Origin of the sequence: Actimicrobium sp. GrIS 1.19 (genome assembly GCF_035984655.1) — a bacterium.
Lineage (GTDB): Bacteria > Pseudomonadota > Gammaproteobacteria > Burkholderiales > Burkholderiaceae_D > Actimicrobium.
Window position 1 is genome coordinate 1 of sequence record NZ_JAXCHT010000017.1, and the last position, 57,671, is coordinate 57,671.

52 protein-coding genes and 1 tRNA gene (1 of these 53 running past the window's edge) are annotated in these 57,671 nt (G+C 62.4%); 27 read left to right on the plus strand and 26 right to left on the minus strand.

Annotation, left to right across the window (positions count from 1 at the left end; genetic code table 11):
- Positions 1–98: 98 nt before the first annotated feature.
- Positions 99–2,453, plus strand: coding sequence for a hypothetical protein (locus RCH09_RS12710; protein ID WP_326941474.1), 2,355 nt, complete (start codon positions 99–101; stop codon positions 2,451–2,453).
- Positions 2,454–2,545: 92 nt separating this feature from the next.
- A complete protein-coding gene (locus RCH09_RS12715; protein WP_326941475.1) occupies positions 2,546–3,385 on the plus strand; it encodes a PhzF family phenazine biosynthesis protein in 840 nt (279 codons plus the stop codon).
- 19 nt (positions 3,386–3,404) lie between these two features.
- Here RCH09_RS12715 and RCH09_RS12720 read toward each other — a convergent pair whose 3' ends face one another.
- Positions 3,405–4,166 (minus strand): DeoR/GlpR family DNA-binding transcription regulator, encoded by a 762-nt coding sequence (locus RCH09_RS12720; RefSeq protein WP_326941476.1) that lies wholly within the window; start codon positions 4,164–4,166, stop codon positions 3,405–3,407.
- 98 nt (positions 4,167–4,264) lie between these two features.
- Between RCH09_RS12720 and RCH09_RS12725 the strand changes: the two genes are divergently transcribed.
- Positions 4,265–4,882: an NUDIX domain-containing protein gene (locus tag RCH09_RS12725; RefSeq protein ID WP_326941477.1), complete on the plus strand. Its 618-nt coding sequence runs from the start codon at positions 4,265–4,267 to the stop codon at positions 4,880–4,882.
- A gap of 7 nt (positions 4,883–4,889) precedes the next feature.
- Here the strand turns inward: RCH09_RS12725 and RCH09_RS12730 are convergent, their stop codons facing one another.
- On the minus strand, positions 4,890–6,071 hold the full coding sequence (locus RCH09_RS12730) for an acyltransferase family protein (RefSeq protein WP_326941478.1): 1,182 nt from the start codon (positions 6,069–6,071) through the stop codon (positions 4,890–4,892).
- On the opposite strand from RCH09_RS12730, the gene RCH09_RS12735 reads away from it, so the two are divergent.
- The 3 genes from RCH09_RS12735 to RCH09_RS12745 all read left to right on the plus strand — a co-directional run bounded on the left by RCH09_RS12735 (position 6,070) and on the right by RCH09_RS12745 (position 12,002).
- On the plus strand, positions 6,070–7,107 hold the full coding sequence (locus RCH09_RS12735) for an alpha/beta hydrolase (RefSeq protein ID WP_326941479.1): 1,038 nt from the start codon (positions 6,070–6,072) through the stop codon (positions 7,105–7,107). The two genes, RCH09_RS12730 and RCH09_RS12735, sit on opposite strands and share 2 nt — an antisense overlap.
- Positions 7,108–7,316: 209 nt before the next feature.
- Positions 7,317–10,094: a bifunctional diguanylate cyclase/phosphodiesterase gene (locus RCH09_RS12740; protein WP_326941480.1), complete on the plus strand. Its 2,778-nt coding sequence runs from the start codon at positions 7,317–7,319 to the stop codon at positions 10,092–10,094.
- A 75-nt stretch (positions 10,095–10,169) separates the two neighbouring features.
- Positions 10,170–12,002 carry a putative bifunctional diguanylate cyclase/phosphodiesterase gene (locus tag RCH09_RS12745; protein ID WP_326941481.1) on the plus strand — a complete coding sequence of 611 codons (1,833 nt, stop codon included), beginning with the start codon at positions 10,170–10,172 and terminating at the stop codon, positions 12,000–12,002.
- Positions 12,003–12,040: 38 nt separating this feature from the next.
- On the opposite strand, the gene RCH09_RS12750 is transcribed toward RCH09_RS12745, so the two are convergent.
- The gene (locus RCH09_RS12750; RefSeq protein ID WP_326941482.1) at positions 12,041–12,715 is read right to left on the minus strand and encodes an HAD-IA family hydrolase; all 675 of its coding nucleotides are present in this window, start codon (positions 12,713–12,715) and stop codon (positions 12,041–12,043) included.
- A gap of 101 nt (positions 12,716–12,816) precedes the next feature.
- A complete protein-coding gene (locus RCH09_RS12755) occupies positions 12,817–13,584 on the minus strand; it encodes an SDR family NAD(P)-dependent oxidoreductase (protein WP_326941483.1) in 768 nt (255 codons plus the stop codon).
- A 125-nt stretch (positions 13,585–13,709) separates the two neighbouring features.
- Here RCH09_RS12755 and RCH09_RS12760 point away from each other — a divergent pair, with 125 nt between their 5' ends.
- Positions 13,710–14,621, plus strand: coding sequence for a LysR family transcriptional regulator (locus tag RCH09_RS12760; RefSeq protein ID WP_326941484.1), 912 nt, complete (start codon positions 13,710–13,712; stop codon positions 14,619–14,621).
- Here the strand turns inward: RCH09_RS12760 and RCH09_RS12765 are convergent.
- A complete protein-coding gene (locus tag RCH09_RS12765) occupies positions 14,618–15,103 on the minus strand; it encodes a BON domain-containing protein (RefSeq protein ID WP_326941486.1) in 486 nt (161 codons plus the stop codon). The two genes, RCH09_RS12760 and RCH09_RS12765, sit on opposite strands and share 4 nt — an antisense overlap.
- Positions 15,104–15,418: 315 nt before the next feature.
- Between RCH09_RS12765 and RCH09_RS12770 the strand changes: the two genes are divergently transcribed.
- The 7 genes from RCH09_RS12770 (at position 15,419) to RCH09_RS12800 (ending at position 25,590) form a co-directional block, all read left to right on the plus strand.
- Positions 15,419–16,993 carry an XrtA system polysaccharide chain length determinant gene (locus tag RCH09_RS12770; RefSeq protein WP_326941487.1) on the plus strand — a complete coding sequence of 525 codons (1,575 nt, stop codon included), beginning with the start codon at positions 15,419–15,421 and terminating at the stop codon, positions 16,991–16,993.
- A 163-nt stretch (positions 16,994–17,156) separates the two neighbouring features.
- Positions 17,157–18,275 (plus strand): DJ-1/PfpI family protein, encoded by a 1,119-nt coding sequence (locus RCH09_RS12775; RefSeq protein WP_326941488.1) that lies wholly within the window; start codon positions 17,157–17,159, stop codon positions 18,273–18,275.
- A gap of 53 nt (positions 18,276–18,328) precedes the next feature.
- Positions 18,329–19,327 carry a GlxA family transcriptional regulator gene (locus RCH09_RS12780; protein WP_326941489.1) on the plus strand — a complete coding sequence of 333 codons (999 nt, stop codon included), beginning with the start codon at positions 18,329–18,331 and terminating at the stop codon, positions 19,325–19,327.
- Between the two features lie 149 nt (positions 19,328–19,476).
- Positions 19,477–21,465: a DNA topoisomerase IV subunit B gene (locus tag RCH09_RS12785; protein ID WP_326941490.1), complete on the plus strand. Its 1,989-nt coding sequence runs from the start codon at positions 19,477–19,479 to the stop codon at positions 21,463–21,465.
- Positions 21,437–22,204, plus strand: coding sequence for a transglycosylase SLT domain-containing protein (locus tag RCH09_RS12790; RefSeq protein ID WP_326941491.1), 768 nt, complete (start codon positions 21,437–21,439; stop codon positions 22,202–22,204). The genes RCH09_RS12785 and RCH09_RS12790 overlap by 29 nt, the downstream gene beginning before the upstream one ends.
- 18 nt (positions 22,205–22,222) lie before the next feature.
- Entirely contained in the window at positions 22,223–24,532 is a 2,310-nt protein-coding gene (gene parC / locus RCH09_RS12795; protein WP_326941492.1) for a DNA topoisomerase IV subunit A, read from the plus strand.
- Positions 24,532–25,590 carry an MBL fold metallo-hydrolase gene (locus RCH09_RS12800; RefSeq protein WP_326941493.1) on the plus strand — a complete coding sequence of 353 codons (1,059 nt, stop codon included), beginning with the start codon at positions 24,532–24,534 and terminating at the stop codon, positions 25,588–25,590. Before parC ends, RCH09_RS12800 begins: the two co-directional genes overlap by 1 nt.
- Positions 25,591–25,620: 30 nt before the next feature.
- On the opposite strand, the gene RCH09_RS12805 is transcribed toward RCH09_RS12800, so the two are convergent.
- Entirely contained in the window at positions 25,621–25,920 is a 300-nt protein-coding gene (locus RCH09_RS12805) for a DUF1272 domain-containing protein (RefSeq protein ID WP_326941494.1), read from the minus strand.
- A 401-nt stretch (positions 25,921–26,321) separates the two neighbouring features.
- Here RCH09_RS12805 and RCH09_RS12810 point away from each other — a divergent pair, with 401 nt between their 5' ends.
- Entirely contained in the window at positions 26,322–28,139 is a 1,818-nt protein-coding gene (locus RCH09_RS12810) for a M4 family metallopeptidase (RefSeq protein WP_326941495.1), read from the plus strand.
- A 114-nt stretch (positions 28,140–28,253) separates the two neighbouring features.
- Here the strand turns inward: RCH09_RS12810 and RCH09_RS12815 are convergent, their stop codons facing one another.
- The 9 genes from RCH09_RS12815 to RCH09_RS12855 all read right to left on the minus strand — a co-directional run bounded on the left by RCH09_RS12815 (position 28,254) and on the right by RCH09_RS12855 (position 36,096).
- The gene (locus tag RCH09_RS12815; RefSeq protein WP_326941496.1) at positions 28,254–28,826 is read right to left on the minus strand and encodes a hypothetical protein; all 573 of its coding nucleotides are present in this window, start codon (positions 28,824–28,826) and stop codon (positions 28,254–28,256) included.
- Positions 28,826–29,029, minus strand: a complete 204-nt coding sequence (locus RCH09_RS12820; protein ID WP_326941497.1) for a hypothetical protein — start codon at positions 29,027–29,029, stop codon at positions 28,826–28,828. The genes RCH09_RS12815 and RCH09_RS12820 overlap by 1 nt, the downstream gene beginning before the upstream one ends.
- 296 nt (positions 29,030–29,325) lie before the next feature.
- Positions 29,326–30,720, minus strand: a complete 1,395-nt coding sequence (locus RCH09_RS12825; RefSeq protein ID WP_326941498.1) for a polymorphic toxin-type HINT domain-containing protein — start codon at positions 30,718–30,720, stop codon at positions 29,326–29,328.
- Positions 30,711–31,505 carry a TadE/TadG family type IV pilus assembly protein gene (locus RCH09_RS12830; RefSeq protein ID WP_326941499.1) on the minus strand — a complete coding sequence of 265 codons (795 nt, stop codon included), beginning with the start codon at positions 31,503–31,505 and terminating at the stop codon, positions 30,711–30,713. The genes RCH09_RS12825 and RCH09_RS12830 overlap by 10 nt, the downstream gene beginning before the upstream one ends.
- Positions 31,506–31,745: 240 nt before the next feature.
- Entirely contained in the window at positions 31,746–32,660 is a 915-nt protein-coding gene (locus tag RCH09_RS12835) for a delta(1)-pyrroline-2-carboxylate reductase family protein (protein WP_326941500.1), read from the minus strand.
- A gap of 31 nt (positions 32,661–32,691) precedes the next feature.
- On the minus strand, positions 32,692–33,885 hold the full coding sequence (locus RCH09_RS12840) for an aminotransferase-like domain-containing protein (RefSeq protein WP_326941501.1): 1,194 nt from the start codon (positions 33,883–33,885) through the stop codon (positions 32,692–32,694).
- Positions 33,886–33,992: 107 nt separating this feature from the next.
- Positions 33,993–34,451, minus strand: a complete 459-nt coding sequence (locus RCH09_RS12845) for a RidA family protein (RefSeq protein ID WP_326941502.1) — start codon at positions 34,449–34,451, stop codon at positions 33,993–33,995.
- A gap of 82 nt (positions 34,452–34,533) precedes the next feature.
- Positions 34,534–35,124 (minus strand): LysE family translocator, encoded by a 591-nt coding sequence (locus RCH09_RS12850; protein WP_326941503.1) that lies wholly within the window; start codon positions 35,122–35,124, stop codon positions 34,534–34,536.
- A complete protein-coding gene (locus RCH09_RS12855; RefSeq protein WP_326941504.1) occupies positions 35,125–36,096 on the minus strand; it encodes a threonine dehydratase in 972 nt (323 codons plus the stop codon). It abuts the gene before it with no gap.
- 93 nt (positions 36,097–36,189) lie between these two features.
- Between RCH09_RS12855 and RCH09_RS12860 the strand changes: the two genes are divergently transcribed.
- From RCH09_RS12860 to RCH09_RS12875, 4 genes are all read left to right on the plus strand, one after another.
- A complete protein-coding gene (locus RCH09_RS12860; RefSeq protein WP_326941505.1) occupies positions 36,190–37,677 on the plus strand; it encodes an aminotransferase-like domain-containing protein in 1,488 nt (495 codons plus the stop codon).
- Complete coding sequence (locus tag RCH09_RS12865; RefSeq protein WP_326941506.1) at positions 37,674–38,384, plus strand: hypothetical protein; 711 nt, start codon at positions 37,674–37,676, stop codon at positions 38,382–38,384. The genes RCH09_RS12860 and RCH09_RS12865 overlap by 4 nt, the downstream gene beginning before the upstream one ends.
- A 402-nt stretch (positions 38,385–38,786) precedes the next feature.
- Complete coding sequence (locus RCH09_RS12870; protein WP_326941508.1) at positions 38,787–40,385, plus strand: methyl-accepting chemotaxis protein; 1,599 nt, start codon at positions 38,787–38,789, stop codon at positions 40,383–40,385.
- Positions 40,386–40,962: 577 nt separating this feature from the next.
- A complete protein-coding gene (locus tag RCH09_RS12875; RefSeq protein ID WP_326941510.1) occupies positions 40,963–41,892 on the plus strand; it encodes a beta-1,6-N-acetylglucosaminyltransferase in 930 nt (309 codons plus the stop codon).
- 41 nt (positions 41,893–41,933) lie between these two features.
- Here RCH09_RS12875 and RCH09_RS12880 read toward each other — a convergent pair whose 3' ends face one another.
- Positions 41,934–42,212, minus strand: a complete 279-nt coding sequence (locus tag RCH09_RS12880) for a DUF3563 family protein (protein ID WP_326941511.1) — start codon at positions 42,210–42,212, stop codon at positions 41,934–41,936.
- On the opposite strand from RCH09_RS12880, the gene RCH09_RS12885 reads away from it, so the two are divergent.
- Positions 42,213–42,530: a hypothetical protein gene (locus RCH09_RS12885; protein WP_326941512.1), complete on the plus strand. Its 318-nt coding sequence runs from the start codon at positions 42,213–42,215 to the stop codon at positions 42,528–42,530.
- A 16-nt stretch (positions 42,531–42,546) separates the two neighbouring features.
- Here RCH09_RS12885 and RCH09_RS12890 read toward each other — a convergent pair whose 3' ends face one another.
- The 3 genes from RCH09_RS12890 to RCH09_RS12900 form a co-directional block, all read right to left on the minus strand.
- Positions 42,547–43,008: a YHS domain-containing (seleno)protein gene (locus tag RCH09_RS12890; RefSeq protein ID WP_326941513.1), complete on the minus strand. Its 462-nt coding sequence runs from the start codon at positions 43,006–43,008 to the stop codon at positions 42,547–42,549.
- A gap of 34 nt (positions 43,009–43,042) precedes the next feature.
- A complete protein-coding gene (locus tag RCH09_RS12895; RefSeq protein WP_326941514.1) occupies positions 43,043–43,588 on the minus strand; it encodes a carboxymuconolactone decarboxylase family protein in 546 nt (181 codons plus the stop codon).
- Positions 43,589–43,752: 164 nt separating this feature from the next.
- The gene (locus tag RCH09_RS12900) at positions 43,753–44,352 is read right to left on the minus strand and encodes a uracil-DNA glycosylase family protein (protein WP_326941515.1); all 600 of its coding nucleotides are present in this window, start codon (positions 44,350–44,352) and stop codon (positions 43,753–43,755) included.
- A 118-nt stretch (positions 44,353–44,470) separates the two neighbouring features.
- Between RCH09_RS12900 and RCH09_RS12905 the strand changes: the two genes are divergently transcribed.
- Both RCH09_RS12905 and RCH09_RS12910 read left to right on the plus strand, forming a co-directional pair.
- Positions 44,471–45,340 carry an AraC family transcriptional regulator gene (locus RCH09_RS12905; protein WP_326941516.1) on the plus strand — a complete coding sequence of 290 codons (870 nt, stop codon included), beginning with the start codon at positions 44,471–44,473 and terminating at the stop codon, positions 45,338–45,340.
- Positions 45,341–45,673: 333 nt separating this feature from the next.
- A complete protein-coding gene (locus RCH09_RS12910; RefSeq protein WP_326941517.1) occupies positions 45,674–46,741 on the plus strand; it encodes an SDR family oxidoreductase in 1,068 nt (355 codons plus the stop codon).
- 146 nt (positions 46,742–46,887) lie between these two features.
- Here the strand turns inward: RCH09_RS12910 and RCH09_RS12915 are convergent.
- The 6 genes from RCH09_RS12915 to cysS all read right to left on the minus strand — a co-directional run bounded on the left by RCH09_RS12915 (position 46,888) and on the right by cysS (position 52,979).
- Positions 46,888–46,980: transfer RNA gene (locus RCH09_RS12915), tRNA-Ser, on the minus strand.
- A gap of 122 nt (positions 46,981–47,102) precedes the next feature.
- A complete protein-coding gene (locus tag RCH09_RS12920; protein WP_326941518.1) occupies positions 47,103–48,353 on the minus strand; it encodes an aspartate kinase in 1,251 nt (416 codons plus the stop codon).
- Between the two features lie 123 nt (positions 48,354–48,476).
- On the minus strand, positions 48,477–49,877 hold the full coding sequence (tilS, locus tag RCH09_RS12925; protein ID WP_326941519.1) for a tRNA lysidine(34) synthetase TilS: 1,401 nt from the start codon (positions 49,875–49,877) through the stop codon (positions 48,477–48,479).
- A 13-nt stretch (positions 49,878–49,890) separates the two neighbouring features.
- Positions 49,891–50,865: an acetyl-CoA carboxylase carboxyltransferase subunit alpha gene (locus RCH09_RS12930; protein ID WP_326941520.1), complete on the minus strand. Its 975-nt coding sequence runs from the start codon at positions 50,863–50,865 to the stop codon at positions 49,891–49,893.
- Positions 50,866–50,931: 66 nt separating this feature from the next.
- Positions 50,932–51,582 (minus strand): DNA-3-methyladenine glycosylase family protein, encoded by a 651-nt coding sequence (locus RCH09_RS12935; protein WP_326941521.1) that lies wholly within the window; start codon positions 51,580–51,582, stop codon positions 50,932–50,934.
- 5 nt (positions 51,583–51,587) lie between these two features.
- A complete protein-coding gene (cysS, locus tag RCH09_RS12940; RefSeq protein WP_326941522.1) occupies positions 51,588–52,979 on the minus strand; it encodes a cysteine--tRNA ligase in 1,392 nt (463 codons plus the stop codon).
- 190 nt (positions 52,980–53,169) lie between these two features.
- Between cysS and RCH09_RS12945 the strand changes: the two genes are divergently transcribed.
- Genes RCH09_RS12945 through RCH09_RS12965 form a run of 5 tightly spaced genes read left to right on the plus strand, consistent with a single transcriptional unit; the run spans position 53,170 to position 57,489 of the window.
- Positions 53,170–54,318 (plus strand): nuclear transport factor 2 family protein, encoded by a 1,149-nt coding sequence (locus tag RCH09_RS12945; protein WP_326941523.1) that lies wholly within the window; start codon positions 53,170–53,172, stop codon positions 54,316–54,318.
- On the plus strand, positions 54,285–55,568 hold the full coding sequence (locus RCH09_RS12950; RefSeq protein WP_326941524.1) for a L,D-transpeptidase family protein: 1,284 nt from the start codon (positions 54,285–54,287) through the stop codon (positions 55,566–55,568). Before RCH09_RS12945 ends, RCH09_RS12950 begins: the two co-directional genes overlap by 34 nt.
- A gap of 10 nt (positions 55,569–55,578) precedes the next feature.
- Positions 55,579–56,157: a peptidylprolyl isomerase gene (locus RCH09_RS12955; RefSeq protein WP_326941525.1), complete on the plus strand. Its 579-nt coding sequence runs from the start codon at positions 55,579–55,581 to the stop codon at positions 56,155–56,157.
- Between the two features lie 38 nt (positions 56,158–56,195).
- Positions 56,196–56,684 carry a peptidylprolyl isomerase gene (locus RCH09_RS12960; protein ID WP_326941526.1) on the plus strand — a complete coding sequence of 163 codons (489 nt, stop codon included), beginning with the start codon at positions 56,196–56,198 and terminating at the stop codon, positions 56,682–56,684.
- A gap of 13 nt (positions 56,685–56,697) precedes the next feature.
- A complete protein-coding gene (locus RCH09_RS12965) occupies positions 56,698–57,489 on the plus strand; it encodes a UDP-2,3-diacylglucosamine diphosphatase (protein ID WP_326941527.1) in 792 nt (263 codons plus the stop codon).
- Positions 57,490–57,507: 18 nt separating this feature from the next.
- On the opposite strand, the gene RCH09_RS12970 is transcribed toward RCH09_RS12965, so the two are convergent.
- A protein-coding gene (locus RCH09_RS12970; protein WP_326941528.1) for a trans-sulfuration enzyme family protein crosses the window boundary here: on the minus strand, positions 57,508–57,671 show its 3' portion. The gene runs 1,018 nt beyond the window's last position; 164 of the gene's 1,182 nt are visible here — the last part of the coding sequence; the start codon falls outside the window, past its right edge; its stop codon occupies positions 57,508–57,510.

Consider the following 57,671-nt stretch of genomic DNA (forward strand, 5'->3'; position numbering starts at 1 on the left):
GATCTGGTTGGGCTTGAAAGATGTGCATGTCGCTGTCAAAACGATGCGCGCGCTACGTCGGCTGGGTGATCAGGCGAATTGTGTATAACGAGGTGGGCATGGCCCCGCTGCACCGCGCAGTGCCAACTCCAACGACGTTCATTATTGAATACCATTCCATGCAAAGCCAGACCAACCCCATTCCAGCCCGGGCCCGCCAGGCGCCAGGCCAGACAGGCGCACCCGCCGCCACGCCAGCCACGGTCCACGCCGAGGCACTGCAAACCATTCGTGATCGCGCCGGATTTCTGCGCGATACCAGACAGTCACTGCAACGCCTGGAACGCGATGCCGCGGCCGAGGCGAATGAAACAAAGACGTCTGAACTTGCCGAAAGTCGCCGCCAGCAATTGGTGTTGCGCAATGCCCGCGGCATGCTCCAATCCCGGTTGCTGCAGGCCGAAGAGCAGGTCACGCGGACCCAGCGCGAGGTCGAGAAACTCGGGCAGAGCCTGGGCAGAAAAGTCACGACACTGGAAGCCTTGGCCGACGAAACGCAGCAGCCGATTCCGAAGCACAAGGCCGAGCGCCTGCGGCAACAGTATCCGGCGCTGAAGATGCCGGCGGCAGCGCCCGAGACACCCTCCCCCGCGCCGATGAAGGCGGCACAGCCCGTGGCAACGCCAACACGGGACCCGGCGCAACTGGCGCGCAATCAGGAACTGGATCGGGAGATCGCCGGGCTCGACCAGCAGCTGCAAGCCCAACACGCCGTCGTCGGCCAGCAACGCGCTGCGCTCGCGCGCGCACACCGTTTGCGCAGCACGCCGCAACAGGCCAGCGCAGGGCGCAACAAGAATCTGGCCCAGTTGATGAAACACAACTACGCGACCATCAACGCCGACCGCGAGGCCCAGCTGGCCGGGCTGCGCGACAAACTCGCGCAAAGGGGCCTGACACTACCGCCCGGTCAGCTACCGCAGAACCAGCCTGCCCTGTTCGAACAATTGGCCGGGCGCTTCGTCGAGCAAACCGTCGGCCAGGACGGCATACCGGTGGCGCGCTTCAAGCCGCGCCGCGGTCGTGATTTTCAAGAGATGGCGGCACATCATTTTTCGACCTTGACTGCCTTGCTGACGCTGTCACGGCTTGAAAAAACTGACCTTGCGCTGTCGGCCGCGGTCAGCGGGATTGCCAGCCAGGCGATCGCCAGACTGCCAAAGAAACTGCCTGACGACGCCAACCAACTGCTGGCTTCGGAAGAAGCAATGGACGACCTGCAAGCCCGGGCCGAGGCGCCACTGCGGGCGGCGGCACACGAGATCCATCAACTCAGATTGCGCATCGACGATGCGGTCAGGCGCAAGACCAGCGTCAAGGTCGAGGGGAAAACCTTGCGCGGCGAAGCGGCCAAGGCGTTGCAGGGTCAAGTCAGACTGCTTGATGACCTGTTCCAGTCAAGCGGGTCGAGCCTGCTCGCCGGGCTGGCCCTGTTTGCGCGCGAACAGGTGGTGAGCTATGCCGAGTGCGCCAACTGGATCGACGCGATGAATCAAGGCGAGCGCGGGCTACTGGCCAATTTGAAGATCGAAGCCGAACGTGGTGATCAGGCGCTGCAGCAGTCGCAGGCAATGCTGGCTGATCTGGGTCGACAGCGTGACGCATTGCTCGCGCAAAAAACGGCTGCGCTGCCTCAGGCCCAGGAGCAAAAACAGCAATCCGCGCCCGCGACGGAGACAGTACCCGCGACGGCTGAACGCCCCGATGTGCACTCCCGTCAAGCGCGCCTGCTGGGCGAAATCGACCGGATTCTGGATCAGAGCAGCGCGTGCCAACAGGCCCACGCCAGCGCCTCGGCCGACGGGATCAAAGCCCGCAAGCAGTTGCGCCAGGTCGATGATCGGCTCGACCTGCTGGAGGCAGAACTGGGGCGCGCCCAGGGCGCCGCGACCCAGTCGCTCCAGGCGCATCAGAACGCGAATCGCGAACGACACCAACAAATCGACCAACTTCGCCGCACGCTCGGCAATGTCTCGGCGGCGACGCTGCGCGCCGACCGCGAACTGGCGCTCCTGATCACGCCGTCGGCGCTCGAGACCGTCCTGACGCGCCATCTCGGGCGCAGTCCGGAACAACTGCAGCAGCGCTTTCTGGTGACCGGAGCGGCAGCGACCTACGCGACGCCCGAGGCGCTGCTGCGCGCGCTGGTCGATGTCAGCGAGGAGGCCAGCAGGCGTTTTCCGGGCATCTTCGAGGCCACCACCCCGGCGCAGTTTGACGCGGCCTGCCGTCGCGCCGGCGCAGCGCCAACCGATTTGTTATGCCGCCACGACGACGTCGTCGGGCACGGCGTCAACCGGCGCGACGGCGAGCCCGTCGATACCCTCACCAGCTGTTATTCGCTGGAATGGAATCGGAACACAGGTCAGGTGCAGGTGTCGCACCTGTATCCGTACGTGCCGCGCCGCGGATAAGGGACGCTGCGGCAGCACGCAGGCGCACGTCCGGCTTGACCAGATGACGGGTCCTGCGTGACCATGCAGCACTTTCCCTCGGATTCCTGCGCATGCCCACCATCGACTACCGCCTCGTCAACGTCTTCGCCGAAACCACCTTCGGCGGCAATCCCCTCGCGGTGGTCGAAGATGGCTCCGGCCTGTCCGACGCCGAGATGCAAGCCGTCGCGCGCCAGTTCAACCTGTCCGAAACCACGTTTCTGTTTCCGTCCGAACGGGCGGCGGCGCGGGTGCGGATTTTCACGCCGACCTACGAAATACCGTTTGCCGGCCATCCGACCCTGGGCTCGGCGCAAGTAGTACGCGAGCTGTTCGGCTGCGGTGACGAATTCACGCTGGAAATGCGGGCCGGACTGATCCCGGTGCGGTGGCACGAAGGCCGCTGGACCCTGCGCGCCAACCGGCCCAGCTATCGGCCGATGCAAGCCACGCCGGCCGAGCTGGCGGCGATGCTGGGCCTGCCCGAGAAGGCCATCGCCGGCTCGGCGATGTGGGTCAACTGCGGTACCGAGCAACCGATGATTCCGTTAAAAAGCGTCGCCTACGTGCATGCCTGCCAGCCGAAACCGGCACTCATGGCCAAACACAACACCAATCTCAGCGGCCAGCCCAAGACCTATGTCTTCGCCCACACGCTGGAAGGATTTGAAGCGCGCTATTTCTGGATGACGGATCAGGCCAGCGTCAGCGAAGACCCCGGCACCGGATCGGCCTGCGCCAATCTGGGCGGCTGGTGGCTGGCCACCGAAGGCGACCGGCCGCTCGATGCGACGATCCGCCAGGGCACCCTGTTGCAGCGGCCGAATCTGCTGACCCTGAGCGTGACCGACGGCACGATTCAGGTCGGCGGGCGCGTCATCGAACTGGGCGCTGGGCAGCTGCGCTGGTAACCATCCGCGCCACAAGCCGCTAGGCGTCTGCCACCACCACCGGCACCCCCGCGCTGGCATAGGTGCGCACGGTCTTCTTCGCCGTCCCCGGCGGCAACACCAGCAGCGCCACCTCCGCCAGCGGCGCGATCACGAAGGCCGATGCGGCGCCGAGTTTTTCCTGCGACGCCAGCACGATGGTTTCGGCGGCACGCTGATGCAGGCAGCGCTTGACGGCGGCTTCTTCATGATCGCCGGTGCTCAGGCCAGCCTGCGCATGCACACCGGTGACCCCCATGAAGAACAGGTCGGCGCGCAATTGCGAAGCGGCGTCGATGACTGCCGCGCCGACATTGACCATCGAGTGCCGGAACAAGCGGCCGCCCAGCATGATGATCTCCAGCTGCGCATGGCGCGCCAGTTCGATCGCCACCGTCGGGCTATGCGTGACGATGGTGGCGCGCAGGTTGTCCGGCAAATGCCGCGCGACCTGCAGCGCCGTGCTGCCGCCATCCAGAATCACCACCTGCCCCGGCTTGACCAGCGCCGCACCGGCGCGGCCGAGCGCCTGCTTGTCGGCCGGCGCAATCTGGTCGCGCGCGGCCAGGTCGGCCAGCGCCGCGGAGGCCGGCAAGGCGCCGCCATGCACGCGTTGCAGCTTGCCTTCCTGTGCCAGTTCGCGCAGGTCGCGCCGAATGGTGTCTTCGGACACGCCGAGTTCCTCGCTAAAGACTTTGGCGATCAGGTTGCCGTCACGCGCAAGGCGCGCGAGGATCAGTTGTTTGCGTTGGGTGGTCAGCATGGATGGGTCGGGCCGGGTTGGCTTGCGGTTTCGGAAATTCTGATCTAGGATACACGAACCTGCACGTTAATGCACGATCTTCAACACAAAGGAATGCCATGAAACCAGCCATTGCAGAAGCCGAACGGGTCCGCATCGTGACCGTCGAGACCTTGTCCGACGATTGGTTTTTGCTCAAGAAAACCACCTTCGATTTCCGCCGCCGCGACGGCAGCTGGCAACGCCAGAGCCGCGAAACCTACGACCGCGGCAACGGCGCGGTGCTATTGCTGTTCAACGCGTTGCGCGGCACGGTAGTGCTGACGCGGCAATTTCGCCTGCCCGCTTTCGTCAATGGCTGCGCCGATGGCATGCTGCTGGAAGCGTGCGCCGGCTTGCTCGACGGCGAGGATGCCGAGACCTGCATCCGGCGCGAAGCCGAAGAAGAAACCGGGTTTCGCGTGCGCACGCCAACGCGCCTGTTCGCTGCCTACATGAGCCCCGGCTCGGTGACCGAGAAGCTGCATTTCTTTGCCGCAGCGTACGAGGATGGCGACCGCATCCATGACGGCGGTGGCGATGCCCGCGAAGGCGAGGACATCGAGGTGATCGAACTGACGCTGGCGCAGGCGCTGGCGATGGTGGCGGATGGCCGCATCGAGGATGGCAAGACCATCATGCTGTTGCAGCATGCCGCGCTGGCCGGGCTGGATCAGCTGGAGCGGGCCGCCGCCTGAGCGCTGCTCATGCGCGCCCGGTGAGCCAGCGCCGGGCCGGTTTCTCGACCAGCACATGCAGGCCCAACGCCGCCAGCATGACGATGCAGCCATAGACAACGAAGCCTTGCCAGTCGCCAGACAGACCGTTTTGCTGCGCCACCCGCAGCACGATCTGATGCACCAGATACACGGCAAAGCTGATCTCGCCGAGCAGCACCAGCCAGCGCTGCGACAGACCCTGCGAAAGCACCCCGCGCTGGCAGGCAAACACGACGACCAGCAACATGACGAACGGTGTCAGGCCAACGTGATTGGCCCACTCGTCGATCAGCATTGCGGCAAGGGGATTGAGCTGACCGAGCAGGGCTGGTTCGCTGGCCACGGCCGCCAACGGCACACGGGTGGCACCGGCGCTGAGCATGAGTTGGTGCACCAGCGGCGCGAAGCTGGTCAGGACGTAGCGGTAAGCGAGCAGCAGCAAGGCCACGCTGCCGAGTTCCACCAGCGTCCAGCACCAGCGGCAGGCGACGCCGTCGCGTTGGCGCCGGACAAACACGATACCGGCCACCATCCCGCACAGGAATTCGGCCAACCGGGCCAGCGGATTGGCGTACAGCAGTCCGGTCGATGACAGGTGATCATGCGTGGTCTGCCAGGACGGCAAACCATGTTCCCAACTCAGCAGTCCCAGCAACAACACGATCGCCAGCGCCAGCGACACGGCCAGCAGCAAGCTGCGATGACGCCAGCGCATCGCCGGCCGAAGCAGCAGCGGGAACAGCAGGTAGAAAAACAGCTCGGTCGAGATGCTCCACGACACGTAGTTGTACGAAAAAAAATACCGGTCGAACGGAATCCAGGCGTGCAGCAGCAGCGCATTCGCCATCAGCACCCCGACATCGAACGGCTCGGGAACCGCCACCAGCAACATCGTCAACAGCAGGCACACCAGATGCAGCGGCCAGATCCGCGCCCAGCGGGCAAGGTAGAACGCGCGCCATTGCCGCGGCGTGTCCAGTTGATCGTGGTAGACCCAGGTCAGAATGAAGCCCGACAGCACGAAGAAGAACGACACGCCGACATCCAGCGGTCCGAGCGCCGCAACCGGCCAGAACACCCCATTACAATGATGGACGACGATCGCCAGCGCGGCAAAAGACCGCAGTGAGGTCAGCGCAGCCAGCGGTTTCTTTTTCGGGATGGACATGGCACCAATTCAGTCACGGCAAGGGGAGCTCCGGCTTCGGCATCGTACGCGAGTATCGGCGCCGGCGCGTGGCTCCGTGCGCTGCGGCTGGTTGCTGCTGATTGCCATCCTGCAGGGCGCGCCGGCGCATGCCGCGAACGGCGACGACCTTGTCTGGACCCGCCTGCAGCAGCGCGTCGCAATCGGGCACGGGCGCGCCATGAACCTGACCTGCAGCGGCAGCGGCACGCCCACGGTGATCTTCGACAGCGGCATGGCCGATTGGGGCTTTACCTGGGCGCTGGTGCAGCCGCGCATTGCCGCCACCACGCGTGCCTGCACTTATGATCGCGCCGGGCTGGGCTACAGCGATGCCAGCAATCGACCGGCCACCAGCGCCAACATGGTCGATGACCTGCATCGCCTGCTGCAACAGGCCGGCATTGCGCCGCCATATGTGCTGGTCGGCCATTCGCTGGGCGGACTGAATGTGCGGCTGTATGCCGATCTGCATCGCAGCGCGGTCAGCGGCATGGTGCTGGTCGATGCATCGCACGAAGATGGCATTGCGCGCATCGATGCACAGCCGGGTGGCCACGAAGCCGCGCGTTATCGCGACTATCTGCGGCGCTGGCGCTACTGCGTCGCGCACTCCGCCGCGGCCGATTTTGCAGCCCGCTGCATCGAGCCCGCCGACCCCCGCTACAGCCGCCAGCTCAACGCCGAACGGGCGCGTTTGCAGGCACTGCCAGGCTATCAACAGGCCAAGTTCTCCGAAACACAACACTATCTCGACGGCAGCAGCTTCGCCGCCGTGCGCGCCGCGCGCCGCTATTACGGCGATCTGCCGCTGGAAGTCTTGACCGCCGGCCAGACCATTGCCGCGGCCGGGCCGGAATGGTTGCGCCTGCAGCGCGAACTGGCGGCATTGTCAGGTTGCGGGGTGCAAACGACGGTGGCGGATGCTGGTCACTATGTGCAACTGGATCGGCCCGACAGCGTCAGCGCCGCGATCGAGCGCGTGGTCGCCGCCGCCCGACGCAAGGTGAAGCCGTAACAGCCGTCAAATCGCGCTATCCGGCGCGCCAAAGCTCAGTCATACTGCATTAACGGAGAGCAATTTTGTCCGGCTCCTGCGTCGCCGCCCCCGCGCCTGGCAGCATCCGGATACAGAAAACAAGAGACCGATGACGACTCGCCGCTGCACCAGATGTACGGCATGTCATCGCTAACCGCTGTGTAAAACGAACGGCATTGATCCGTCTCATGCGCCTGAACTTCGCTCCATGGCATTCGCTCAAGACCCGGGTGACCCTGTTCACGCTGGCGATTTTCATCGTCAGTATCTGGTCGCTGTCGCTCTACACCAGCCGCATGCTGCGCGAGGACATGGTACGCCTGCTGGGCGAGGCACAGTTTTCGGCTGCGACCCTGCTGGCCGACCAGGTCAATACCGAGCTCGATGACCGTTTCCAGGCGCTCAAGATGCTGGCCGCGGTGATGGCGCCGGCCGTGCCGGGTGACGCGCCTGCGCTGCAAGCCAGCTTTGAAAAATACGTGATCTTTCACCGCCTCTTCAGCGGCGGAACCTTCATTGCCGGCACGGACGGCGTCGCCATCGCGAGCGCGCTGACCGCACCGGAGCACCTTGGCGTCAACTATCGCAGCGCCGATTACGTCGCCATGGCACTCAAGGATGGCAGCATGATCGTCGGCGCCCCCGTTGCCGGCAAGACTGCCTCGTCGCCCGGCGTTGGCATGGCCGTGCCGATTCGCGCCGGCGACGGCAGGATCATTGGCGTGGTGGCCGGCGTCATTGACCTCGGCAAACCCAATTTCCTGAGCCGGATCACGTCGGGCAGTTATGGCAGGTCAGGCGCGCTGCTGATCGCGGCGCCACGTCACGCGCTGTTTGTGGCGGCCTCGGATCCGGAGCGCGCGATGCAGCGCTTGCCGGCGCCGGGAATCAACCCGATGCACGACAAGTATGCCAGCGGCTACGAGGGCTACGGCGTGCTGGTGAATCTGCATGGCGTCGAAGAGCTCACTGCAGCCAAGGGCATTCCGGCCGCAGGATGGTTTCTGGTCGTCACGATGCCAAGCGCGGAAGCCTTCGCACCGATTCGCGCGCTGCAACAGCGCATGCTGCTGGCGACGCTGCTGCTGACGCTGGTCGCGGCCGGCTTGACCTGGTGGATGCTTCGCCATCAACTCTCGCCGCTGCTGGCGGCGGCAGGCGCACTGGGTGCGCGCTCGGCATCGGACCAGGCGCTGGCGCCATTGCCCATCGCCCGTGACGATGAGATCGGCAAATTGATTGGTGGCTTCAACAGCCTGTTGGCCACGCTGCGCCAGCGTGAAATCGCACTGACCGACAGCGAAGCACGCTTCCGCGATTTTTTCAGGAAAAACTCCTCGGTCATGCTGATCATCGACCCCGCATCCGGTGCGATTACCGACGCCAATGCGGCGGCGGCCAGCTATTACGGCGTCTCGCAGGAACAGCTCTCGGCCATGTCGATCGATCAGATCAACACGCTGGCCCCGGAGCAGATTGCCAGGGAACGCCAGCTGGCCGCGCATGAAAAGCGCAACTATTTCCACTTCACGCATCGCCTGGCATCCGGCGAATTGCGCGACGTGGAAGTGTATTCGACGCCCATCGGCAACGGCGCTGCGCCGGCATTGTTTTCGATTGTGCATGACATCACCGAACGCAAGCATGCCGCAGAGAGAATCCACACCCTGGCCTTCTTCGACCAGCTCACCGGCCTGCCCAACCGCACCATGCTGATGGACCGCCTGAAGCACGCGATGGCCGGCAGCGCACGCACCAACAATCATGGCGCGCTGCTGTTCATCGATCTGGATAATTTCAAGGCACTCAACGACACGCTCGGCCATGATGCCGGTGACCAGCTGCTGATGCAGGTGGCCGGACGCCTGGTGCTGTGCGTGCGCGCCAGCGACACCGTGGCGCGCGTCGGCGGTGACGAGTTCGTTGTCATTCTCGTCGGCCTCGACGCGGACCGGATGCAGGCCGCCAGCGAAACCGAAGCGGTGGCCAAGAAAATGCTGGTCGTGCTTAGCCAGGTGTATCGCTTCGATCATGCCGCCCACCACAGCACCGCCAGTATCGGCGCGACCCTGTTCAGCGGCGCGGATATCGCCATCGACATCCTGATGAAGCAAACCGATCTGACCATGTACAAGGCCAAGGCGGCCGGACGCAACACCGTGCGCTTCTTTGATCCGGCCATGGAAATCGCAGTGCGCGAGCGCGCCACCATGGAAAGCGATCTGCGACGCGCGCTGCAGGAACGGCAATTCGTGCTGCACTACCAGCCGCAGGTTGACCAGGATTGCCACGTGATCGGCGCCGAGGCGCTGGTGCGCTGGCAACATCCCCGTCACGGCCTGGTCGCGCCCAACGCGTTCATCGGCCTGGCCGAGGAATGTGGCCTGATCCTGCCGCTGGGGGATTGGGTCATGCATACCGCCTGCACACAGTTGGCGTGCTGGGCGCAGGCAGTCGCCACGGCGCATCTGACGATAGCCGTCAATGTCAGCGCGAACCAGTTCCGGCAACCCGATTTTGTCGAGCTGGTGCTGGCGGTGTTGCGCGATACGCGGGCCAATCCGCAGCGACTGAAACTGGAATTGACCGAAAGCCTGCTGGTGGAAAACGTCAGCGACGTGATCGAAAAAATGTCGGCGCTGAAGCGGCATGGGGTCGGATTTTCGCTGGATGATTTTGGCACCGGGTATTCGTCCCTGTCCTACCTGAAACGGCTGCCGCTGGACGAACTGAAAATCGATCGTTCGTTTGTGCGCGACATCCTGGTCGATCCCAATGATGCGGCGATCGCCAAGACCGTGGTCGCGCTGGCGCACAGCCTGGGACTGGGCGTGATCGCCGAGGGTGTTGAAAGCGACGGGCAGAAGGCCTTCCTGATGGCGCACGGGTGCCGGATGTTCCAGGGCTACCTGTTCGGCCGGCCGGTTCCGATCGAGGCATTCGTGACCATGCTTGAAGTCGTTTGACGGGCGATGACGATGTATCAACACAATCCGGATCGACCCGCACGGTGTACAGTGAAACCACCTGAGCAGATAATCATGACGAACCAACCCAGTCCGAATCCCTGTGCGATCCCGAACAACGAGCCACAGCGCCTGACCGCAGTGCGCGCGTCGCAGCTGCTCGATACGGCGCCGGAAGTCGAATTCGATGTCACCACCCGAATCGCCTCGCACATGTTCGATCTGCCAATCGCCCTGGTGGCATTGATGGACAGCGATCGGCTCTGGTTCAAGTCGCGCCACGGGATCGCCCTGCAGGAACTTGAGCGCAAGATCGCCTTCTGCGCCCACACGATCCTGCAGCCCGACGCGTTGATGGTGGTCGAGGATTTGCTGCTGGATGCGCGCTTTGACGACAATCCGCTGGTGCATGGCGAGCCACACATTCGCTTCTATGCCGGCGCGCCGCTGCGCACCGCAGACGGCCTGGTGCTGGGCACCATCGCCGTACTCGGCATGCAACCGCGCGCGTTCGATGACAAGGAACGCGCCCTCCTGCGCGATCTGTCGGTCTCGGTCATGACCGCCATCGAAGCACGTTCGCGCGCGCTGGAATTGAAGCAACTGGTTCTGACCGACTCGCTGACCGGCATTGCCAACCGGATTCAGTTTCAGGTCGCGCTGTCGGTTGAATTGCAACGCGCAGCGCTGGCGGAGCAGAGCATCGCGGTGCTGTACATGGATCTGGACGGCTTCAAGAGCGTCAACGACCGGTTCGGACATGGTGCCGGCGACGTCGTACTGCAGGAATTCACGCGGCGCATGCTGCCGCAACTACGCGCCGACGAAACGCTGGCACGCATTGGTGGCGATGAGTTCGGCATCGTCATGTGCGGCGATATCGAGCCCGAGGCCGCCATCGCGTTGGCCGAACGCATCATCGATGCCGCGCGTGCGCCCTTTCGCATGGCCGACGGTAGCGTGGCCAAAGTCGGGGTGTCGATCGGGATCGCGCTCCACCCTGCTGCGAAGACTGATGCAACGACCCTGATCGAGCAGGCCGACAAGGCGTTGTATAGCGCGAAATCACGGGCGAGCAACGGCTGGCATATTTTCAGCCGGCCCACCCTGCCGGTGATTGCAGCACCACCCGCCTTCCTGCCGGTCAAGGCGGATGAGGCCGACGCTTGCGGCGACTGCGTCAATGGCACGGTGCAACCGTTTCCCTTCACCATGGCGTATCAACCGATTGTCAGCATTTCCCGCCGCACCGTGTTTGCCTATGAGGCACTGGCGCGCGGCATCGATGGCGAATCGGCCGCCGTGGTGCTGGCACGGGTCAACCACAGCAATCGCTACGCCTTCGACCAGAGTTGCCGCCGCACCGCCATCGAGGTAGCGACCCGGCTCGGGCTGGTCGAGACCGGCGCCCTCCTGTCGATCAATTTCATTCCGGGTGCGATGAACGAGCCGACCAACTGCGTGCGCGTGACCATGGCGGCGGCGCGTCGTGCCGGCTTGCCGCCGAACCGCTTGATCTTCGAGGTGACCGAGAGCGAACAGGTGCTGGAGCCGGCGCGTCTGGCGCACATCTTCAACGTCTATCGCCAGCAGGGTTTCAAGCCGGCCATCGACGACTTTGGCGCCGGATATGCCGGCCTCAACCTGCTGGCCGAGTTCCAGCCGGACATCATCAAACTGGATCGGCAACTGCTGGAACAAATCGATCTCAGTTTGCCGAAACAGGCCATCGTGCGCGGCGTGCTCAGCGTGTGCCGCGACCTCGGTATCACACCGATTGCCGAAGGGGTGGAAACCATCGAGGAATATCGCATCCTGCGCCAACTCGGCATCGACTTGTTCCAGGGGTATCTGTTTGCCCGTCCGGGCTTCGAATCGCTGCCGACGCCGGTTTTTCCGGACGATTGACGGCGCAGCTGTTCAGCGCTGTTGACGCTCCACGCCGATCAGGAACGCTGCGCCAGGCGCAGCCAGCCGCTCTCGTCAAGACTGGCAGACAGCGCCTCGTAGTGATCGATGGCGGCATGCGGCGTCGCCATTGGCGCGCCATGCGTGGCACGCACCACCATCACCGTGGCGCCGGCTTGCGCACCGGCCAGAATGCCGACCTCGGCATCTTCGAACACCAGGCAATCGGCCGCATCGACACCCAGCGTACGGGCGGCCAGCAAATAGCACGCGGGGTCCGGTTTGCCGACAGCGACATGCTCGGAGGTGATCAGGACCGGCGGCGTCGGAATGCCGGCCGCTTTCAACCGCTGTACCGCCAGTGCCCGCGGCGTCGACGTCACCACCGCCCACATGGTCGGCGGCAACGCGTTCAGAAAGCGGATCGCACCGGCGATTTCGACGGTGCCGTCCAGATCGGCAATTTCAGCGGCGGTGATCCAGTTGGCTTCGGCCAGCGGATCGACGCCCGGCAAGGCCAGGCGCGTAACCGTGTCGATCGCCCGCACCCCGTGGATGGTTGGCAAAAATGCCGCGACATCGAGGCCGTGGCGGCGCGCCCATTGGCTCCAGATCCGTTCGGCGGCAGCGATGGAGCTGACCAGGGTGCCGTCCATGTCAAACAGAAAGGCGCGGTAACGGCGGTCGAAGCTCACGTGGGCAGGAGAGGACAAGTTCGTTTTTCCTTCGGACTGGATTGGCCGGCGATGCGGCACATCGCGCGTTGGTGCAGCCCCGAGGATAAGCCAAACTGTCGCGGCGACGAAATAATCGCCTAGATGGCAATGCCACCCGACACTTCAATGCGTTGGGCGTTGACCCAGCGGTTGCCGTCGGACAGCAAGGCGGCGACGGCGCCGCCGATATCGTCCGGCATGCCGACGCGCCCCAATGCGGTCTGCCGCGCGATGCTCGCATTCATCTCGGCATTGTCACGCACCGCGCCGCCGCCAAAATCGGTGGAGATCGCTCCCGGCGCGATGGTGTTGACGCTGATGCCGCGTGCGCCCAGCTCTTGCGCGAGGTAACGGGTGAGCACCTCGACGCCGCCTTTCATGACGGCATAGGCGGCGAAGCCCGGCAACGCAAAGCGGGTCAGGCCGCTGGAGGTATTGAGGATGCGACCGCCATCGCGCAGCAGCGGGAGCAGCTTCTGCGTCAGGAAGAAGGTCCCCTTCAGGTGCACGTTGAACATCCGGTCGAACTGCTCCTCGCTGGTGTCGGCAATGGATGCATGCGCACCGCTACCGGCATTGTTGACGAGGTAATCGAAGCGGTCACGCTGCCACGTGTCGGCCAGCGCCGTCGTGACGGTCCGGGCGAAGGCGGCGAACGTGTTGCTGTCGCCCACATCCAGCTGCAGCGCGACGGCACGGCGGCCATGGGCCTGGATCAGTTGCACCACCGCCTCGGCTTCGGCCAGATTGCTGTGATAGGTGACGATCAGGTCGACGCCGTTGGCGGCGAGCTTGAGCGCGGTGCTGCGTCCGAGACCGCGGCTGGCGCCGGTGACGAGGGCGATCGGGGTGATTGGCGTGGTCATGGGGAAATCCTTTGGTGGTCGAAACTGGTTAAGGTGAAGCCACTGTAACCATTCCCTGAAACGCGATAAACAGCAACAAACCAGCTACACTGTTCTTCCGAAAGAACAATCAAGGATGCCGCCCGATGGACTTCAATGAACTGCGCATCTTTGCCCGGGTGGCGGACCTCTCCAGCTTCAGCCGCGCCGCTGAACAACTGGGCCTCGCCAAGGGCCATGTGTCGACCGCAGTGCAACGTCTCGAAGCGCGCCTCGGCACGCGCCTGTTGCAACGCACGACCCGCACCGTGCGCCTGACCCCGGACGGCGAACATTTTCTGGTGCATTGCCAGGAACTGCTGGCCGAGGCCGAGCAACTGCAGACCCTGTTCCAGCCCGCCGCGAGCGGCTTGACCGGGCGACTGCGGATCGACCTGCCCAACATCCTCGCGCGCGACGTCGTCATTCCGCATCTGTCCGGCTTTCTGCGCGCGCATCCGCTGCTGGACGTCGGCATCAGCACCATTGACCGGCGCGTCGATCTGGTCCATGAAGGGTTCGATTGCGTGGTGCGGGTCGGCACGCTCGACGATTCCGATCTGGTGGCGCGGCCGGTTGGCATGATGCATATGGTGAACGTCGCCAGTCCGGCCTATTTGCACGCGTACGGCACACCGCGCACGCTGGCCGATCTGGCGCAGCACCGCGTGGTCCATTACGCGCCCAATCTCAGTGCCAACGATGCGGGCTGGGAGTATTTCGACGAGGCCACGGCCAGCTACCGGACAGTGCCGATGCCGGCCACCATCTCGGTCAATGGCACCGATGCCTATCAGGCCGCGGCACTGGCAGGCATGGGCCTGATCCAGGCGCCGCTGCTGGGGGTCCGGCAATTGGTCGCGCAAGGTGCGCTGGTGCTGGTCTTGCCGGAATTCCGCGCCCGCCCGATGCCGGTCTCGCTGCTGTTCGCCAGCCGCCGTCAACTGGCACCGCGCGTCCAGGCCGTGATGAACTGGCTGGCGGATCTGCTCACCCGATACCTGGCCGAACCCGACTAGCGCGGCCGATACGGCGGCGCCGCTGCGGCACTGGCGCGAAGCCGGAGAATCACTTGCTGCACGTGCGGCACGGCGCGTGCGAACGGCTCCAGATCCGCGCTGCGAACGGTCTCGCCAACGCAGCCTTCAATGATCACCACCCTGCCCTGCACGGTGACCCAAAGGCTGGACTGCGCAAACGGATTGTGTTCGCGCACGGCAGACTGCAATGCTGCGGCGATGGCTTGATCGTAGGCGTAAGCGTTGGGCAGTTCGCACTCCTGCGCGAGCCAGCAGCTGGTGCCCTTTTCGGCCCGATGATGCGACTGCGCACGCATCTCCTGCTCGGTGATGAAAGGGCCGGCCGGCAACGGACAATCGGGCAGCGCCGCCGCCAGCATGAAGAACGGATCGTTGAACCAGTTGCGCAGCTCCGCGCCGGCGTGGGCCGGCCAGCCGAGCGCAATGGCAACGAGCATCGGCAGCAGCATTCGATGTTTCATGGGGCATGTCCTCGCGCTGCGGGTGGCTGGTCATTGGGCGGACGCGATCGCGACACCGCCCTCGGAATTGTCGCGCAATGCGATGCGCCGCGCCCCCTGGAACAGCGCCGCTTGTTGAAAATCAAGGTGCGTGCCGCCTGGTCCGGTAAAAAAGGCGATGGGCCATCCAGAACGTCCCGGATGGCAGCGGCACTTTTCCGCGCAAATCCGTCACGGACCGTTTCATGACCTTGCCATTACTTTTTCCCGTATCGTCGCCGTTCCGGTTTTCCGTCAGGTCTTCGCAACTGGCGCAAGCGCGGGCCGGCAGGCGCCATGGATAAGATCCTGGCCGACCTGCGACGGCACCTGCGCGCGATGTGGCGCTATCGCTGGCACGGCCTGATCAGCGCCTGGGTGGTCGCGCTGCTGGGCGCGGTCGTGGTGATGATGATCCCGAAGAAATACGAAGCGTCGGCGCGCATCTTCGTCAATACCGATTCGATCCTCAAACCCCTGATGGCCGGCATGGCGGTGCAACCCAATACCGACCAGCGCATCGCCATGTTCAGCCGGCTGCTGCTGAGCCGGCCGAATGTCGAACAATTGATCGACCAGTCCGGCATGGGCGCGCGCCTGACTACGCCGGAGCAGCGCCAGGCCATGATTGACGACGTGCTCAAGGTGCTCGACATCCAGGCTGCGGGCGAACGTGACAATGTCTACCTCATCAAGTTTCGCGATACCGAAGCGGCGCGCGCCAGGCGCGTGGTCGAATTGCTGGTCGCCCGATTCATCGATTCCAGCCAGCGCAACCGCGGCACCGACGACGCTGCCAGGAAGTTCATTGATACCCAGGCTGCGCTGTACGAAACCCGACTGCGCGACGCCGAAGCGCGCCTGAAGCAGTTCAAGTTGCACAACCTGGCCGGCGGCAAGGACAGCTTCCAGCCCGATGGCAAAGGCTACTTCGCCCAGATGGCGACGCTGGCCGAGCAACTCAGCCAGGCGCAACTGCAGTTGCGCGAAGCCGAGCGATCGCGCGACGCCTATCGCAGCAGCCTCGCCGCCGAATACGGTCCGGCGCCATCGGCCAGCGTCAATGGCGCGGCCGGTGGCGGCAGCCTGCCTGAAATCACGGCGCGCATCGATACCCTCAAGCGTAGTCTCGACGACATGCTGCAGAAATACACCGACGCGCATCCGGACGTGAAAGGCGCCCGCCGCGTGCTGGCGACGCTGGAGCGCCAGCGCCGCGCCGCGCTGGCCGAAGTGCGCCGCACCGGCGTCGCGCCCGCCGCCACCGGCATGGCGGGAATGCGGGCGTCGGAGCAGCTCAAGGTCAGCCTGGCGCAGGCCGAGGCCTCGGTCGCTTCGCTGCAGGCGCGGGTCGGCGAATATGCCAGTCGCCTGACCGACCTGCGCGAGGTGGCCAGGCAGGTGCCGGAGCGCGAAGCCGAGCTGGCCCAGCTCAACCGCGACTACGACATCAACAAAAAAAATTACGAAGAACTGGTCACGCGCCGCGAATCGGCCAACATCAGCGGCGACATGCAATCGGTGGTGGGGGTGGCCGACGTCCGGCTGATCGATCCGCCGCGGGTGGCGCCGTCCATGAAGGGGCCGTCGCGCACGCTGTTGCTGGCGGCGACGCTGTTGCTCGGTGCGGGCGTCGGACTGGTGGTGAGCTTCCTGCTCAAGGAATTGCATCCGCGCGTGCACGACACCATCGAACTGGAGCAAACCTTTGGCCTGCCGGTGCTGGGCGTGATTTCACGGCTCACCAACCCGCTTGCCGAGCGCGAACAGCGGCGCGGACTGGTGCGCTTCGCGCAGATGGCGGCGGTGCTGGCCGGCATCTATCTGGGGGTGCTGGCGGCCGGGGTGATTCTGACCAGGCAGGTGGCCTGACGCGACGGTAGCGGTTCCGGTGCGCGCGCCACGGCATCGGCCGAAGGCGCGACCGCGTCCGGCGGCGCGCAGCGATTGGCAGGAATTGATGGTTGATTGTCCGTCATGCCATGGGTAGTTTTTCGATAATGGCTTCTCCCATCCATTGCGATTGCCCACTGCCATGCCTTCCATCCTGCGTAAGCTGTTCACCGTTGCCGTCTTGTGCGCCACCTGCGCCCTTGCCACCACGTCGTTTGCGGCCGACCCGCCGACTGACCATATCGCGCCGTACCATGACCGCTTCGGGCGGACCCGTCCGGTGGTCGCGGTGATCGGCGAAAATCGCGGCACCGAACTGATTGATTTCATGGTCCCGTTCAGTGTGTTGACACAGTCCGGCGCGGCCGACACCATCGCAGTGGCCACCCATGCCGGCCCGCTGACGATGCGCCCGGCGCTGCAGATCATGCCGCAGGCCACCATCGAGGCGTTCGATGCGCGCTATCCGGAGGGCGCCGATTACGTGATCGTGCCGGCGGTGGTGCATTCTGACGATACCGTCCTGCTGGCCTGGATCGCGGCCCAGGGCGCCAGCGGCAGCACCATCGTCAGCATCTGCGACGGCGCACTGGTGGTGGCCAACACCGGCCTGATGAAGGGCCATCGCGCCACCGGGCACTGGGCCACCGATCAGTTGCGCCAGCAGAATTACCCGGACACCCAATGGTTGCAGAATGCGCGCTATGTTGCCGATGGCCGCATCGTGTCCAGCGCCGGCATCAGTGCCGCAATGCCGACCGCGCTGGCGCTGGTCGAAGCAATTGCCGGTCCGCAGCGCGCCGCGGCGCTGGCCGCGGAGCTCGGTGTGAGCAGCTGGGATACGCAGCATGACAGCGCGGTATTCCATCCGCGCCTGGGCCTCAACCTGACCGCCTTCGCGACCACCCACTTCACCAACGGCTGGTGGTATCCGATGCAGGATATCGGCGTGCTGGTCGCCCCTGGCGTCGACGACATCGCGCTGGCGCTGACCATGGATGCCTACTCGCGCACCGGTCGCAGCCGCGCCCGGTCACTGGCGGGCTCGGCGCAACCGATCCTTACCCGGCACGGCCTGACGGTATTGCCGGACCGGGTGATCGCGGCGGGCAACCAGCCGACCCGGGTGCTGCCGGAGTTCGCGGCAACGGCGCCTGCGCAGGCGCTGGATCAGGCGCTGGCCGGCATCGCCCTGATGTACGGCAAAAACACGGCGTATGGCGTTGCACTCGATCTGGAATATCCGGGTTTTCGCAATTAGCCTGCATTTGATGGCACCATGAACGGCATCATCCCTTCGCCCCCATCCTGCCGATGACTCCAATCAAGACGCGCCGCATCGTTCTGCTGGCGTTCGATCACATGAACCTGATCGATCTGAGCGGCCCGCTGCAAGCCCTGGCCACCGCCAGCCGGCGCTTTTCCGGCGCCGGGCCAATGCTGTACGACACCGTGGTGGCCTCGGTGGCCGGCGGCCTGATCACCACCGGCTGCGGTCTGGCGGTGCAAACAGTGCCGCTGGCGGCGCTCGACGGCCTGGCCATCGATACCTTGATTGCGCCCGGTGGCTGCAAGGGCGAGCAGTTTTACGCGCCGCCGCAACTGGTCAGCTGGATCGCCAGCCGTGCGCCGGGGGTGCGGCGACTCTGTTCGGTCTGCACCGGTGCGTTCCTGCTGGCGGCGGCCGGACAACTCGATGGGCGGCAGGTCGCCACCCACTGGGAATGGGTTGGACGCCTCAAGCAGCTGCATCCCGCCATTCGCATCGACGCCAACAAGATTTTCATCCAGGACGGCTCGGTCTGGACCTCGGCCGGCGTCACGGCCGGCATCGATCTGACGCTGGCCCTGATCGACGCCGACTTCGGCCATCGGGTGGCGATCGAAACAGCGCGCCAGCTGGTGATGTTCATCAAGCGCTCGGGCGGACAGTCGCAGTTCAGCGTGCCGCTGGCGGCGCAGTCGATCGACGGCGGCACCTTTGCCGAGCTGCATGCCTGGATCGCCGCCAATCTGGCGGGCGACCTGTGCGTCGAGCGCCTGGCCGAACAGGCTGGCATGGCGCCGCGCACCTTTGCCCGCCTGTATGTCAGCAAGATCGGCCGCACCCCAGCCAAGACCGTCGAAGCGATGCGGCTGGAGGCGGCCTGTCGCGCGCTGGAAGACACCGGCCTGCCGCTCAAGCGCATTGCCGTGGCGGTCGGCTATGGCGAGGAACAAACCCTGCGGCGAGTGTTCCAGCGCCAGCTGGGCGTCAGTCCGGCGCACTACCGTGGCCGCTTTTCGGCGCAATCCGCAACGCCCGTGCTGTAGCAATACCGGCAAGCCGTCGTCGGTTTTTTGCCAATCGACGCGGTTGGCCTGTCGCCAACAAATCCCCCGTCCCGGCAACCTCCATTAGAATGCACACCATCGCCGCAGCCCGGCATCGGTCAATCCTGTCAAAAAAGCACCTATCCTGAATGGCAACCAAGAAACCCGCCCCCTCCGATTACAGTGAATCATCGATCCGTGTCCTGAAAGGACTGGAGCCGGTCAAGCAACGCCCCGGCATGTATACGCGCACCGAGAGTCCGCTGCACATCATCCAGGAAGTCATCGATAACGCCTCCGATGAAGCGCTGGGCGGCTACTGCGGGCACATCGTGGTGACGCAGAATGCCGATGGCAGCGTCAGCGTCGACGATGACGGGCGCGGCATTCCGGTTGGCATGCATCCGGAAGAAGGCGTCCCCACCGTCGAGATCGTGTTCACCCGCCTGCACGCCGGCGGCAAATTCGACAAGGGTTCCGGCGGCGCGTACGCGTTCTCGGGCGGCTTGCACGGCGTCGGGGTCTCGGTGACCAACGCGTTGTCGAGCCGGCTCGAAATCACGGTCTGGCGCGAAGGTGGCGTCCACACGCTGGCGTTTGCCGATGGCGACCTGATCGAACCGCTGAGCTCGCGCCCGATTACGCGCGACGACAAGAAATCCGGTACCCGCGTGACGGCGTGGCCGAATCCGAAGTACTTCGACTCGCCGGCGATTTCGCAATCGGAACTGCAGCGCTTGCTGCGTTCGAAGGCGGTGCTGCTGCCCGGCGTGAAGGTCACGCTGGTCAATGGCAAGACCGGTGAATCACAGACCTGGCAATACGAACAGGGCTTGCGCGGTTATCTGGTCGAGTGCCTGGCGCAGACCACCAGCAGCGAACCGCTGATCCCGCTGTTCGAAGGCGAACAATATGCCAGCGCTGACGCCGATGGCTTTGCCGAAGGCGAAGGCGCGGCCTGGGTGGTGGCGTGGACTGAAGACGGCGGCGTGGTGCGCGAGTCGTACGTCAACCTGATCCCCACTTCGGCGGGCGGCACCCATGAATCGGGCTTGCGCGAAGGCCTGTTCGGCGCGGTGAAAAGTTTTGTCGAGTTGCATTCGCTGCTGCCGAAAGGCGTCAAGCTGCTGTCCGACGATGTCTTTGCGCGGGTCTCGTTCGTGCTCTCGGCCAAGGTGCTCGATCCGCAGTTCCAGGGCCAGATCAAGGAACGCCTGAATTCGCGCGATGCGGTGCGACTGGTGTCGAGCTTCGTGCGGCCGCCGCTGGAACTCTGGCTCAATGAGCACGTCGAGTTCGGCAAGAAGCTGGCCGACCTGGTCATCAAGCAGGCCCAAAGCCGGCTACGATCAGCGCAAAAAGTCGAAAAGAAAAAATCCTCCGGCGTGGCAGTGTTGCCCGGCAAGCTGACCGATTGCGAATCGAACGACATCAGCCGCAATGAAATCTTTCTGGTCGAGGGCGACTCCGCCGGCGGCTCGGCCAAGATGGGACGCGACAAGGAATTCCAGGCCATCCTGCCGTTGCGCGGCAAGGTCCTGAATGCCTGGGAAACCGAACGCGACCGCTTGTTTGCCAACAATGAAATCCACGATATCGCGGTGGCCATCGGCGTCGATCCGCATGGCAAGCTGGATTCGCCCGACCTGTCCAACCTGCGCTATGGCCGCATCTGCATCCTGTCGGACGCCGACGTTGATGGTTCGCACATCCAGGTACTGCTGTTGACGCTATTCTTCAAGCATTTCCCGAAACTGATCGACAAGGGCCACATCTGCATCGCCCGGCCGCCACTGTTTCGGGTCGATGCACCGGCACGCGGCAAGAAACCGGCGCAGAAGATCTATGCGCTCGACAGCGGCGAACTGGTCGCGATCGAAGACAAGCTGCGCAAGGACGGCGTCAAGGAAGGCGCCTGGGGCATCTCGCGCTTCAAGGGGCTGGGGGAAATGAATGCCGAACAGTTGTGGGAAACCACCATGAATCCGGACACCCGACGGCTGCTGCCGGTGGCGCTGGGCGACTTTGACCTGGCCGCGTCCGAAGCGCGCTTCAACATGTTGATGGGTAAAGGCGAAGCGGCTGCGCGGCGCGCCTGGATTGAAGAGCATGGCAACGATGTTCAGGCCGACATTTAACCGCCTGCTGTTACTGGCGGCGTGCCTGGTCACGCCGTTGGCGCACGCCGATATCTTCGGCTATGTCGATGCCGACGGCGAAACCCATTTCGCCACCCAGAAGCTCGACCCGCGTTACACGCTGTACATCAAGGGCGATGGGGTGTTCGATTCGAGCGAGGCGCGGGCCGAAGGCACAGTCGCGCGCAGCCGCTTTTCCGAAGCCATCACGCGCCACCCCAACCTCAAGAAATACGAAGCGCTGGTGATCGCCGCGGCGGCCGAGTTCAAGGTCGATGTCGCGCTGATGAAAGCGGTAATGGCGGCCGAATCCGGTTTCAATCCGGGCGCCGTGTCGCCCAAGGGCGCGATCGGCCTGATGCAGATCATGCCGGCCACCGCCGAGCGCTATGGCGTGGCCGGCGACGCGCGCCGCAGTATCCAGCAGAAGCTGACCGATCCGCAGACCAATGTCCGTCTTGCAGCACGCTACCTGCGCGACCTGAACGCGCTGTTTCCGAATCAGCAGCCGCTGGTGATCGCGTCGTACAACGCCGGCGAAGGCGCGGTACAAAAATACAAGAACACCGTGCCACCGTATCCGGAGACGCGCAACTACGTCCAGCTAGTGACCCAGTTCTACCAGGTCTTCATGCCGGTGGCCGCATCGCCGGCGCTGGCCAATGCCACGGGTCGCCGCATTCACCTGACCATTCCCGGCCGCAGCAACATGCCGGAACCGCTGACTTCCGCCAATTAACATTTTTCCGATCGATCCATGACTGAACAAGCCAATCTTTTTGACGGCGTGCCGCCGCCAGACAGTGAAACGTTGACCCTCGCCAGCTTCGCCGAACGCGCCTACCTGGATTACGCGATCTCGGTCGTCAAGGGCCGCGCGCTGCCCGATGTCAGCGATGGCCAGAAGCCGGTGCAGCGCCGCATCCTGTTCGCCATGAACGAGCTTGGACTGGGTGCAGCCGCCAAGCCGCGCAAGTCGGCGGCGGTGGTCGGCGATGTGCTGGGCAAGCTGCATCCGCATGGCGATCAGTCGGTGTATGACGCGCTGGTGCGCATGGCGCAGAATTTTTCGTTGCGTTATCCACTCATCGACGGCCAGGGCAATTTCGGCTCGCGCGATGGCGATGGCGCAGCGGCGATGCGATATACCGAAGCGCGCCTGACGCCGATCTCGAGTCTGCTGCTCGATGAAATCGGCCAGGGCACGGTCGACTTCCAGCCGAATTACGATGGCTCGACCGAAGAACCGACCTTGCTGCCGGGACGCCTGCCGTTCGTGCTGCTCAACGGCGCCTCCGGCATTGCGGTAGGGATGGCCACCGAAATCCCGTCGCACAATTTGCACGAAGTCGCGCAGGCCGCCGTGGCCATCATCCGCAATCCGGCACTGACCCATGCGCAACTGATGGAGATCATTCCCGGCCCGGATTTTCCGAGTGGCGGCCAGATCATCACCTCGGCGGTGGCACTGTCGGACATGTACCAAAGCGGGCGCGGCTCGCTCAAGGTGCGTGCCAAATGGAAGATCGAAGACATGGCGCGCGGCCAGTGGCAGGCGGTGGTGACCGAACTGCCGCATGGCACGTCGGCGCAAAAGGTACTGGAAGAAATCGAAGAACTGACCAACCCGAAAATCCGGCTTGGCAAAAAAACCCTGTCGCCCGAACAGCTGATGCAAAAGCAGCTGATGCTGTCGCTGCTCGATGCGGTGCGCGATGAATCCGGCCGCGAGGCGCCGGTGCGGCTGGTGTTCGAGCCGAAATCGAAGAACCAGGATCAGACCGAGTTCACCAACATGCTGCTGGCGAACACCTCGCTGGAAACCAGCGCGTCGATGAATCTGGTGATGATCGGCGGCGATGGCCGGCCGCGCCAGAAAGGGCTGGGCGACATCTTGCGCGAGTGGATTGCGTTCCGCTTTGCGACCGTCACGCGACGCACTGATTTCCGCCTCAACAAGGTCAACGACCGCATCCATATCCTGGAGGGCCGCGAGACCATCCTGCTCAATATCGACAAGGTGATCCGCATCATCCGCGAATCCGATGAGCCGAAGCCGGCGCTGATGGACGCCTTCAAGCTGTCGGACCGCCAGGCCGAGGACATCCTCGAAATCCGCCTGCGCCAATTGGCGCGCCTCGAAGCCATCAAGATCCAGCAGGAGCTGGCCGGTTTGCGCACCGAGCAAAGCACGCTGATCGACCTGCTCGGCAATCCGGCCGCGATGAAGAAGCTGATCATCAAGGAAATCGAAGCCGACGACAAGAAATTCGGCGACCCGCGCCGCACGCTGATCGAAGCAGCCGAACGCGCCAGCGTCGAGCAGAAAGTGATCGACGAAGCGGTCACGGTGGTGATCTCGCAAAAAGGCTGGGTGCGCGCGCGCACCGGGCATGGCCACGATCCGGCGCAATTCACGTTCAAGGCGGGCGACGATCTGTACGGTACGTTCGAATGCCGCACCCTCGACACGCTGTTGGCGTTCGGCTCGAACGGCCGCATTTATTCGGTGCCGGTAGCCACCCTGCCCGGCGCGCGCGGCGACGGCGCGCCGATCACCTCGCTGGTCGAGCTGGCCAGCGGCAGCAGCATCCTGCATTACTTCGCCGGCGCCGCCGACAGCACCATGCTGCTGGCCTCGAATGCCGGCTACGGCTTCATCGCCAAGGCCGCCGACATGATCGGCCGCATCAAGGCCGGCAAGGCCTTCATCACGCTCGACAACGGTGATCTGCCGCTGCCACCCCGGCTGCTGTCGGCGACCTCCAGCGCAGTGGCCTGCCTGTCCGAAAAAGGCCGGCTGCTGGTGTTTGGCCTGGATGAGCTGAAAACCATGAGCGGCGGGCGCGGCATGATCCTGATGGACCTGGAAGACAAGGAAAAGCTGCTGGCGGCGCAACCGATCAGCCAGCGCGGCGTCGTGGTTGCCGGCATCGGACGCGGCGGCAAGGCGCAGGAAGTCAGTCTCTCGGCAACCGGCCTGACGCCGCATATCGGCAAGCGCGCGCGCAAGGGCAAGGCGCTGGAATCGAAGCTCAAGCCACACACGCTGACGGCGATCAAATAGTGCGGGCGCATTACCGGGCCGCCGTGCTGGCGGCCGTGCTGTGCGTTGGTTGTTCCAGCACCAACCCGTTTTATGACCCACAGGTGGCGCACCGGGCCAGGGACGGCTTCCATAACAATTACCTGAGCGGTCCGATTGGCGGCTCGATCCTGAAGTGGCAATGGGAACGCACCATCGACGGCCTGCCCAAGCCGCCCGCCAACGCCTACCAGTTCCCGGTTGATCAACCCGATCTGGCCTGGCTGGCAAACAATCGCAAAACCACCAGCGCGACCTGGATCGGCCATGCCACCACGCTGATGCAGGTCAATGGCGTGAACCTGCTGACCGATCCGATATTTTCCGAGCGCGCCTCGCCGGTCTCGTTTTTCGGCCCCAAGCGCAAGGTGCCTCTGCCGATGACGCTGGAACAGTTGCCGCACATCGACGTGGTGCTGATCTCGCACAATCACTACGACCATCTGGATCGCGACACCGTGCAGCGTCTCAACCGGCAGCCCGGTGGCGCGCCGCTGTTTCTGGTGCCGCTGGGCCTGAAGGCGTGGATGACCGAGGCCGGCATCAGCAATGTGCGCGAACTGGACTGGTGGCAGCAGACCGCCGTGCCCGGACTCGACATCCATTTCGTGCCGGTGCAGCACTGGTCGGCGCGCAGTCCGTTCGACCGCTTTGACACCCTGTGGGGCGGATGGATGGTGCGCACCGCGCAGTCGGCGCGCAAGCCGTTCTCGTTTTTCTTCGCCGGCGACACCGGCTATTCGCCCGACTTCACCGATATCCACCGCCGCTTTGCCGACATCGATCTGGCGCTGCTGCCGATCGGAGCGTATGAACCGCGCTGGTTCATGCAGAAGCAGCATGTCAATCCGGCCGAAGCGGTGCAGATCCATCGCGACCTGCATGCCCGCCATTCGATCGGGATTCACTGGGGCACGTTTGAACTCACCGATGAACCACTCGATGAGCCACCCAAGGCATTGGCCCGGGCGCTGCAAGCGGTCGACGTGATTGCGACGGAATTTACGGTATTGCGGCATGGGGAGACGGTGCGCTTCTGACGCCTCGTCCGCCCTGCACTTCCCCGCCTCTTAACGCCGATGCGGTGCGATGGCGCAATATTGCTTCACCAACGCTGCATGCCGCGCCGCGCGTTCCCCCACCAGCGGTTTCACAATCCGCAGCGTCGACGCCGGATTCCTGAGCAGCATCGCCTGCGGCCGTACCGGGCGATCGGTCAGTCCGCCACCGCAATTCGGGCAGACGTTCTGCAACACGCCCTGCGCGCAGTCACGACAGAACGTGCATTCGAACGTGCAGATCAGCGCTGACGCCGAATCGGGCGGCAAATCAACGTCACAGTTTTCACAGCAGGGGCGTAGTTCGAGCATGCCATCTCCGTTTCAGATTGAGGCGTCAGTGTAGGTGCGATGCCGGCAGGCCACAAGTCATCCGGCGTGGCAACAATAGCATTGCCGACTCCCTTGGCGTGACCAGCCAGATTCCCTCGTTGTATTTCCGAATCGCCACGCTTGAAGCACAACAATGTTGCTTCAACACCCCGATGTTTTCCCGACACGCCTCCGGATAATAAATTTTACATTTCTGCATTTCTCCAATGAAAAGTCCTATCGTTGAAAGCGCAAATTGTTAAATTTTTCGGAAGTGTGCGCCGCAGGATCGCGCTGGCGTGCGTGCAGTGTCCTTCCGTACCGGATCCGGCTGGCCTCCTGTGGCCGGGTCCTTTATCGGGACATCGTCCCCACGCAACCCAAAGGAAAACAGCTACATCATGAAAAAAATCTCTCTTCACCGTATCGATCCGTTGCGGCTCATTCTGTCGTGCGCCGTGCTGGTCACTGGCAGTGCCGTCATGGCCGCCGAGCGCGTCGTGCTCGACGGCTTTGTACCCAATGCGGCCCTGACCGCCGCGCAGCCGGCTGGCGCAGCGGAGTTGCTCGGATTGAGCCAGCAACAATTGCAGCCGTTGCGGGCACGGACCTATGCCAATGGCAACGTCGTCACGCGCTACCAGCAATTGCACCAGGGCGTGCCGGTGTGGGGCGAAGCGGTGATCGAGACCCGCGCTGCCGGGCAAGCGCTGCCGACGCTGTCGGGCGCGTTGCTGCGCAATCTCGACAATGACTTGCCTGCCACCAGACCGACCTATTCGCCAGCCGAGGCACTGACGCTGGCCAAGACCCAGGCGCGCGTGAACCATGTCACCGAGAATGACCAGTCGACGCTGTACGTGCGCCTGGGCCGCAACAACGTCGCGCAGCTGGTCTACCTGGTCTCGTTCCTGACCCACGACCCGGTCAAGCCCAGCCGTCCGTTCTACCTGATCGATGCCAACAACGGCGTCGTGTTGCAGCACTGGGAGGGCATCCAGCATCTCGATGCCACCGGCCCGGGTGGCAATGCCAAAACCGGCAAATACGAATACGGCAGCAATTTCGGACCGCTGGTGGTGTCGAGCAGCTGCGCCATGAACAACACCAATGTTGCCGCCGTCGACCTGAACGGTGGCACCACCGGCACGACACCCTTCAAGTTCACCTGCGCGAGCAATACGTACAAGGAAATCAACGGTGCCTATTCGCCGATCAACGATGCGTATTATTTCGGCATTGCCGTCTTCAACATGTACCGCGACTACCTCGGCTTGCGACCGATCAGTCAGAAACTGCTGATGAAGGTGCATTACGGCAGCAAGTACGAAAACGCCTTCTGGGATGGCGCGGCGATGAACTTTGGCGACGGCGCGGCGATGTTCTATCCGCTGGTATCGGTCGACGTCTCCGGCCATGAAGTCAGCCATGGTTTTACCGAGCAGAATTCCGGACTGGCCTACACCGGCCAATCCGGCGGCATGAATGAAGCGTTCTCCGACATGGCCGGCGAAGCGGTCGAATACTATGTGCGCGGCGTCAATGACTTCAAGGTCGGGGTCGATATCTTCAAGGGCAACGGCGCCTTGCGTTACATGGCCAATCCCACCCAGGATGGCCGTTCCATCGACCATGCCGCGCAGTACACCAGCGACCTCGACGTGCACTATTCGAGCGGGGTCTACAACAAGGCGTTCTATCTGCTGGCAACCCGTCCGGGCTGGAATACGCGTCGTGCCTTTGAAGTGATGGCCGATGCCAATCACCTGTACTGGACCACCACCTCTACCTTCGACCAGGGCGCCTGCGGCGTCGAGTCCGCCGCCGCCAATCGCGGCTATGCGGTGACTGACGTCACCACGGCCTTCGACGCCGTCGGCGTGCGTTGCGCGACCCACCCGAGCGCCGGCAATGCGCTCACCAAAGCCACACCGATGACGGGCATCACGCTGAAAACCAATGGCAGCATCGTCTATCACGTCATGGTTCCGGCGGGCCAAAGCGAGCTCACCTTCAAATTATCCGGCGGCAGCGGCGACGGTGATCTCTGGGCCAAATTCGGCACGGCGCCCACCACCACCGATTACGATGTGCGCGCCGACAGCACCACCAACACGGAAAACATCAAGATCGCCAAACCGAAGGCCGGCACGTATTACCTGATGGTCACGGCGCAGAGGGCCGTCAGGGGGGCGAAGCTGGTGGCGGATTACAGGTAATCGGCGTTGCGCGCAATCGCAGCCGGATTCGCATGGCGTCGACAACGCCGCTGCGAATCCGGACGACACGGTGTTACAGGAAAGGAGACCCTGCGACGTTGTCCGCCGCAGTCTTCAGGGCGCCAGATAGTTGACGCGGCCCCAACCCCGGCGAATGACTTCGCCCAACTGTCCCATCTTGCCTTGCAGTGTGTAAATGCACAGCACGACCGGAAATTTCCCTGTCGCCTGACCGACGAAGATCCTCACGTCCATCGGCACGCCGTCGGCACGGCCAGCAAAGTTCGCCTCAAAACCCTGCAGGTTTCCATACGTCGCCGGGCGTGGCGCAATGCCCCTGCTCTGCCCTGCGTTCAGGCCGAAATTCTGGCTGGCGCGCCGAATCGCCGAGGTCGCCACGCCGGGCAGCATCGGCGGGGTAACCGACAGCTTCGGCCAACTGGCGTAGGTCATCACCGTCGGAGGATGGTAGGTCGCGGGACTTTGCGCAACGAAGCTCGGGTGGCCGTTGGGATTGCTCAACGCGGCCTCCCAGGCAGGCTGGTTTTCCACCCATACCTGCAAGCCCAGCTCAGGCACCTTGTGAATCTGCATCTCGCGCAAGGCCCGATCGGGATTGACTGCCTCGACCGCCAGCGCGGCAGTGTTCACACCAACCAGCATCAACGCGGCCAGCACGGCACGCATCACACACCACCTCCACGCACCACCGCCGCGCCCATGCCCAGCAACGTCATCAGCACCACCGCCAGCACGCTGTACCAGCGCCCGCTGCGCGCGAACGCGACACGCCAATTCAATCGGCTGGTCAGCCACAGCAGCAGCCAGACCAGCGCGTAGCTGACGAGGGCGCGGCCTAGCAGGTTTCCGAGGATGAAGCTCAGGGTCATGACAAATCCTTTTCTTAAAAGCCTTCAGAACATGGCGATTTCTTTATTTAAACGCACGCGGAACATGTAATAGCTGCGACGCCGGATCCCATTGAACGGGTTTTTCTTTTTCGTCGTCCCAGGGCATTCCCTTGTCGAGCCACTTTTTTCGAAAATTTAGAACTGCGATGCGAGTGGCATCTTGATACCCGTGCTCCACGCCACAACACGGGCAAAATTCAAATAGCGGAGTATTGCCATCTTCACCCCACGGGGGGGCATCAGCTTTATATCCACATATGCGGCAGTATATTTTTTCATTTCTGAGCATTGAAATAATCCAAGTTCGTTGGGTATCCATGTACTGCCGGATCAGGTTTATAAAAAGTTCGAGGAGCGCCAGATTTATCCATGATGGCGAATGCGTCCGTTGCTGGATCGAATCTCAATATATCTCCATTAGCGCGCGTTTTCGATAATGTTCCTGGGGGTGGATTTTGCAAAAATTCTTGCGCCTTCAATATGTAGTCCGTAGGGGTTTTTGCACCGAAATCAGCACCATGGTCTTTGAAATGGCGTTCCGCATTTTGTACCGAAGACTGCGATTTTGTTGAGGTCCAAAGTGGTGTTCGGTTTGTCAGGATGTCGCACTTGGCGTTATGCGCCCAAACCCCACCAACCCCGACAAAGTAATTCTCGGTACTGGCAACACTAAAGTTGTACACCCGCAGCGGCTGCGCCACCGCCGTATTGCGCAATACCAGTGCATCACCGCGCAAGCCGGCGATTACGTCATCGTCGGTGACGTCCTTCGCCAGCGTCCAGCCCTTGCCCTGCACCCATAGCGGATGTTCGTCGGTGAGTTTAAACGTGTCGAATTCGGTTTGCAGCTCGCGGTAGCTGGGCGCGATGCGACCGAAGGTTTGGGTTACCGGCTGGGCCTTGTCGGCGTAGCTGCGCTCGTGGCGCGACAGTACCTGGTCACCCGTTGTGATCTGCTCGATGGGTACCGCGCCCTGCGGTGTTTGTACCGGCGTGCCGGCGGCAAAACTGGAACAGCCCAGGTCCAGCTTGGTCGCCTTGACCGCCTCGGCCAGCTTGCCGCCGTATTTGGTTAGACGTGTCGCCAGCCTGAGCATGGTGGCGGGGCTGACATAGGTGCCGATCACCTTGCCGAGATCGTAGGGACCGCACTGGGTGGCCTTGGTGATCGCGTCGATGGCTTCCTGGCCCAGCAGTTCGCCCAGCTTTTGCAGCGTGCCTTTGGGGTCGTTGTAGAACGCCTTGCCGAGGTCGATCAGGCCGGCCACCACCTCGTCCAGGTTGGTGACGAGATCGAACAGGTCGGCCACCTGACTCTTCAATCCGGCCAGCAATCCCTTGACGAATTTATAGCCGTACACGAGTCCATCTTTGACCTGGCTCCACGCGCTGCCCCAGAAGCCGGCGTCGGCGTCGCTGGCACCCTTGTTGTCGCCACTGGCCGGGTTTTTCTCGCAGACGTCTTCGATGAAGCGGCAATGATTCGCCTCGGCCCACGCCTGCTTGGCGGCCTTGGTGGCAAAGCACACCGGCGGCGGGTTGCAGATTTCCCAGACCACGCCGGACTGCTGGGCCCACGCCGAGAGACTTTGCGTGAGGGTCATCAGAATCAGCATGACGATCAATACGGCACGCTGCGCGTCCGTGCGGCGCAGAAAAGTCACAGGCATGGTGGCTCCGGCGCTGGATCGGTGGAAGGGGGCAGCTCGGGCCCGGATTCGGGCAGGTCAGTGCAGAACGCATCGCCACAGTCTGGCGGCGGCTTGCCGGGCAGCGGCGGCACGCCGGGATCAACCGGCTTGCCGCCGTTGCCCATGCCCGGCGATGACACGGTCGGTCCTTCGATGGCGTTGGATTGCATCTGCATCACCACGTGCGTGACCACCGGGATGCGCCCGCCCTGCAGCAAGGCGGTGTTAAACGCATCCTTGCCGTCGTCCATCCAGCTCAGCACCTTGCGGTACAGCGTGCCCATCATCGGCACCTGCGGCGCATAGCCCATCGTGATGCGCAGCTTGAGCAGGTTGGCGTCCTGAATGTTCTGGCCCGAACTGGTGCGGATGTCGGCGGCCGACTTGAAGGCCTGGCCACCGTTCGGAATCACGCGCTTGCCCTTGCCTTCGCTGTTCTGCAGCGCGCTGTCGTTGAAGTCGGCATAGCTCTCTGCGGTCGGGTTGAGGATCTCGACGCGGGAATGGTTCTGCACGTCGGTCAGCGCTTTTTGAAACGACGATTCCAGCTTGGCGGTGTCGGTGCCGCCGCCGTAACTCGGGATCAGCGCCTGGGCATAGGCACGCTGGATCTTGTCAATGTCGGCGTTGCCGGTGCTGCCGGCGCGCGCGGCCATGAAGCTGGCGTGGTTGAGCTGGTTCTTGTTGAAGAAAAGCAGGCCGTATTGCAGCGAGGCCAGGCCCATCAGCGTGATGACCGGCCCGACCACGGCGAACTCGACCATGGCCGAGCCGCGGTGTGGGCGAAACAATTTACGGGCGTAATCGGGAGTTGGTCCTGGTGTGCGTGACATTGCCGGTCGCGTCGCACCGGCAGAGGCGGTCCTGCCGAACGATCAATTACAAAAAGGAGTCGCTATTTTGTAATCGATAGTCATGTCGCCGCGAATCAAGGTCACGCCGATGCAATATCAAGCACGTATCGCCGCGAAAATCAGGCAAGTTGTTGTGCCACGCCCACGCGCTCACCCACCCAGCGCAACCCGCGCCGCAGCCAGATCCCACGCCGCCTGGCCGACCGTTTTCAGCACCGGCGTGAGCGCGGCGTCGCGGTATTCGCCCGGCAGCACCGAGGCCAGCGGTCGCACTGCGGCCCAATCGATCTGCGCCTGCAGCAGGTCGCCGGCTTCATGCCGGGCGCCGGCGAGGTCGTCGACAATAATCTGACGTGCCTGCAGCAGCGCGGGCGGCAATTCGGCCATGTCGGGCTTGAAGGCGCCGACGCCGATGGCCAGGGTGTGGGGCGGCAGGTGTGCCGGTACGACCGGCGCGCGCGCGCTGGTCAGGGCGATGATCACGTCGGTGGCGGGTAATTGCATGTGCAGCGTGTCGCTGGCCAACGCGACGACGGCGATGTGCCGGTGGCGTTGGCGCAGCGCCGTACAGAAGGCCTCGGCGCTGGCCAGTTGGCGCGCCGCGATCTGGAAGTGGCGCACGTCGAAGTACTCGACCAGCGCATCCACATGGGCGACCGCCTGCGCGCCGGTGCCGATGATGAGTACCGTCGCGGGTGTGCGCGGCAGCAGGCGGTCAATCCCGAGCAGGCTGACTGCGGCGGTGCGCCGGGCCGTGACGGTGGGACCATCCAGCAGTGCCAGGCGACGTCCGCTGGCGGTGTCGAACACGATCACCTCGCCCTGAATCGCAGGCAAGCCGCGCATCGGATTATCGGGATGCACGGTGATGAGTTTGGTAACGCTGATGTCGGGCGCGGTCGCCGGCATGCATAGCAGCACGTCGCGCCCGCCAATGCCGACGACCTGGCGCTCCGGTGCGTGAATGCGGTTGGTTGCCAATTCGCCAGCGGCGACCGCGATGGCGGGCACCAGTCTGGCGTAAGGCAATGCGTGTGCGGTTTGCGCAGCGTCGAAGCGTTTCATGTCGGCCGATCAGGACGCCGGCCGACGCCGCTCACAGCTTGGCCGCGATCAGTTTGCCGAGCTTGGCAACGCCTTCGCGAATGCGCTCGGGCGTGACGGTGACGAAACTCAGGCGCAGCGTGTTGTGCTGCGGGTCGTTGGCGTAAAACGGTGCGCCGGGCACGAACGCCACGTTCTGCGCGATGGCTTCGTCAAGCAGCGCCATGCTGTCGATGTGCTGCGGCAACGTGACCCAGATGAACATGCCGCCTTCCGGTTTGGTCCAGCTTACTTCCGCCGGGAAGAATTCCGTCAGGGCCGCCAGCATCGCCGCACAGCGGTCGGCATACAGCGCGCGAATGATGGGAATGTGTTCGGCCAGGAAGCCGTCCTTGATGACTTCGTGCACCACCATCTGGGTCAGCTGCGCGGTATGCAGATCGGTGGCCTGCTTGGCCTGCTCCAGCTTGCGCACCAGCGGTTGCGGTGCAACCACGTAACCGAGCCGGATGCCGGGCGTCAGCACTTTCGAGAACGATCCCATGTAGATCACGCCGTTCGGATTCATGGTCAGCATTTTTGGCAGCGGCGCGCCGTTGTAGCTGAGCGAACCATACGGATCGTCTTCGATCAGCGGCAGGCCAAGCCGGGCGCAGGTGTCGACCAGCGCGACGCGGCGTTCGAGCGACAGCGTCCGGCCGGTCGGATTCTGGAAATTCGGCAAGGCGTACAGCAACCGTGCGCCCGCGCCGACGCTGCCGACCGCTTCCGGCAGCAGACCGGAATCGTCGGTGGGGATCGACACGAACTCCGGGCCGTACACCGAGAATGCCTGCAAGGCGCCGAGATAACTTGGCGTCTCAACCAGCACCTTGCTGCCCTCGTCGATCAAGACCTTGCCCAGCAAATCCAGCCCCTGCTGCGAGCCCGACACCATCAACACCTGTTCCGGCGAAATCGTCGCGCCATCGATCGACAGCGAATTGGCAACCCATTCGCGCAATGGCAGATAGCCATCGGTCGGACCGTACTGCAGCGCCACCTTGCCATTGTTCGACAGCACCGTGTCGAACGCCGCTTTCATGCGTTCCACCGGGAAGGTGGCTGGCGACGGCAGGCCGCCAGCGAACGAAATGATTTCGGGACGCATCGTGATCTTCAGGATTTCGCGGATCACGGAGCTTTGCAGCTTCTGGGCGCGCTCGGCAAAATGCCACTGGATCGGGTTCGGGTTTTCGATTTTCATGCTGTTCTCGCAAGGTGAGGTCGGGCGGGCTTGTGGCTGCCGTCAGGGAAGAAACGGCATTGGATAAATGCCGTTTCCGGTGATGCATTTTAGTGGATCAATCCGGCTCAGGCGATTTCGGCGATCATTTCGATTTCGACGCAGCCACCCAGCGGAATCTGCGCGACGCCGAAGGCTGAACGGGCATGCTTGCCCATATCGCCGAACAACTCGCCGATCAACTCGGAGGCGCCGTTGGTGACCAGATGCTGTTCCGTGAAGTCGCCGGTGGAATTGACCAGGCTCATCAATTTGACAATGCGCTTGACCCGGGTCAGGTCGCCGCCGCAGGCTGCCTGCAACGTTGCGATCAGATCGATGGCGACCGAACGGGCCGCCAGCTTGCCTTCTTCGGTGGTGATGTTCTTGCCGAACTGACCGACCCAGATGGCGCCGTCTTTCTTGGCGATATGGCCGGACAGGAACACCGTGTTGCCGGCCTGGGCGTACATCACGTAAGCAGCGGCGGGTGTCGCCACGGCGGGCAATTCGATATTCAGTTCTTTGAGTTTGGCGTAGACCGACATGGGAAGCTCCAAAATAAGGGAAAAAGTTCAGGCCGCGATTATCTCACTGTCTGTCACTGCACCGACCGGCGATGCCGATCTTTCATAACCAGATCGCCGCCGCCGAATACAGCGTCAACACCACCATCACGATGCAGAACAGGCGCTGCCATTTCGGCTGCGTCAAATAGTGGCGCAAGGCCGAGCCACCGGCCAGCCAGACGCTGACGCAGGGCAGATTGATGGCGCAAAACACCAGGCAGAACAATCCGATGGCCAGCGCCACCGGCTGCACCGTCGGCAGGAAGGCCGCGACACCGGTCACGGCCATTACCCACGCCTTCGGATTGGCGGCCTGAAACAGGGCTGCCGCAAAAAACGTCATGGGTCGCTGATCAGTCACGACGCTCTGCTTGAAAGCGATGCGGCGCAATTGCCAGGCCAGATAGATCAGGTAGCCGGAGCCGGCGATCTTCATGCCGAGGTGCAGCGCCGGCACGGCCAGGATCAGCGCACCGACACCCAGTGCGCACACCAGCAGCATCACGCCAAAGCCGAACGTAATGCCGAGCAAATGCGGCACCGAGCGACGGAATCCGAAGCGGATGCCCGACGAGGTCAGCATGATGTTGTTCGGCCCCGGAGTAATCGACGAGACGAACGCAAACATGGCCAGCGGGATCAATGGTTCCATTCAGGTGCTTCCTCCTGCGACCAGTATCGCAGCAAACTGGTCATGGTCAACATTGCCGCCGCACAGGGGCAAACCGATTTTCTGTCCGGCGATGCGTGTTCGCAATTGCAGCGCCGCCGCCAGCGCCGCCGCGCCGGCTCCTTCGGCGACGTTGTGCGTGGCGACGAAGTACAGCCGCATTGCCGCTGCGACTTCCGTATCGGTGACCGCGACCACCTCGTCCACATGCGCGAAAATGATCTCCAGCGAGGCATCGTCGGGCACGCGGCAGGCCATGCCATCGGCGACCCTGGTGCTCACCGGCGACTCGCATTTGCGCTTTTGTTCGAAGGACAATTTATAGGCCAGCGCATGGGCCGAGACGACGCCGATGATGCGGGTCGACAAACCCAGCGCGTTGCGCGCCGCGACCGCAGCGCAGATGCCCGAGCCCTGCCCGATCGGTACGAACAGCGTCTGCAGGTCAGGCTGCGCGCGCAGCAGCTCGGTCCAGTAACTGGCCACGCCGCTGACCAGATCGCGATGGAACGACGGGATCATGTGCAGCCCGCGCTCGTCGGCCAGGCGCATGGCGTGTTCACGACTTTCCTGAAATTCCTGGCCGTGTTCGATCAGCGTGACGCCAAAGGCGCGCATCGCCGCATTTTGTTCGCGGCTGTTCCCGTGCGGGACCACGATGGTGGCCTGCATGCCGTGTCGACGGCTGGCAAACCCGATCGACTGTCCATGATTGCCGCGTGTCGAGGTAATCACGCCGCGCACCTCGGGCAGTCGCCGTGTCAGCCCATCGAAATACACCAGTCCGCCGCGCACCTTGAAGGCCCCGGTGGGCGTGTGATTTTCATGCTTGATCCACACTTCGGCGCCGAGCGCGGCATTGACTTGCGGCCAGGAATATTGGGGCGTGGGCGGCATGGCGCGATAAACGACGGCGGCTGCGGCGTTGAGTTCGGTGAGTGTGGGCAGGGACATGGAATCTCTTTCAAAGAAGCTCTATCCTAATCGACACGACCAATACAGTACCAGTACAATTCATCACTCATTCCATTCTACTGTCACGGTGCCATGACCAATACAGCCACTTCCCGGCAACCTGCCGGCGCCGCGCTTGCGCTGGTGTCACCCACCCTGTATTCCCGCGACAGCGGAACCTCGCTGGTGGAACAGATCGTGCAGTCGGTCGCCACCCGCATCGACGACAAGCTGCTGCGCACCGGCGCGCGCATGCCATCGATTCGCCAGTTCGCCGACTTGCACAAGGTGTCGCGCTTTACGGTGGTGGAAGCCTACGACCGGCTGGTCGCGAACGGCTTTCTGGAATCGCGCCGCGGGTCCGGCTTCTATGTGCGCGAGCGCAGCGCCATCAACAGCGCCGGCATGGCTACGCCGGCACGCAGCGCGACACCGGCGAAGCTGGATGTGGTCTGGCTGGTGCGTAATATGTTTCGCCAGCTGCCGCCCCAAAAAATGCCTGGCAGCGGGCTGCTGCCGAATGACTGGCTCGATGGCGACATGATCGCCGCGGCACTGCGCGCGGTCAGCCGCGGCAGCCAGAATCTGCTGCTGCAGTACGGCACGCCGCAAGGCTTCTTGCCGCTGCGCCAGCAACTGCAACTGAAGCTGGCGGCACTCGACATCGCCGCCACCCCGGACCAGATCGTCACCACCTCGGGCGTGACCCAGGCCCTCGATCTGGTGGCGCGTCATTTTCTGCAGCCGGGCGACACGGTGTTCGTCGACGATCCGGCCTGGTTCCTGATGTTCGGCGCGTTCGCGCTGATGGGCGCAAAGGTGATCGGCATCCCGCGGCTGGCCGATGGCCCCGACATCGCCCGCCTGGCCGAACTGGCGGCGCTGCACAAACCGCGCCTGTATGTGATCAACTCGGTACTGCACAATCCGACCTCGACTTCCCTGACGGCGGCCAAGGCGTTTCAGATCTTGCGGCTGGCCGAACAACATGATTTCATCATCGTCGAGGACGACATCTATTGCGACATGCATCCCGGCAGCGCCAACCGGATCGCCGCGCTCGACCAGCTGCAACGGGTGATTTACCTGGGCGGCTTTTCGAAGACGCTGGCGGCCAATCTGCGCGTCGGTTTTATCGCCACCTCGCCCGAGCTGGCGATCCATCTGTCCGACCGCAAGATGCTGTCGACCCTGACCACCACCGAAATCGGCGAACGCATGGTGTACAAGATTCTCGCCGAAGGCCATTACCGCAAGCATGTCGACCGGCTGCGCGGCAAACTCGATGCGGTGCGTGAGCGCACCACGCGCCAACTGGAGCGCATTGGCATGCGCGTCGACATCGCCGGCGGCGCCGGCATGTTCGTGTGGGCCGATGCCGGTTGCGATACCAACCGGCTGACCGAAGCGGCCATGCACGAAGGCTACCTGCTGGCGCCCGGCTGCCTGTTCTCGCCGCGCCAACTGCCGTCGCAACGCATGCGCATCAACGTCGCAACAATGAATGACCCGGGCATCTGGCGCTTCCTGGAACGCACGATCCCGGCCATGGAAACCGTCACAAGAGGGAAAGAAAAATGACCATCAACCCACTGCCTTTTCGGGCCACCACGGCACAGGCGTGCGACTGGCTGGCGCAGCAATCCGGCACCGCATGGAACCTGGCGCGCCTGATCGAGTGCGGCGTGACGCCTTACGTCTGGCTCGACTACGACGCCGCGTATCCGGAGCTGTTCGGCGACGCCAACGGCGGCTATCCGGCGCCCATCTTCCTGGAAAGCGATACGGCGTGGCTCGCCGCCGGCGGCGATGAGGTGCGCATCACCATCACCAAGGACGTGCACAAGATCGTCACCCAACTCAAGCCGCCCGGCTTTCGGCGCGAACTGGCGGCATTGCGTTTCCTGAAGAAGGATCTGGAGCGGCTGGCGCGCCAGCTTGAACGCGACGCCAATCCGGCGCACGTGATCATCGCGCCGGCGCAGGAATCCGGCGCCGGCATCCACCGTGATCAGGTGCTGGCGGCCTTCGCCGGGCTGGTCAGGATCGACCTGGCGCAGGCCCTCGCCGCTGGCGGCGGCATCTTCGGCGACGATGGCGCGCGCGTCAAGGCCAGTACCCGCAAAGGCAAGAACAACATCGTGTGGAACCCGGTCACGCTGGCGCTCGGATTGAATGACGTGCATCGGGTACCGCTGTCGCACCTGAAGCGCGCTTTTCAAACGCATGATTTCTTGCACGAGTGGGCTGGGGAATGGGATCAGAGCCTGGCGCTGCTGGGCAATTGACGATATCGATTGGCCCGCCCCGCGGCGCCACCCGGGCAGCATAACGACACCACTTCACATGCCCTGCGCGCGTGGCGGGACGCATCGCAACGCGGATGGCGACCCACGGTCATTTCGGTCCGGTTCTGCGTTGATCACTGCCGTCGATGCATCCTTCCAACGACGCGTTTCAGTCGGCAACTATACTTTTTCCACAAAAATATTCAGGAAGTTGTGTTTCTTATTGGAATCATGTAGCTTGGTTGAGTCGCAAGAAGAGCGCACGGTGACGCGTCCGATGCCCATCCGGAGCAGCCATCGATACCTCGGAGCCTGACGCAAGCGAGCGCCCGCGCGACATGGCCACGCAGCGACGAACCAGCCGATAACAAGCCACTTTCAGTACATCCACGGGACGGAATCATGAATGCTATTAACGACGCATTGCGCACGAATCGCGAGCGGGCAAATCGATTGATGCTGTTTATTATCTGGGCACTGTTCATTGGGAGCCTGGCGTTATCCGGACTGCATGACACGATGACCTGGGCGCTCCTGATCGGACTGCCGACCGCACTGATTCCTACCGTCCTGATCTTTACCGCCGGTGGCGAGCGATTCACCGGTTACGTTGTGGCAACGGCGCTCATGATCTTGACGGCGTTGCATATTCACCAGACCGCCGGCATGCCCGAGCTGCATTTCGGCATTTTTGTCCTGCTGGCAATGCTGTTGTGCTACCGGGACTGGTCGGTCATGGTTGTCGCGGCTGCAGTGATCGCGGTGCATCACCTCGGCTTCAATTATCTGCAAGAGCTTGGCTTCGGCGTGCTCTGCCTGACCAAGCCGAGCTTCGGCATTGTGTTGATCCACGCAGGGTATGTCGTCGCCGAAACCGCGGTGTTGTCGTACCTCGCCATCCTGCTCCATGCGGATCTAAGTCAGGCGGCAGAATTGAATGCCACCGCGGCTGCGCTTGCCGGCGACGAAAGCGGGACCGTCAATCTCACCAAGGCAAGCCGCAGCGCCACCAGTACCGCCGCCATCTCGCTCGAAGCAGCCATCGGTGTCCTGTCGAACGCCATGTCGAGCGTGCGGGGTGTGATCGCGACGGTTGCCACGGCGTCGAGCGAAATCGCGGCCGGCAACCTGGAACTCTCCAGCCGTACCGAGCAGCAGGCGGCGGCGCTGGAGGAAACCGCCTCGTCGATGGAAGAAATGACGGCGACGGTGAAACAGAATGCCGACAATGCACGACAGGCCAACCACCTGATCGTTTCTGCGTCTGGCGTTGCGGTCAAGGGCGGCGCGGTAGTCGCAAAAGTGGTCGAGACCATGGAATCGATCAATCAATCTTCCCGCAAGATTGTCGACATCATTGGCGTCATTGACGGCATTGCGTTCCAGACCAATATCCTGGCCTTGAATGCCGCGGTCGAAGCAGCGCGCGCCGGCGAGCAGGGCCGTGGCTTTGCCGTGGTGGCATCGGAGGTGCGCAACCTGGCGCAACGCTCGGCCGCCGCCGCCAAGGACATCAAGGCGCTGATCGGCGATTCCGTCGAAAAAGTCGACGCCGGCAGCAAGCTCGTCGGCGAGGCCGGCACCACCATGGCAGAGATCGTCGACAGCATCCAGCATGTCACCACCATCATGGCCGAGATCACCTCGGCCTCGCAGGAACAGAGCGCGGGCATCGAACAGATCAACCAGGCAATCGGCCAGATGGACCAGGTGACCCAACAGAATGCGGCGCTGGTTGAGGAAGCCGCCGCCGCAGCAGCGGCAATGCAGGTCGATGCGTCGAACCTGACGCAGGTGTTGAGTGTATTCACGCTCGATGACATGCCTGCGGCCAGTGGTGCGGCGTCGCCGGCAACCCGGTCCGTGGCCAGAATTGCGCCGCCGTCCCGTGCAGTGGCGGTAGCGACGACACGCAAAAAAGTGCCGCCCGCCGCCAGCACAGCACGCTTGACTGCGGCAGCGTCAGGCGCACAAGCGGGCGACGACTGGGAGCAGTTCTAGCGCGTCACGGCCAACAATGCATCAAGCGCAACGCGATGCGGCACCGGCAGGTTGGTGTTCCCGCGCCTGGAAAACGCGGGTTGTAAAAAATCGAGAACATGCAGCGGCCGAGGCCGCTCAAGCTGCGCCGAAGTGGCGCCTTGTGCCAGCGCGCGGAGGCACATGGCATCTGCTCTGTCGGTCGGCCCGAAGTGCAGGAGTCGCAGCGATTGTCGGCTGCGCCCCGCTGGGCGTGCGCAGCACGATACTCGAGCCATGAACGCACCATGAATGTTTGCAGCCGGACTGCAACGTTTTTGCGTAAATTCCCCTGATACGGCCACGCGCCCCGTCTGGCGGTGCTTTCCACTGCGCCACGCTGGCGCGGCATGGCGATGAATTTCTTGTTATTCAAACAATTGGTGAACCATCTACTTGGGGTCAGGTCGGTTAACGGGTACCTGCTTACCCGTTTTCCCCTGCAGGGGCGCTCACTCAAGCCCGATGTTCCCGGTTTGCCTTGTTCCAATCCCGCCGTGCCGCCCGATTGCCGAACAATTCAGTCCCTCTCTGCGACCCCACCCACCGAGGAGCCCACTTGAAAATTGCCTATTTGATTGCTGCCCATGAAAACCCGACCCATCTCGGCCGCCTTATCGCCGCGTTGTCCTCCGGTTCTGCCAGTTTTTTCATCCATATCGACAAGAAATCCGATACCCAGGCCTTTGCCTCGCTGAAAACGGAGCGCGTCCACTTCATCGAAGACCGGGTCTCGGTATTCTGGGGTGACTATTCCCAGGTCGAGGCGTCACTTGGGCTGCTGACGGCAGCGATGGGCGACGCCGAGCAATTCGACCGTTTCGTGTTGTTGAGTGGTGTGGACTATCCGCTGCGGTCGCGCGCGTACATCGAGCGATTCTTCAGCAACGCACCGGCTGCAGAGTTCATCAATCTGATCGCCATGCCGGCGGATGCGGCGGGCAAGCCGCTGTCGCGGCTGTACACGTACCGGCTGCGTTCCAGCGCGTCGCCAATTCTCCGGGCTTGCCGCAAGGCGCTGATGATGACCGGCATTGCGCCATGGCGGCGCGACTATGTGCCGGCGTTTCGGCGACACTTGCCGTACGCAGGCTCAAGCTGGTGGGCGCTGTCGCGCGCTGCCAGCGCGCACATTCTTCGCTTCGCCGCGCGTGAAACAACGCTGGTTAACTTTTTCAAGAACACCGTTTGCCCGGACGAGTCGTTTTTCCAGACCATCCTCGGCAACTCGCGCTTCATGCCAAGGATCACGCGTAACCTGACGTATGCCGACTGGAGCAGCGGCGAGGCCAGTCCGAGTGATATTGCCGAGCACCATCTGGCAATGTTTCAGACGACGGCATGGCGCAAGAACGACAGCCAGCACGGCAAGGGTGAAATACTGTTTGCCCGCAAGTTCAATGATCAATCCGGCGCGCTGATCGACAAGCTCGATCGCCAGATTGCCGCGAATGAACAAACCCATCCGCTGGCGGCAGGCATCAGCTGATGCAGCGCAACAATCCGATGTCCGACGTTTCGCAGCGCAGGTTAGTGCATGCCGGTCATCATGTTCAGACGCGGCGTGCCTTCCTGCCGATCGAGGTCGCGCATGCGGCTTTCGAGGTCGGCCATGGTGGTCGACTGCGACAGATAGGCTTCCTGTTGGGCCCGTTCGGCCGCTTCCAGACTGCCCACCAGGGCGTTGAAGGCGTGGTTCACACCCGTGATGCACTTGTCGATGAACGACACGGCCAGCACCGGTTGTGCGACGGACATCGCCGAGGCCGAAGCGGATTTATGGGAAGCAAAGGGAATTAATGAAAGCATGTGAATCTCCTGAAAGGCGCGCAGTGTGCTGCATCGCAACATCGCCATGATAGGCAAAGAATTGCCCCAGAGCTACTTTCAATTCATGATAGGAGTTATGCGCGCGATGAATACCGCGCCGGCCCGGAGCGCTGCCCGGCAGCCGATGGATCGACGTGGAGTCCGGCAGTGCATGCCTTCGGTGATAACGGTTTGACAATGGATACGGTGTTGCTTTCGGCGGCCATTGAAGGCGCCTGGATGGCAGCAGAAAATGCCCGGCTGAGCGCATTGGAATGCATCAGCCGGGCATTTTCAGGTCCGGGCACGAGCGGGTAGCCGTGCCGGCAGTGGATTACAGCTCGGACGCCCTCTTGTTGGCGATCGACTTCCAGTTGGTGTTCGCATCGGCAATACGGCCCGGGACATTCTTGAGCCAGATGGCGCGCACTTTGGAATCCAGATTCAAATACAGCTTGCCGTCGACAATATCGAATTGCTCCGGATCGGCGACAAATTTCTTGCTGACCGACACGCCGTAGGCGCAATAGCCGCCGTAGTGCGGCAGGAATTTCGCCGGGCTGGCCTGAAATGCCTTTTTGTTGTCGTCGGTTGCAAACACGTAGGTCACGCCGTCGACTTCCGCGACATGATTGCCATTGCCGCGTTGCGGTTTTTCCTGGGTGAAGTACGTCGTCAGGTCATAGCCGCCAGCGCCGATGATGTTGTCGGTCGCAGGGTTGGCAAAGACCGGTGTTGCTGCGGCAAAGGTCAGGAAGGCAGTGATGGCGAACAGTGTTTTCTTGATGATGGTCATGACAGGTCTCCGAAATGGGAAAAGGGCAAGTGGATCAGGCAGCCAGTGCCAGATCGACGACAGGAAAGTCGATCACGGTGCGCGCGACATTGTTGGTGTAATTGGTCAAGGTCGTCGCGACGACGTTGGCGATGATTTCCAGCAGATCCGATTCCGACAGGCCGGCAGCCTTGAACTGGTCCAGACTGGCAGCATCGACGTGACCGCGTTGTGCCACCAGCGCGGCGGCGAATGCGGCAATGGCGTTGCCGCGGGCATCGCTACCTTTGCCGGAACGGGCGCCGGTAATTTGCTCAGGATTGAGGCCGGCATTTTTTCCCAACAGCGTGTGTGCGCTCACGCAGTAGTGGCAGCCGTTGCCTTGCGAGGTGGCCAGCGCAATGATTTCGCGCTCGCCGGCTGACAGTTTGCCTTTGGCAATGGTGTCGTTCTGCGACAGCAGACTGTTCAGGGCAACTGGCGATTTGGCCAGCGTCGCAAACAGGTTCGGGATCATGCCGATTTTTGCCTTGACGGCGTTGAGGGTCGCGGCAGTGGCGGCATCGGCTTCGGTCAGGCTAAGCGGGGCAATATAGGTCATGGCAGTTTCCTTGTGGGTGAATCGTTCAAGTTGAGCGACAGGAGTGAGAATAAGGGATTGATCCGCATCTTTGTTAAGCAAAAATCCTGATTTACATGCGAATCGTCCAAATCACTGCCAATCGTCATCCCAACCTACCCGCCCCCGCAGTAGCGATGCACATGTCAGTCGCGCTGCAGAATTTGTTGCACACGTTCCTTCAACGTTGGCAGGACATCGTCGGCAAACCAGTCGTTTTTCTTGAGCCAGATATTGTTGCGCGGACTGGGATGCGGCAGCGGCAGCATCGCCGGCCAGTGCGTGCGCCACGCCTGCACGTTCGCCGTCAGCGTGGTCTGGTTCAGTTCCCCCAAGTGCCAGACCTGTGCGTATTGCCCGATCAGCAGGATCAATTCGATCTTTGGCATCTGCGCCAGCACCTGCTCGCGCCACGCCGGTGCGCACTCGGTGCGCGGTGCAAGATCGCCGGACTTGCCAGTCCCGGGGTAGCAAAATCCCATCGGTAAAATGGCAATACGGGTGGCATCGTAAAAGGTCTCGCGGTCGATTCCCATCCACTCGCGCAGACGTTCGCCGCTGGCATCGTCGAAGGGAATGCCGCTTTGATGCACCTTGCTGCCGGGCGCCTGGCCGGCCATCAGAATCCGGGCCGCGGGATGGACTTGCAACACTGGCCGCACGCCATGCGGCAGATGGGCTGCACAGAGCGTGCAGGCACGCACTTTTTCCAGCAACGCGTCGACGCTCAAATCGCCTGTATTCATTTTTTCTCCCGACATCCATCAAGCTCGCTTGCGTCACGCAGCGCGGCGCAAGCCCACGTGCGGTATGGTGGCATCATTTTGATCATGAATAATCTAAATTTAGATGCGAATCGTCCAAATGACTCCTGATCCCCTTGCCCCGCTTCTCACCCATTTCAAAGCCCATGCACGGCTTTTTTTCTCGGGAAATCTATGCGACGACGTCACGTTCAGCGATGACCAGGGCACCGGCTTCCTGCATCTGCTGCGTGCCGGCAGCGTCAGCTTGCAGGATGCGACGGGCTATGCGACCACGCTGACCGAGCCCACCCTGCTTTTTTATTCACGCCCGCTGCAGCACCGGTTTCTTCCCGCCGCAAACGACGGCGCCGATCTGGTGTGCGCCTCCATGCGTTTTGACCATGCGGCTTTCAATCCTATTTCGCTCGCATTGCCGGCCCGGTTTCAATGTCCGCTCAGTAGTTTGCAGGGCGCCGATGCGTTACTTGGCATTCTGTTCGGCGAGGCCTTCGCCGAAAAACCAGGCCGCCAGGATGTGCTCGACCGCCTGTTTGAAGTCTTGCTGATTGATGTACTGCGGGTCGCCCTGGCGCAGCAGGATGCCGAGCCAGGCATGTTTCGCAGCCTCGTTCATCCACAATTAAGCAAGGCGCTCACGGCAATGCATGCGGAGCCAGCGCGGGAATGGTCGCTGGATGCATTGGCAGAACTGGCTGGCATGTCGCGCAGCAGTTTTGCCGGCACGTTCAAAAGTGCGGTGGGCTATTCCCCGGGCAATTACCTCACACGCTGGCGCATGACGCTGGCGCAGGCACTGATCCGCGACGGCGTTTCGCTGAAACTGGTTGCCGAGCGGGTCGGGTATTCCAGTCAGGCCGGTTTTCTGCGGGCCTTCAAGATTGTTGTCGGTGCGTCGCCAACCGCATGGCGCATGCGCGATGTTGAAACGATTGATGGCGTTGCCAAAAGCGACTCTCGCAACGCCTGAAATGGCAGCTGGCTGGCTCCGGGCCAGCCATACCGCTTTCGCCAATCGCTGTATGATCGCCCTCTTAATTTCAGCACGACATCGTTGCGCTGGCCGCGATGTCATTGGCAGTGGACCTGCGCATGATCCAATTCCATTTTCATCCTTCACCGAATCCCATGAAGGTTGCCCTGTTTCTTGAGGGGGGCCGATTTCAGTTTCAAGGCCGAGATGGATGACGACGCGCGCAAGCCGCTGTTTCCACAACATGCCCGACTGGCAAAATAAACCATCGGCCGCGGCTCGCGTCGGCTCCGACGCAAGCCCGGTCCGTTGGATCAACAAAGGAACATGATGCAAAGAATCGCTTTGGTCGTTGGTGCAAGCGGCATTGCCGGCAGCCACGTTGCCCTCGAATTGCTGGCGAACGGTTGGCAGGTCCATGGGCTGGCGCGCCATCCCAAACAGGATGTCGATGGCCTGCATCCCGTCGCGGCAGACCTGCTGGACCCTGCCAGCCTGGCAACCGCGCTGGCCGGTGTGCGGCCAACGCACTTATTTATCACTACCTGGATGCGCAATGCGACCGAAGCCGAGAACATCCGGGTCAACGGCGCCATGGTGCGCAACGTGCTCGCGGCTGTATCGGCATCGGGTACGGTGCGCCACGTCGCACTAGTAACGGGCCTGAAGCATTATCTCGGCCCGTTCGACGCCTACGCCACCTCTGGCACCCTGCCGGACACGCCACTGCGGGAAACACAGCCGCGCCTGCCGATCGAGAATTTTTATTACGCGCAGGAAGATGAAGTCTACGCTGCGGCTGAACGCGATCGCTTTACCTGGAGCGTGCACCGCCCGCATACCGTCATCGGCATGGCAGTGGGCAACGCAATGAATCTGGGGACCACGCTGGCGGTCTATGCATCGCTGTGCAAGGAGACCGGACGGCCCTTCCAGTTTCCCGGATCGGCCGCGCAATGGCACGGCCTGTCAGACGTGACTGACGCGCGCGCACTGGCCAGGCAACTGGTCTGGGCTGCCGATACCGATGCCGCCTCCAACACGGCATTCAATATCGTCAATGGCGACCTGTTCCGCTGGAGTTGGTTGTGGGGCAGACTGGCCGACTGGTTTGGCGTACAGGCCGCTGGTTTTAACGGTACCGTGCAGCCACTCGAAGCGATGATGGCCAACGACGCTCCGGTCTGGCGTGACATCGCACAGCGTCATGGCCTGGTGGAAGCAGACCTGAGCCGGCTGGCATCGCCATGGCACACCGATCTGGACCTGAGCCGCCCGATCGAAGTGATGACTGACATGGCCAGGAGCAGGAAGCTGGGCTTCGCGCACTACCAGGCGACCGATGCATCGTTTTTTGACCTGTTTGCGCAATTGCGCAGCGAGAAGTTAATCCCCTGATCGCAGCCGGTGATGGCTGCCGGCGCCGCAGCATCGCAGTGCCCCGCAAGCGAAGGGGCGAGCATTTCGTCAGACCAAAAAAAAACCCCAGACAATTGATTCTCTGGGGCTTCTTGATCAAACCTTGCTAGCGTTTGTGATATATCTGGCGGAGACGAAGGGATTCGAACCCTTGATACGGTTTTAAGCCATATGCTCCCTTAGCAGGGGAGTGCCTTCGACCACTCGGCCACGTCTCCACACGTAGGACGGTCGACAACCCCGCCACAGTAAGGCCACGCATCATAGCTTTTCGTGGCGGGATGGTCAATCAGGGATTCGACCGCGGCAGCAACATTTCGCCACCATGGTCGATTGTCAATCAGGCGTTCTCGAGATCGAACGCCTTGTGTAACGCGCGCACTGCCAGTTCCATGTATTTTTCATCGATCAGCACGGAGATCTTGATCTCTGAGGTCGAAATCATCAGGATATTGATCCCCTCTTCCGACAGCGTACGGAACATCTGCGATGCGATCCCCACGTGACTGCGCATGCCCACGCCAACCACCGACACTTTCGACACCTTGGCGTCGCCGGCGATGCTGGTGGCACCGATGTGACCCTTGACCTGTTCGGTCAGCACTTCCATGGATTTGGCGTATTCGCCGCGTGGCACGGTGAAGGTGAAATCGGTCTTGCCATCGACTGACTGATTCTGGATGATCATGTCGACTTCGATATTGGCGTCGGCAATCGGGCCAAGGATCTGAAAGGCGATGCCGGGACGGTCTGGCACGCCCAGCACGGTGATCTTGGCTTCATCGCGGTTAAAGGCGATGCCGGTGATGGCGGCTTGTTCCATGTTGGTGTCTTCCTCAAACGAAATCAGGGTGCCCGAACGGGCTTCTATGTCCAACGGCAGCATCGGGTCGGTCATGGAGGACAGGACGCGCGTGGGCATCTTGTAATTGCCGGCAAATTCAACCGAACGAATCTGCAGCACCTTCGAACCGAGCGAGGCCATTTCCAGCATTTCTTCGAACGTCACGGTGTTGAGCTTGCGCGCTTCCGAGACCACGCGCGGGTCGGTCGTGTACACACCATCGACGTCAGTGAAGATCAGGCATTCCTGCGCCTTCATTGCCACGGCCACCGCAACTGCCGAGGTGTCCGAGCCGCCGCGTCCGAGCGTGGCAATGTTGCCGTCGCCGTCGACACCCTGGAAGCCGGTGATGATGACGATACGCCCGGCGTCGAGATCCTTGCGCACCTTGGCATCGTCAATCGATTCGATACGCGCCTTGGTAAACGCCGAATCGGTCTTGATCGCGACCTGCCAGCCGGCGTAGGACACGGCGTCCTTGCCAATGGCCTTGAGCGCCATCGCCAGCAATGCCACCGAGACCTGCTCGCCGGTCGAGGCCAGCATGTCCAGTTCGCGCGGATCGGGCTGCGGCATCAGCTCCTTTGCCAACCCGAGCAACCGGTTGGTCTCGCCCGACATCGCCGAAGGCACCACCACGATTTGATAACCGGCGTCATGCCATTTGGCGACGCGGCGAGCGACAGTTTTGATGCGCTCGGTCGAGCCCATCGAGGTGCCGCCGTATTTATGAACGATTAATGCCATAGGAATAGTGGAAATGGGCTGCTTGTGTTGAAAAAACGAGTGAAAATCAGCCAGAGACTGTACATGCTGCAGCGCAAAATGACAAGCGCTGAAGTCGTCATCGGGTTTGCAATTTCGCAAGAATCAGGCGCTGTCGAAGACCCATTCGATCGCAATGCGGTCCTCGTCCAGCAAGCTCAGATGGTGGCAATCCATGCCAATGCCGGCGGCAAACAACAGCCGCTTGCCCATCTTGACCAACGGCAGCCGCTGGCGTTCCCAAGCGGGCACATTGCCGGATTGATAGTGGTACTTGAGCGCGCGGGTGGGACGATTGGCTGCCGGCTTCAGGCGTTCGCCGCCACTGCGCAACCCGATCGACAAGGCCTGTTCGCGCAACCACGCTGCCGAAACGCCCTGCCCGGCCACGGCAAACCGCAGCTTGCCGCCAAACAGCGGGAACGCCAGTTCCGGCTCGCCCTGCCAGCGGAAGGCAATCACGGGCGCTTCTTCCTCGTCGTCCGGATCGACGACCGCACGGCGCGGCGTGATGAACACCTGGTCGCGATGACGTCGGATATCGCAATCGGCATGCGTGACGCACAACTGCGCATCGGGCTTGGCGTCAAACAGTTGCGAACGCATTTCGCGCAGCCAGGAGGTCGACGGCATGCGCACGCCGCGCAAGCCAAACCAGTAACGCAGCAGGTTGTCGGCACGATCGCCGCTGAGTGTCTTGAGGCGGCCGATGTCGAGTGCCTCGCCAGCGGCGCATAGAGCCAGGTCCTGGGCGGCGAGTTCAATGAGCAGCCGTTGCGCGGCCTGTGCGTGCCCGGCGGTGCGTGCCAACCGCTGCGCGAAGCCCGGGAAGGCGTCGGCCAGCGCCGGCATTACGGTGTGGCGCAAGGCATTGCGGGCATAGCGGGTATCGGAATTGGACGCATCATCGACATGGCTGATGGCGGCGTCGGCGACGAAGGCGGCCAGCTCGCGTCGTGTCAGCTGCAGCAACGGCCGCGCCATCAACAGGTTGGCATCCCCAAGCAGGTCGTGGGCGTGGTTGACGCTGTCCATGCCGGACAAACCGGCAATCCCGGAGCCGCGCAACAGCTGCAGCAAGACGGTCTCCGCCTGGTCGTTCTGATGGTGCGCGGTCAGCAGCAAGGGCACCGCGTGCGCGCGGCACAGCGCCCCTAGCGCGGCATAACGGCTGGCGCGTGCGGCCGCCTCGACACCGGCGGCATCGATGCCGCTGAGCGCCACGCGCTGCGCCGCAAAGACAATACCCAGCCGCTCGCACTCCTGCGCGCAATGCGCAAGCCAGTCGTCCGCACTATCGCTCAGGCCGTGATGGATGTGGAAGGCAAACAGGCGCGCGCCGCTTTGTTGCGCGGCGCGGTGCGCCAGATGCAGGAGCGCCGACGAATCCAGCCCGCCGCTGTAGGCAATCGCGATGGCCTCTCCGGAAACGCAAACGCGCGCCAGAATTGCTGCAAGCGCGCGTTCGTAGGCGTCCTGGACGCCAATGATCTGCTGGTTTTTCAAGACTTCAACAACCTTATTCTGGCGGGGTAATTTCCTTGAACTTGCCGTAGCTGAGCAACTTGTCGTGCCGCGCAGTCAGCAGATCCTTGGTCTTGACGCCATTGAACTGGCGCAGCGTGTCGGCCAGTGCCCGCTTCAACATCGACGCCATCAGCTTGGGATCGCGATGCGCGCCGCCCAGCGGTTCATTGACGATCTTGTCGATCAGGTTGATCGCCTTCAGGCGATGCGCGGTCAGACCCAGTGCCTCAGCCGCATCCGAGGCACGCTCGGCGGTTTTCCAGAGAATCGAGGCACAGCCTTCCGGCGAGATCACCGAGTAGGTGGCGTACTGCAGCATGAGCACCGCGTCACCGACTGCAATGGCCAGCGCGCCGCCCGAGCCGCCCTCGCCAATGATGGTGGCGATCAATGGCACTTTCAGCTCTGCCATCGCATACAGGTTGTGGCCGATCGCTTCGGACTGGCCGCGCTCTTCGGCATCGATACCGGGAAACGCACCGGGCGTATCCACAAACGTGAAGATCGGCAGGCCGAACTTTTCGGCGACCTTCATCAGGCGCAGCGCCTTGCGATAGCCTTCGGGCTTGGGCATGCCGAAATTGCGCAGTGCGCGTTCTTTCGTGTCGCGCCCTTTTTGATGCCCGATCACCATGCAGGCCTGACCGTTGAAACGCGCCAGGCCACCGATGATCGACAGGTCGTCGGCGTAGCTGCGGTCACCGTGCAGTTCGTGGAAATCCGTGAAGATCTCGTTGACGTAGTCCATCGTGTACGGTCGCTGCGGATGGCGCGCGATTTGCGAGACCTGCCACGGCGTGAGCTTGGCGTAGATATCCTTGGTCAGCTGCTGGCTTTTTTTGGACAGGCGCTCGATTTCTTCGGAAATGTCGACCGCGGAATCATCCTGCACAAAGCGCAGTTCGTCGATCTTCGAATCCAGTTCGGCGATCGGCTGCTCAAATGCAAGAAAAGTTGTTTTTGTCATCGTGCTTCCTTCTGTTTCATCACGCGGTGAAGCGACCGGTGGACTGGCCGGTTCAGATTCGGAAAATCAGTATTCTACCGGCAACGGTTCCAGACTACGCCATAAATACCAGGTCGCGACCGTGCGCCATGGCTCCCAGTTCGCCGCGACTTCGCGCACATCACTGCGCGACACCGGCTCGCCGGAAAAATAATTCAGGCTGATACTGTTGAGCAGTCCAACGTCATCCAGCGGCAGGATATCAGGGCGCAGCAAATTAAAGATCAGGAACATTTCCGCTGTCCAGCGGCCGATGCCGCGAATCTGGATCAACTCGGCGATGACTGCCTCGTCTTCCATCGTGGCCCATTTATCAGCATGCACCCGTTTTGCCTTGAAGTGCTCGGCCAGGTCCAGCAGGTAATCCACCTTGCGCTTGGACAGGCCGCACGCCGCCAGTGTCAGCGCACCCGCCTTCAGGACCTGCGCCGGCGTGCTGCGCGGGCAAACCAGCAGGAAGCGCTGCCAGGCCGCCTCGGCCGACTTGACCGAGATCTGCTGTCCGATGATCGAGCGCGCCAGCGTCACGAACGGCTCGCTGCGCCCGGTCAATTGCAGGTTGCCGAATTGCGGAATGATCTTGCGCATGATGCGGTCACGCTTCATGAGTTCGGCTTTCGCGTCTTCCCAATACGGTGGCAGGCGCAGCGGCGTATCGCCGTGAATCAGCTTGACCATCCGGCTCAGGCCCTGCGCCACTCGGTAACGAACCCGGGTTTGTCTTCCAGCAGAATGCCAGCGGCCAGCAACTCATCGCGCAGCCGATCGGCCTCGACAAAATCCTTGGCTTTTTTCGCCGCGTTTCTGGCATCAATTTTCTCATCGATCAGGCTATCGTCAGGTGCCTCGGCGCTGCCATGCGCACCCTGCAGGAATGCCTGCGGGCTACGCTCGAGCAGACCGATGACGCCACCCAGGGCGACCAGCTGGGCGGCCAGTTCCGGCGCACGCGTGCGATTGATTTCGTTGGCCAGATCGAACAGCACGGCAATTGCCAGCGGGGTATTGAAATCGTCATTCATGGCTTCGGCGAAGCGCTGCGGCCACGGACTGTTCCAGTCGAGCGGCAGGTCCGGCACGCTCACATCCTTGAGCGAGGTGTACAGCCGCGCCAGCGCCGTGCGGGCATCGTCAAGATGCTTGTCCGAGTAATTGAGCGGGCTGCGATAGTGCGCGCGCAGCATGAAAAAGCGCAGTACTTCCGCGTCGTATTTCGCCAGCACATCGCGAATCAGGAAGAAATTGCCCAGCGACTTGGACATTTTTTCATTGTCGATACGCACATGACCGTTATGCAGCCAGTAATTCACGAACGGCTTGCCGTTGGCGCCCTCGGACTGCGCGATTTCATTTTCGTGATGCGGAAATTGCAGATCGGTGCCGCCGCCGTGGATGTCGAATTGCTCACCCAGCAAGGCGCACGCCATCGCCGAACACTCGATGTGCCAGCCCGGACGGCCGCGTCCCCACGCCGACGGCCATTTGACCTCTTCCGGCTCACTCTCCTTGGCGGCCTTCCAGAGCACAAAATCGAGCGGGTCGCGCTTGCCGACATTGACGTCGACACGCTCGCCGGCACGCAGATCGTCGAGCGATTTCCCGGACAGTTTTCCGTAGCCCGGAAAATCACGCACCGAATAATTCACGTCGCCATCGCTGTCCTGGTAGGCCAGTCCGTTGTGCTCAAGCTGGCCGATCAGCGCCAGCATCTGCGGCACATATTCGGTCGCCCTGGGGGCGTGGGTTGGTGGCAAAATACCGAGTGCTTCGGTGTCTTCGGCCATGTAGCCGATGAAGCGCTGCGTCAGTGAGGAGATCGATTCGCCATTCTCGACGGCGCGCTTGATGATCTTGTCGTCGATGTCGGTAATATTGCGGACATAAGTGACCTGATAGCCGCTGGCGCGCAGCCAACGATACACGATGTCGAACGCCATCATCATGCGGCCGTGACCGATGTGGCAATAGTCATAGATCGTCATGCCGCAAACGTACATGCGAACATGACCGGGCTCGATCGGCGAAAACAGTTGCTTCTCACGCGCCAGCGTGTTGTAGATTTTCAGGGAATGCATGCGGGAATTTTCGGTTCGGTTAATCAGACACTGCGCAGATACGGCGCCCGGCTGGCGATGCAATTATCAGGTGGCGCCATGGCATCGGACGCCCTGTGCACAATCGCGCAACGTGCTCAGCAAAATCCATTTTTTCTTTTAACTTTGATAGTATGTTGCTTTTGGCCGAAGTATAACATTGATGAAATCCATGCCAACCTCCTCCAGCTTTCAAATTCGCACCAGCTCCGCGTCACTGCGGGGCAAACAGTTTGCCCTTTCGGTGCTCTCTGCACTGCTTTTTTCCGCGCCGGCTTTTGCCGACAACCTGTCCGACATTACGGCACTGATCCGCGCCGGACAGTTCGCAGATGCCCTGACAAAAGTCGACGCGACGCTGGTCCAGTCGCCGCGCGACAAGCAGATGCGCTTCCTTAAGGGCGTGATCCTGACCGAACAAAACAAGCCGCAGGAAGCCATTGCCGTCTTCACCAAACTGACCGAAGATTTTCCGGAACTGCCGGAGCCATACAACAACCTGGCTGTGCTGTTTGCCTCCAGTGGCCAGTACGACAAGGCCCGTGCCGCGCTTGAAATGGCCATTCGCACGAACCCGACCTACGCCACCGCGCATGAGAATCTTGGCGATGTGTATGCCAAGCTGGCCAGCCAGGCGTATGACAAGGCGCTGCAACTGGATTCCGGCAACACCAGCGCAAAATCGAAGCTGACGATGGTGCGCACGCTGGTCGGCAATGCCGGCGGCACGGTCAATCCGAAGACGGGCGCAGCAGTACCAGTGGTGGCGGCCAAGCCGGCGCCAGTGGCAGTCGTGGCCAAGGCTGAGGTGCCGAAGGTGGAAGCACCCAAACCGGAAGTGAAACCGAAGGTCGAGGCACCGAAGGCGGAAGCGCCAAAGCCGGAGCCAAAACCGGAACCGAAACCGAAGGCCGAACCCAAGCCGAAAGCCGAACTGGCAGTCGAGGAAAAACCTGCCGCCAAGCCAGCGCCGGCTCCCGTCGAGCATGAGGACGTCGTCGCCGTCGTCAATGCCTGGGCCAAGGCATGGAGCGCCAAGGACGTGCCAGGCTATCTCAATTTTTATGCCAGTGATTTTGCTCCGGCCGGCAATCAGTCCCGCAAGGCCTGGGCGGAAGAACGGCGCGCGCGGATCGAAGGCAAGGGCAGCATCAGCGTCAAGATCCAGTCGCCCAAGGTGACTGTCGACGGCGACACGGCCACCGTAAAATTCCGTCAACAATACGATGCGAACCAATTGCATTCGAGTGCGCCAAAAACTCTGGTGCTGTCGAAACAGGCGGGTAAATGGCTCATAAAGCAGGAGCGAACAGGCAGCTGATGTTCGGTTTCGCGCTAACAAGACGCACGACGGCCGGGTTCGTCGTGCGCATTCTCTCTTCCGGAATCATGGGTATCGTTGCACTGTCGGCGTGTGCGTCGCTGCGTGCAGCGGCGCCGGCGCCGCTGGTGCGCAGCGCTGCCGGCAAGCCTGATCCCGATGCCATGCTGATCGCGATCTACAAGGATCTGGCCAGCAATAATCTGCGTGCAGCGCAAGGCAAGGCCGACGCACTGGTCGAGGCTTATCCGAATTTTTCGCTTGGCCAGCTGATTCGCGGCGATCTGCTGCTGATGCACGGACGGCCGATCGCCGGCCTCGGCAGCGGCTCAAATGGCAACGCCGAACGGCTCGCCGATCTGCGCGAAGAAGCCATGGTCCGCTTGAAATCGTTGCGCGAGCGCCCTGACCCGGACTTGATCCCACGCGCCTTCCTGAAACTGCGCGACGATCAACGCATTGCACTGGTGGTCGACGCCAGGCGCTCGCGCCTGTATGTGTACCAGCATCTGCATGGTCAGCTCAAGCTGCTGACCGATTACTACATTACGCAGGGCAAGCTGGGCATCAACAAGATCAAGGAAGGCGACCAGAAAACGCCGATCGGGGTCTACTACATCACCAGCCACCTGGCGCGTTCGCGGCTGCCCGATTTCTATGGCGCCGGGGCCTTGCCGATCAATTATCCGAACGAATGGGATCGGGTCAACGGCCGCAGTGGCTCCGGCATCTGGCTGCACGGCACGCCGTCCGGCAGTTACAGCAGGCCACCGCTGGCTTCCGACGGCTGCGTGGTGCTGACCAATCCCGATCTGGAGAAGCTGTTTGCGTCGGTCGAAGTCGGACGCACGCCGGTTGTCATCGCCGAACAGGTAGAATTCGTCAACAGGAAAACCTGGGCCGGCGAGCGCGAAGCGGCAGACAGCCTGCTCGAGGCCTGGCGTCATGATCTGGAAAGCCTGAATCCGACGCGCTTCGTCAATAACTACTCGGTGAATTTCAAGTCCGGCCTGGGTGAAGACCTGAGCGCCTGGATTGCCAAGCATCAGCAAGCGGTCGCTGGCGTGAAGGCAATTGCCATCAAGCTGCAGGATGTGACGATGTTCGCGTATCCGGGCCGCAATGACCTGATCGTCAGCACCTTCACGCAGGAAGGCAGCTTTGACAAGCGCCACTTCCAGACCCGCACCCGGCAGTATTGGCAAAAGGAAGGCAAGGCCTGGAAAATCGTCTATGAAGGCAATCTCTAACGGAGTCGCAATGCAAAATACACGTCGTCAATTCGCCCGCCTGATCGCAGGTCTCGCACTCGCTGCCGGCAGCGTCGGTGCATTCGCTGCCGACGCCCCGCATGTCCTGCTGAAAACCAGCATGGGCGATATCGTGCTGGAACTCGATGCCGACAAGGCGCCAAAATCCGTCGACAACTTCCTGAAGTACGTCAAGAGCGGCCATTACAAGGGTACGATTTTTCATCGCGTCATCGACGGCTTCATGATCCAGGGCGGTGGCTTCGACAAGAACATGGTGCAAAAGCCGACCAGTGCACCGATCAGGAATGAGGCCAGCAACGGCCTGAAGAACGAGGCCTATACGGTCGCCATGGCACGCACCGGCGATCCGGATTCAGCCACTGCGCAGTTCTTCATCAACGTCAACAACAACGGCATGCTCGACTATCCGGGCCGTGACGGCGCCGGTTACGCGGTGTTCGGCAAGGTCATCGCCGGCCAGGATGTGGTCGACAAGATCCGCCTGGTGCCGACCAAAAACGCAGGGCCATTTCAGAACGTGCCACAAACACCGATCGTGATTGAAAACGCGACGCTGACCAAATAATTTTTTTCAACCCATTTCGATACCTAACGAGGCATACCATGGCAGTCATCATCACCACCAATCACGGCGACATCAAACTGGAACTCGACGCTGAAAAAGCACCGAAGACCGTCGAAAACTTCCTGGCCTATGTCAACGCCGGGCATTACGAAGGTACGATTTTTCATCGCGTCATCGATGGCTTCATGATCCAGGGCGGCGGTTTCGAGCCTGGCATGAAACAGAAGCCGACCAGGGACCCGATTGAAAACGAAGCCAAGAACGGCCTGAAAAATGCCGAGTACACGGTTGCCATGGCGCGTACTTCGGAGCCGCATTCGGCGTCGGCGCAATTCTTCATCAACATCAAGAACAACAGCTTTCTCGACTATCCGGGCCAAGACGGCTGGGGCTATTGCGTGTTCGCCAAAGTGGTCGACGGTTTCGATGTGGTCGACAAGATCAAGGCAGTCAAGACCACCCGCACCGGCATGTTCGCCGATGTCCCGGTCGAGAATGTCGTGATCGAAAAGGTCACGGTCGTCTGATCACGACGGCAGCATGACCCGCTCCCAACAGGGACAACAGGCGCAACCACAACCGGTTGCGCTTTTTGTATCCGATGTGCATTTGCAGGAATCGATGCCGGCCACGACGGCGGCGTTCCTGCACTTTCTGCAACAGCACGCGCGCCATGCACAGCAGCTGTATGTGCTCGGCGACCTGTTCGAATATTGGGCCGGTGACGACGATCTCGACGCGCCGCTGCACGCGCAGGTAGTCGCTGCGTTGCGCGCTGTGAGCGACGCCGGCACGGCCGTTTTCTGGATCGCCGGCAATCGCGATTTTCTGGTGGGCGCCGGCTTTGCCGCGGCCACTGGCGCAACCCTGCTCGACGACGGCACGGTGGTGCAGCTTGCCGGGCAGCGCATCGTGCTGGCGCACGGCGATGCCCAATGCACCGACGACACCGCCTACATCGCCTTTCGCAATCAGGTACGCCATGCCGACTGGCAGCGTGACTTTCTGGCCATGCCGCTGGTGCAACGCAAGGCGATCATCGACAACATGCGGGTACAAAGCCGCGCCGCGCAGCATGCAAAAAGCGCCGAGATCATGGACGTCAACCCGGCCGCGATCGCAGCACTATTTGACGCCAGCGACGCCACCATCATGATCCACGGGCACACCCATCGCCCCGCCACCCACGTCACGCAGGTGGGCAATCAGCAGCGCATCCGCCATGTGTTGCCGGATTGGGATTGCGAGGCATTGCCCAGGCGCGGCGGCTGGCTCGCGATCGATGCCAGCGGCCGCATTCTCAGTCATGACGCCGACGGTACCCCTGCCTGACCGCCCTGCCCCATCCGATCAGATCGCATCCAGCGCACGCCGCAAGTCGCGGCGCAAGTCCTCGACATTTTCGACCCCGACCGATAGCCGCACCAGCCCATCGGTAATCCCGAGACGGGCACGCTGTTCGGCCGTGATGGTCGCATGCGTCATGATGGCCGGATGCTCGATCAGGCTTTCGA

Coding starts and splice junctions, on each gene's coding strand:
- RCH09_RS12850 (WP_326941503.1), bottom strand. CDS start 35,124: ATGGAACCATTGATCCCGCTGGCCATGTTTGCGTTCGTCTCGTCGATT.
- RCH09_RS12710 (WP_326941474.1), top strand. CDS start 99: ATGGCCCCGCTGCACCGCGCAGTGCCAACTCCAACGACGTTCATTATT.
- RCH09_RS12755 (WP_326941483.1), bottom strand. CDS start 13,584: ATGACCACGCCAATCACCCCGATCGCCCTCGTCACCGGCGCCAGCCGC.
- RCH09_RS12715 (WP_326941475.1), top strand. CDS start 2,546: ATGCCCACCATCGACTACCGCCTCGTCAACGTCTTCGCCGAAACCACC.
- RCH09_RS12965 (WP_326941527.1), top strand. CDS start 56,698: ATGACCCGCTCCCAACAGGGACAACAGGCGCAACCACAACCGGTTGCG.
- RCH09_RS12955 (WP_326941525.1), top strand. CDS start 55,579: ATGCAAAATACACGTCGTCAATTCGCCCGCCTGATCGCAGGTCTCGCA.
- RCH09_RS12805 (WP_326941494.1), bottom strand. CDS start 25,920: ATGCTCGAACTACGCCCCTGCTGTGAAAACTGTGACGTTGATTTGCCG.
- RCH09_RS12960 (WP_326941526.1), top strand. CDS start 56,196: ATGGCAGTCATCATCACCACCAATCACGGCGACATCAAACTGGAACTC.
- RCH09_RS12770 (WP_326941487.1), top strand. CDS start 15,419: ATGGATAAGATCCTGGCCGACCTGCGACGGCACCTGCGCGCGATGTGG.
- RCH09_RS12765 (WP_326941486.1), bottom strand. CDS start 15,103: ATGAAACATCGAATGCTGCTGCCGATGCTCGTTGCCATTGCGCTCGGC.
- RCH09_RS12785 (WP_326941490.1), top strand. CDS start 19,477: ATGGCAACCAAGAAACCCGCCCCCTCCGATTACAGTGAATCATCGATC.
- RCH09_RS12855 (WP_326941504.1), bottom strand. CDS start 36,096: ATGTCCCTGCCCACACTCACCGAACTCAACGCCGCAGCCGCCGTCGTT.
- RCH09_RS12905 (WP_326941516.1), top strand. CDS start 44,471: ATGACTCCTGATCCCCTTGCCCCGCTTCTCACCCATTTCAAAGCCCAT.
- RCH09_RS12895 (WP_326941514.1), bottom strand. CDS start 43,588: ATGACCTATATTGCCCCGCTTAGCCTGACCGAAGCCGATGCCGCCACT.
- RCH09_RS12910 (WP_326941517.1), top strand. CDS start 45,674: ATGCAAAGAATCGCTTTGGTCGTTGGTGCAAGCGGCATTGCCGGCAGC.
- RCH09_RS12935 (WP_326941521.1), bottom strand. CDS start 51,582: ATGGTCAAGCTGATTCACGGCGATACGCCGCTGCGCCTGCCACCGTAT.
- RCH09_RS12890 (WP_326941513.1), bottom strand. CDS start 43,008: ATGACCATCATCAAGAAAACACTGTTCGCCATCACTGCCTTCCTGACC.
- RCH09_RS12930 (WP_326941520.1), bottom strand. CDS start 50,865: ATGACAAAAACAACTTTTCTTGCATTTGAGCAGCCGATCGCCGAACTG.
- RCH09_RS12900 (WP_326941515.1), bottom strand. CDS start 44,352: ATGAATACAGGCGATTTGAGCGTCGACGCGTTGCTGGAAAAAGTGCGT.
- RCH09_RS12725 (WP_326941477.1), top strand. CDS start 4,265: ATGAAACCAGCCATTGCAGAAGCCGAACGGGTCCGCATCGTGACCGTC.
- RCH09_RS12835 (WP_326941500.1), bottom strand. CDS start 32,660: ATGAAACGCTTCGACGCTGCGCAAACCGCACACGCATTGCCTTACGCC.
- RCH09_RS12760 (WP_326941484.1), top strand. CDS start 13,710: ATGGACTTCAATGAACTGCGCATCTTTGCCCGGGTGGCGGACCTCTCC.
- RCH09_RS12865 (WP_326941506.1), top strand. CDS start 37,674: ATGACCATCAACCCACTGCCTTTTCGGGCCACCACGGCACAGGCGTGC.
- RCH09_RS12810 (WP_326941495.1), top strand. CDS start 26,322: ATGAAAAAAATCTCTCTTCACCGTATCGATCCGTTGCGGCTCATTCTG.
- RCH09_RS12790 (WP_326941491.1), top strand. CDS start 21,437: ATGGCAACGATGTTCAGGCCGACATTTAACCGCCTGCTGTTACTGGCG.
- RCH09_RS12950 (WP_326941524.1), top strand. CDS start 54,285: ATGGCTCATAAAGCAGGAGCGAACAGGCAGCTGATGTTCGGTTTCGCG.
- parC (WP_326941492.1), top strand. CDS start 22,223: ATGACTGAACAAGCCAATCTTTTTGACGGCGTGCCGCCGCCAGACAGT.
- RCH09_RS12830 (WP_326941499.1), bottom strand. CDS start 31,505: ATGGTCGAGTTCGCCGTGGTCGGGCCGGTCATCACGCTGATGGGCCTG.
- RCH09_RS12870 (WP_326941508.1), top strand. CDS start 38,787: ATGAATGCTATTAACGACGCATTGCGCACGAATCGCGAGCGGGCAAAT.
- RCH09_RS12730 (WP_326941478.1), bottom strand. CDS start 6,071: ATGTCCATCCCGAAAAAGAAACCGCTGGCTGCGCTGACCTCACTGCGG.
- RCH09_RS12740 (WP_326941480.1), top strand. CDS start 7,317: ATGCGCCTGAACTTCGCTCCATGGCATTCGCTCAAGACCCGGGTGACC.
- RCH09_RS12780 (WP_326941489.1), top strand. CDS start 18,329: ATGACTCCAATCAAGACGCGCCGCATCGTTCTGCTGGCGTTCGATCAC.
- RCH09_RS12840 (WP_326941501.1), bottom strand. CDS start 33,885: ATGAAAATCGAAAACCCGAACCCGATCCAGTGGCATTTTGCCGAGCGC.
- RCH09_RS12735 (WP_326941479.1), top strand. CDS start 6,070: ATGGCACCAATTCAGTCACGGCAAGGGGAGCTCCGGCTTCGGCATCGT.
- RCH09_RS12945 (WP_326941523.1), top strand. CDS start 53,170: ATGCCAACCTCCTCCAGCTTTCAAATTCGCACCAGCTCCGCGTCACTG.
- RCH09_RS12815 (WP_326941496.1), bottom strand. CDS start 28,826: ATGCGTGCCGTGCTGGCCGCGTTGATGCTGGTTGGTGTGAACACTGCC.
- RCH09_RS12825 (WP_326941498.1), bottom strand. CDS start 30,720: ATGCCTGTGACTTTTCTGCGCCGCACGGACGCGCAGCGTGCCGTATTG.
- cysS (WP_326941522.1), bottom strand. CDS start 52,979: ATGCATTCCCTGAAAATCTACAACACGCTGGCGCGTGAGAAGCAACTG.
- RCH09_RS12860 (WP_326941505.1), top strand. CDS start 36,190: ATGACCAATACAGCCACTTCCCGGCAACCTGCCGGCGCCGCGCTTGCG.
- RCH09_RS12745 (WP_326941481.1), top strand. CDS start 10,170: ATGACGAACCAACCCAGTCCGAATCCCTGTGCGATCCCGAACAACGAG.
- RCH09_RS12920 (WP_326941518.1), bottom strand. CDS start 48,353: ATGGCATTAATCGTTCATAAATACGGCGGCACCTCGATGGGCTCGACC.
- RCH09_RS12845 (WP_326941502.1), bottom strand. CDS start 34,451: ATGTCGGTCTACGCCAAACTCAAAGAACTGAATATCGAATTGCCCGCC.
- RCH09_RS12720 (WP_326941476.1), bottom strand. CDS start 4,166: ATGCTGACCACCCAACGCAAACAACTGATCCTCGCGCGCCTTGCGCGT.
- RCH09_RS12880 (WP_326941511.1), bottom strand. CDS start 42,212: ATGCTTTCATTAATTCCCTTTGCTTCCCATAAATCCGCTTCGGCCTCG.
- RCH09_RS12775 (WP_326941488.1), top strand. CDS start 17,157: ATGCCTTCCATCCTGCGTAAGCTGTTCACCGTTGCCGTCTTGTGCGCC.
- RCH09_RS12820 (WP_326941497.1), bottom strand. CDS start 29,029: ATGACCCTGAGCTTCATCCTCGGAAACCTGCTAGGCCGCGCCCTCGTC.